Origin of the sequence: Streptomyces sp. F63 (assembly GCF_018070345.1) — a bacterium.
Lineage (GTDB): Bacteria > Actinomycetota > Actinomycetes > Streptomycetales > Streptomycetaceae > Streptomyces.
This window is the reverse complement of sequence record NZ_JAGPXX010000001.1, coordinates 170,492-227,349: the sequence shown is the minus strand read 5'-3', so window position 1 is coordinate 227,349 and position 56,858 is coordinate 170,492. Positions and strand designations below refer to the sequence as shown.

Annotated in this window: 48 protein-coding genes (2 of these 48 running past the window's edge); 28 read left to right on the top strand and 20 right to left on the bottom strand. The window is 73.7% G+C overall.

Annotation, left to right across the window (positions count from 1 at the left end):
* Positions 1-512, bottom strand: the 5' portion of a protein-coding gene (locus KBZ10_RS01035; protein ID WP_210985518.1) for a tol-pal system YbgF family protein. 820 nt of this gene lie to the left of the window's left edge; the window shows 512 of its 1,332 coding nt (coding positions 1-512); its start codon is at positions 510-512; its stop codon lies off the left edge, out of view.
* A gap of 260 nt (positions 513-772) precedes the next feature.
* Between KBZ10_RS01035 and KBZ10_RS01030 the strand changes: the two genes are divergently transcribed.
* Together KBZ10_RS01030 and KBZ10_RS01025 are read left to right on the top strand one after the other, a co-directional pair.
* Complete coding sequence (locus tag KBZ10_RS01030) at positions 773-934, top strand: hypothetical protein (protein WP_210985773.1); 162 nt, start codon at positions 773-775, stop codon at positions 932-934.
* A complete protein-coding gene (locus KBZ10_RS01025; RefSeq protein ID WP_307847105.1) occupies positions 931-2,136 on the top strand; it encodes a protein-L-isoaspartate(D-aspartate) O-methyltransferase in 1,206 nt (401 codons plus the stop codon). The genes KBZ10_RS01030 and KBZ10_RS01025 overlap by 4 nt, the downstream gene beginning before the upstream one ends.
* Positions 2,137-2,384: 248 nt before the next feature.
* On the opposite strand, the gene KBZ10_RS01020 is transcribed toward KBZ10_RS01025, so the two are convergent.
* The 3 genes from KBZ10_RS01020 to KBZ10_RS01010 form a co-directional block, all read right to left on the bottom strand.
* Complete coding sequence (locus tag KBZ10_RS01020; RefSeq protein ID WP_210985517.1) at positions 2,385-2,615, bottom strand: DUF6458 family protein; 231 nt, start codon at positions 2,613-2,615, stop codon at positions 2,385-2,387.
* A 185-nt stretch (positions 2,616-2,800) separates the two neighbouring features.
* Positions 2,801-4,099 (bottom strand): M18 family aminopeptidase, encoded by a 1,299-nt coding sequence (locus KBZ10_RS01015; RefSeq protein WP_210985516.1) that lies wholly within the window; start codon positions 4,097-4,099, stop codon positions 2,801-2,803.
* Between the two features lie 215 nt (positions 4,100-4,314).
* The gene (locus KBZ10_RS01010) at positions 4,315-6,141 is read right to left on the bottom strand and encodes an acyl-CoA dehydrogenase (protein ID WP_210985747.1); all 1,827 of its coding nucleotides are present in this window, start codon (positions 6,139-6,141) and stop codon (positions 4,315-4,317) included.
* Between the two features lie 133 nt (positions 6,142-6,274).
* On the opposite strand from KBZ10_RS01010, the gene KBZ10_RS01005 reads away from it, so the two are divergent.
* Together KBZ10_RS01005 and KBZ10_RS01000 are read left to right on the top strand one after the other, a co-directional pair.
* The gene (locus tag KBZ10_RS01005) at positions 6,275-6,754 is read left to right on the top strand and encodes an SseB family protein (RefSeq protein ID WP_210985515.1); all 480 of its coding nucleotides are present in this window, start codon (positions 6,275-6,277) and stop codon (positions 6,752-6,754) included.
* A 191-nt stretch (positions 6,755-6,945) separates the two neighbouring features.
* Positions 6,946-7,917, top strand: coding sequence for a pirin family protein (locus KBZ10_RS01000; protein WP_210985514.1), 972 nt, complete (start codon positions 6,946-6,948; stop codon positions 7,915-7,917).
* 19 nt (positions 7,918-7,936) lie between these two features.
* On the opposite strand, the gene KBZ10_RS00995 is transcribed toward KBZ10_RS01000, so the two are convergent.
* The gene (locus KBZ10_RS00995) at positions 7,937-10,126 is read right to left on the bottom strand and encodes a SpoIIE family protein phosphatase (protein ID WP_210985513.1); all 2,190 of its coding nucleotides are present in this window, start codon (positions 10,124-10,126) and stop codon (positions 7,937-7,939) included.
* Between the two features lie 155 nt (positions 10,127-10,281).
* On the opposite strand from KBZ10_RS00995, the gene aspS reads away from it, so the two are divergent.
* From aspS to KBZ10_RS00980, 3 genes are all read left to right on the top strand, one after another.
* On the top strand, positions 10,282-12,054 hold the full coding sequence (aspS, locus tag KBZ10_RS00990) for an aspartate--tRNA ligase (RefSeq protein WP_210985512.1): 1,773 nt from the start codon (positions 10,282-10,284) through the stop codon (positions 12,052-12,054).
* Positions 12,055-12,154: 100 nt separating this feature from the next.
* Positions 12,155-12,382: a hypothetical protein gene (locus tag KBZ10_RS00985; protein WP_210985511.1), complete on the top strand. Its 228-nt coding sequence runs from the start codon at positions 12,155-12,157 to the stop codon at positions 12,380-12,382.
* A complete protein-coding gene (locus tag KBZ10_RS00980) occupies positions 12,379-12,771 on the top strand; it encodes a type II toxin-antitoxin system VapC family toxin (RefSeq protein ID WP_210985510.1) in 393 nt (130 codons plus the stop codon). Before KBZ10_RS00985 ends, KBZ10_RS00980 begins: the two co-directional genes overlap by 4 nt.
* Positions 12,772-12,846: 75 nt before the next feature.
* Here the strand turns inward: KBZ10_RS00980 and metG are convergent, their stop codons facing one another.
* Entirely contained in the window at positions 12,847-14,571 is a 1,725-nt protein-coding gene (gene metG, locus KBZ10_RS00975) for a methionine--tRNA ligase (RefSeq protein ID WP_210985509.1), read from the bottom strand.
* Between the two features lie 325 nt (positions 14,572-14,896).
* Here metG and KBZ10_RS00970 point away from each other — a divergent pair, with 325 nt between their 5' ends.
* Positions 14,897-15,394 carry a hypothetical protein gene (locus KBZ10_RS00970; protein WP_210985508.1) on the top strand — a complete coding sequence of 166 codons (498 nt, stop codon included), beginning with the start codon at positions 14,897-14,899 and terminating at the stop codon, positions 15,392-15,394.
* Between the two features lie 280 nt (positions 15,395-15,674).
* Complete coding sequence (locus KBZ10_RS00965; protein ID WP_210985507.1) at positions 15,675-17,168, top strand: flotillin family protein; 1,494 nt, start codon at positions 15,675-15,677, stop codon at positions 17,166-17,168.
* Positions 17,169-17,433: 265 nt separating this feature from the next.
* On the opposite strand, the gene KBZ10_RS00960 is transcribed toward KBZ10_RS00965, so the two are convergent.
* Positions 17,434-19,113: a VWA domain-containing protein gene (locus KBZ10_RS00960; RefSeq protein ID WP_210985506.1), complete on the bottom strand. Its 1,680-nt coding sequence runs from the start codon at positions 19,111-19,113 to the stop codon at positions 17,434-17,436.
* Between the two features lie 568 nt (positions 19,114-19,681).
* On the opposite strand from KBZ10_RS00960, the gene KBZ10_RS00955 reads away from it, so the two are divergent.
* Positions 19,682-21,775, top strand: coding sequence for a PhoX family phosphatase (locus KBZ10_RS00955; protein ID WP_210985505.1), 2,094 nt, complete (start codon positions 19,682-19,684; stop codon positions 21,773-21,775).
* 401 nt (positions 21,776-22,176) lie between these two features.
* Here the strand turns inward: KBZ10_RS00955 and ligD are convergent, their stop codons facing one another.
* Positions 22,177-23,094 (bottom strand): non-homologous end-joining DNA ligase, encoded by a 918-nt coding sequence (ligD, locus tag KBZ10_RS00950; RefSeq protein ID WP_210985746.1) that lies wholly within the window; start codon positions 23,092-23,094, stop codon positions 22,177-22,179.
* 241 nt (positions 23,095-23,335) lie between these two features.
* The gene (locus KBZ10_RS00945; protein ID WP_210985504.1) at positions 23,336-23,923 is read right to left on the bottom strand and encodes a TetR/AcrR family transcriptional regulator; all 588 of its coding nucleotides are present in this window, start codon (positions 23,921-23,923) and stop codon (positions 23,336-23,338) included.
* Positions 23,924-24,317: 394 nt separating this feature from the next.
* Here KBZ10_RS00945 and KBZ10_RS00940 point away from each other — a divergent pair, with 394 nt between their 5' ends.
* Entirely contained in the window at positions 24,318-25,298 is a 981-nt protein-coding gene (locus KBZ10_RS00940; protein ID WP_210985503.1) for a polysaccharide lyase family 1 protein, read from the top strand.
* A 298-nt stretch (positions 25,299-25,596) separates the two neighbouring features.
* Positions 25,597-29,490, top strand: a complete 3,894-nt coding sequence (locus tag KBZ10_RS00935; RefSeq protein WP_210985502.1) for a substrate-binding domain-containing protein — start codon at positions 25,597-25,599, stop codon at positions 29,488-29,490.
* Between the two features lie 222 nt (positions 29,491-29,712).
* Here the strand turns inward: KBZ10_RS00935 and KBZ10_RS00930 are convergent, their stop codons facing one another.
* The 7 genes from KBZ10_RS00930 to KBZ10_RS00900 form a co-directional block, all read right to left on the bottom strand.
* A complete protein-coding gene (locus KBZ10_RS00930) occupies positions 29,713-31,020 on the bottom strand; it encodes an MFS transporter (RefSeq protein ID WP_247701655.1) in 1,308 nt (435 codons plus the stop codon).
* A gap of 390 nt (positions 31,021-31,410) precedes the next feature.
* Positions 31,411-32,073, bottom strand: a complete 663-nt coding sequence (locus KBZ10_RS00925; RefSeq protein WP_210985500.1) for a hypothetical protein — start codon at positions 32,071-32,073, stop codon at positions 31,411-31,413.
* Between the two features lie 341 nt (positions 32,074-32,414).
* Entirely contained in the window at positions 32,415-32,858 is a 444-nt protein-coding gene (locus tag KBZ10_RS00920) for a DoxX family protein (RefSeq protein WP_307847102.1), read from the bottom strand.
* Between the two features lie 214 nt (positions 32,859-33,072).
* Entirely contained in the window at positions 33,073-34,146 is a 1,074-nt protein-coding gene (locus KBZ10_RS00915; RefSeq protein ID WP_210985499.1) for a hypothetical protein, read from the bottom strand.
* A 655-nt stretch (positions 34,147-34,801) separates the two neighbouring features.
* A complete protein-coding gene (gene trxA / locus KBZ10_RS00910; RefSeq protein WP_210985498.1) occupies positions 34,802-35,170 on the bottom strand; it encodes a thioredoxin in 369 nt (122 codons plus the stop codon).
* A gap of 127 nt (positions 35,171-35,297) precedes the next feature.
* The gene (locus KBZ10_RS00905; RefSeq protein ID WP_210985497.1) at positions 35,298-37,010 is read right to left on the bottom strand and encodes an aminotransferase class V-fold PLP-dependent enzyme; all 1,713 of its coding nucleotides are present in this window, start codon (positions 37,008-37,010) and stop codon (positions 35,298-35,300) included.
* On the bottom strand, positions 37,007-37,339 hold the full coding sequence (locus tag KBZ10_RS00900; protein WP_210985496.1) for a hypothetical protein: 333 nt from the start codon (positions 37,337-37,339) through the stop codon (positions 37,007-37,009). The genes KBZ10_RS00905 and KBZ10_RS00900 overlap by 4 nt, the downstream gene beginning before the upstream one ends.
* Positions 37,340-37,753: 414 nt before the next feature.
* Here KBZ10_RS00900 and KBZ10_RS00895 point away from each other — a divergent pair, with 414 nt between their 5' ends.
* From KBZ10_RS00895 to KBZ10_RS00880, 4 genes are all read left to right on the top strand, one after another.
* Positions 37,754-38,431, top strand: a complete 678-nt coding sequence (locus KBZ10_RS00895; protein WP_210985495.1) for a peroxiredoxin — start codon at positions 37,754-37,756, stop codon at positions 38,429-38,431.
* A 316-nt stretch (positions 38,432-38,747) separates the two neighbouring features.
* Positions 38,748-40,046: an NAD(P)/FAD-dependent oxidoreductase gene (locus KBZ10_RS00890; RefSeq protein ID WP_210985494.1), complete on the top strand. Its 1,299-nt coding sequence runs from the start codon at positions 38,748-38,750 to the stop codon at positions 40,044-40,046.
* Positions 40,047-40,068: 22 nt separating this feature from the next.
* On the top strand, positions 40,069-40,386 hold the full coding sequence (locus KBZ10_RS00885; protein WP_210985493.1) for a TusE/DsrC/DsvC family sulfur relay protein: 318 nt from the start codon (positions 40,069-40,071) through the stop codon (positions 40,384-40,386).
* 126 nt (positions 40,387-40,512) lie between these two features.
* Complete coding sequence (locus tag KBZ10_RS00880; protein WP_210985492.1) at positions 40,513-40,983, top strand: DsrE/DsrF/DrsH-like family protein; 471 nt, start codon at positions 40,513-40,515, stop codon at positions 40,981-40,983.
* Positions 40,984-41,144: 161 nt separating this feature from the next.
* On the opposite strand, the gene KBZ10_RS00875 is transcribed toward KBZ10_RS00880, so the two are convergent.
* Positions 41,145-42,098, bottom strand: a complete 954-nt coding sequence (locus KBZ10_RS00875; protein ID WP_210985491.1) for a LysR family transcriptional regulator — start codon at positions 42,096-42,098, stop codon at positions 41,145-41,147.
* A gap of 70 nt (positions 42,099-42,168) precedes the next feature.
* On the opposite strand from KBZ10_RS00875, the gene KBZ10_RS00870 reads away from it, so the two are divergent.
* Positions 42,169-43,140, top strand: a complete 972-nt coding sequence (locus KBZ10_RS00870) for a dihydrodipicolinate synthase family protein (protein WP_210985490.1) — start codon at positions 42,169-42,171, stop codon at positions 43,138-43,140.
* Here the strand turns inward: KBZ10_RS00870 and KBZ10_RS00865 are convergent.
* A complete protein-coding gene (locus KBZ10_RS00865) occupies positions 43,083-43,319 on the bottom strand; it encodes a GntR family transcriptional regulator (RefSeq protein WP_210985489.1) in 237 nt (78 codons plus the stop codon). The genes KBZ10_RS00870 and KBZ10_RS00865 overlap by 58 nt on opposite strands.
* Before the next feature lie 409 nt (positions 43,320-43,728).
* Here KBZ10_RS00865 and KBZ10_RS00860 point away from each other — a divergent pair, with 409 nt between their 5' ends.
* The 9 genes from KBZ10_RS00860 to KBZ10_RS00820 all read left to right on the top strand — a co-directional run bounded on the left by KBZ10_RS00860 (position 43,729) and on the right by KBZ10_RS00820 (position 52,484).
* Positions 43,729-44,094, top strand: coding sequence for a hypothetical protein (locus KBZ10_RS00860; protein ID WP_210985488.1), 366 nt, complete (start codon positions 43,729-43,731; stop codon positions 44,092-44,094).
* 280 nt (positions 44,095-44,374) lie between these two features.
* Positions 44,375-45,844 (top strand): FG-GAP-like repeat-containing protein, encoded by a 1,470-nt coding sequence (locus KBZ10_RS00855; protein WP_210985487.1) that lies wholly within the window; start codon positions 44,375-44,377, stop codon positions 45,842-45,844.
* A 224-nt stretch (positions 45,845-46,068) separates the two neighbouring features.
* The gene (locus tag KBZ10_RS00850; protein ID WP_210985486.1) at positions 46,069-46,800 is read left to right on the top strand and encodes a peptidoglycan recognition protein; all 732 of its coding nucleotides are present in this window, start codon (positions 46,069-46,071) and stop codon (positions 46,798-46,800) included.
* 148 nt (positions 46,801-46,948) lie between these two features.
* Positions 46,949-48,277 carry a ferric reductase-like transmembrane domain-containing protein gene (locus KBZ10_RS00845; protein WP_210985744.1) on the top strand — a complete coding sequence of 443 codons (1,329 nt, stop codon included), beginning with the start codon at positions 46,949-46,951 and terminating at the stop codon, positions 48,275-48,277.
* Between the two features lie 68 nt (positions 48,278-48,345).
* Complete coding sequence (locus tag KBZ10_RS00840) at positions 48,346-48,951, top strand: FMN-binding protein (protein ID WP_210985485.1); 606 nt, start codon at positions 48,346-48,348, stop codon at positions 48,949-48,951.
* A gap of 288 nt (positions 48,952-49,239) precedes the next feature.
* Positions 49,240-50,100, top strand: coding sequence for a DUF4397 domain-containing protein (locus tag KBZ10_RS00835; RefSeq protein ID WP_210985484.1), 861 nt, complete (start codon positions 49,240-49,242; stop codon positions 50,098-50,100).
* A 277-nt stretch (positions 50,101-50,377) separates the two neighbouring features.
* Positions 50,378-51,196: a class F sortase gene (locus KBZ10_RS00830; protein ID WP_247701599.1), complete on the top strand. Its 819-nt coding sequence runs from the start codon at positions 50,378-50,380 to the stop codon at positions 51,194-51,196.
* A 45-nt stretch (positions 51,197-51,241) separates the two neighbouring features.
* The gene (locus KBZ10_RS00825; protein ID WP_307847100.1) at positions 51,242-51,799 is read left to right on the top strand and encodes a sigma-70 family RNA polymerase sigma factor; all 558 of its coding nucleotides are present in this window, start codon (positions 51,242-51,244) and stop codon (positions 51,797-51,799) included.
* A complete protein-coding gene (locus KBZ10_RS00820; protein ID WP_210985483.1) occupies positions 51,783-52,484 on the top strand; it encodes a hypothetical protein in 702 nt (233 codons plus the stop codon). The genes KBZ10_RS00825 and KBZ10_RS00820 overlap by 17 nt, the downstream gene beginning before the upstream one ends.
* A gap of 96 nt (positions 52,485-52,580) precedes the next feature.
* On the opposite strand, the gene KBZ10_RS00815 is transcribed toward KBZ10_RS00820, so the two are convergent.
* Positions 52,581-53,687 carry an MBL fold metallo-hydrolase gene (locus tag KBZ10_RS00815; protein ID WP_210985482.1) on the bottom strand — a complete coding sequence of 369 codons (1,107 nt, stop codon included), beginning with the start codon at positions 53,685-53,687 and terminating at the stop codon, positions 52,581-52,583.
* A 205-nt stretch (positions 53,688-53,892) separates the two neighbouring features.
* Between KBZ10_RS00815 and KBZ10_RS00810 the strand changes: the two genes are divergently transcribed.
* The gene (locus KBZ10_RS00810) at positions 53,893-54,762 is read left to right on the top strand and encodes an AraC family transcriptional regulator (protein WP_210985481.1); all 870 of its coding nucleotides are present in this window, start codon (positions 53,893-53,895) and stop codon (positions 54,760-54,762) included.
* Positions 54,763-54,810: 48 nt separating this feature from the next.
* Here KBZ10_RS00810 and KBZ10_RS00805 read toward each other — a convergent pair whose 3' ends face one another.
* Entirely contained in the window at positions 54,811-55,758 is a 948-nt protein-coding gene (locus tag KBZ10_RS00805) for a D-alanyl-D-alanine carboxypeptidase family protein (protein WP_210985741.1), read from the bottom strand.
* Positions 55,759-56,172: 414 nt separating this feature from the next.
* On the opposite strand from KBZ10_RS00805, the gene KBZ10_RS00800 reads away from it, so the two are divergent.
* Positions 56,173-56,858, top strand: partial view of a DUF3048 domain-containing protein gene (locus KBZ10_RS00800; RefSeq protein WP_210985480.1) — the 5' portion only. It continues 271 nt past the right edge of the window; the window shows 686 of its 957 coding nt (coding positions 1-686); it begins with the start codon at positions 56,173-56,175; the stop codon falls past the right edge of the window.

Sequence of the window (56,858 nt, the reverse complement as noted above, 5' to 3'; positions counted from 1 at the left end):
TGGCGTCCGCCGAACACGTCGTCCAGTTCTGACACCTTGTCCGTCATGGCCACCACCGCGTCCACTTCCGCGTACCCGATGCGGTGGGTACGGCCGGTCCGGACTGCCTCCATACGGCCCACCACGTTCGGCCAGTCCGGAATGGTGAGTGCGGCGGAGAAGAGAGCGGCGCCCAGGACGCCACGGCGGGACGGGTCCATGTCGTGCCTCCCCAGCTCCAGCAGTCCTTCAACGGTAGTGCTCTGGGGCTGACCGGTGGGCATGGGGAATCCGGCGTCCGCGTGCGTGACAGGGCGAGCCAGCTTGCGGGCCAGGGCTTCCAGGATGAGGGGGCGCACCTCTCTCCTGGGAGTCGTCCCCGTGAGCCAGTGACTCACGGCGGAGGCGTCGTACCTCAGCCGCGTGCCCTGTTCGGTACCAATCCGGTTCACGGCCGTGGCGAACCGGCTTTGGCTCCCGCCGGTTTCACCGAGCAGGCGACTCAGACAGGCGTTTGGCTCACGCTTGGCCATGGCTCAACTCCCGGCGTTCCCCGCAGACTTTCAACGCTTTCAAGTTCTGGCGTTGCGTTCACGGTACCGCCGTGCGTGTCCGTCCGGTTACGTAGTGCGTGCACCGCCACGGACACGGCGGGAAACGGAGAAGAGGACATCATGTTGTTGCCTACGCTCAGCACGACTCCCGGCGAGCCGTGGCCCGTTCCTCCGGACCCACCGTCCCCCGACGGTGGCCCGAGCATGACCGGTACCACTCGGAGCGAGAGGAGGGTGACGTGAGGAACATGCAGATCCTCACCGCCGCCCACAACGGCGGACTCCGTGAAGGCGGAGGGGACGGAGGCGACGGACACCCCGGCACCCCGTGGACGCCGCCCCAGGACCCGCCGTCCCCTGACGGCGACACCCCGCCCGGCGACGGGACGCACCGCAAGTGACGATCGACTCTGCGCAGGCGGGCCGCCCCAGCCGAAAGGAGCTGGGGCGCCTCCTCCTGGAGACGCGTTCGATGACGCCGGACTGGGCTCCGACGTTCGCGGCAGTGGACCGGGCCGCCTTCCTGCCTGACGTGATGTGGCCGTTCGACATGGACAAGGGCGCGAGCGTCACCGTCGACCGGGCCGCCGACCCCGATGCCTGGTATGCCGCGGCGGACAGCAACGTCCCCATCGTGACGCAGTGGGATGACGGCAAGCACACCGGCACCGCGCCGGGGAAGGTGTCGACCAGTTCCTCGTCCATGCCCTCAGTCGTGTACGCCATGCTTCAAGCGATGGCCGTGGAGGAGGGCATGCGGGCACTCGACGTCGGCACCGGCACGGGCGAGACGGCCGGGGCCCTGACACACCGCCTCGGCGGTCGGAACGTCGTCACGGTCGAGGTGGACCGCTCCGTGTCGGGAAGGGCCCGGGAACGGCTCTGCGCGCTGGGGCTGTACCCGGAAGTCGTCCTGGGCGACGGGTTCCAGGGCTACGCGGGCCCCGCGCCGTATGACCGCGTCCTGGCTACCGTCGGACTCCGGGAGATCCCGGGGGCGTGGATCGAGCAAACCCGTTCGGGCGGCCTCATCGTCGCCCCTTGGGGCACGCACTATTCCAACGCGGATGCTGTGGCCCGACTGGTGGTGAGAAACGGGACGGCATCGGGGCCCTTCACACGCCCCGTGGAATTCATGAAGCTGCGCGCACAGCGGCTGTCCCTGGCCGACCACAGCGAATATGCCTCGGCGGGGGCGACGGAGAGCGCCGACACATCCACGACCACGGTGACCGAAGGGGAGCTCATCACCGGGAGGTACACAGCCGTTCCGTTCGCCCTGGGGCTCCGTGTGCGGGACTGCACTCAGGCCGTCGCGGAGAAGCGCGAGGGTGCACGGCCGGTGTGGTTCTACGGACTGAGTGACCGCTCCTGGGCGTGCGTGATGTTCCGTGACGGAGAGCCGGAGGCGAAAGTCTGGCAGTCGGGACCGCGCCGGTTGTGGGATGAGGTCGAAGCGGCCTACCGGTGGTGGGTGGGCCGTGGCGAACCGGACCACACCCGGTTCGGCCTCACCGTCACGCCGGAGGGACAGCGGGTGTGGCTGGACGACCCGGCGGACTCCTGGGCTGTGAGAGTGGCGGAGCGGGGCCCCGGGGGCTGAGGCGCGCCGGCACCACAGCCGGGCACGGAGAAGGCGCACCGTCCTGTACTCCGCCGCAGTTCCAGCCCTGTGCGTTCGTGTGGTCCGTGCGTTCCGTCGGCGGGCGTCGGGAGGGCGCACATCCGCCGGCGAGCAGGGACTCCGTTCTGGTCTGCGGCCACCGCGTGATCTTCGTTTGTCCACACCAGCCGTTGATCACGCGGCGGCCGTACCCTTTCCCGGCCGAGTACGCCTGCGCGTACTCCGCATCACCGGTAGTAGCGGTTGTGGTCCTCGACCTCGACCACCGGGGCGCCCGGGGCCGGCGGCTGGACCCTGCGCCGCTTCAGGATGCTCACGTAGGCCGCGAGCCCGATGAGACCGACCGCCATCATGATGAGGCCGACCAGATCGAGGTTGACTCCGGCAATGTCCCAGCTCACGGCGAAGGTCAGGATGCCCCCGACCGCGATCAGAAGGATGCTTCCGCCGATACCCATGGGATCCGCCTCCTCAAGCGTTGGCCTTCCGGGCTCCGTGCGTAGCCTCCGGATACCCGGGGCGGGGGGCTCCATGCGCCGCTTGGTGTGGAGGGGAACCGCCGGGTGTCAAGTGCCCCGCGCGCCAACGCATTCCGGCCGCGGCGGAACGCCGCGCCGCCCCGCAGCCGGAACGCCGCCCCGGCTCACTCCTCCAGGAACGCCCGGAGCGCGTCGGCGAGCAGATGCGGGTCGTCGGCGCCGCACAGTTCGCGGGCCGAGTGCATGGAGAGGATGGCGGCGCCGATGTCGACCGTCGCGATGCCGTGCCGGGCGGCGGTGATGGGGCCGATCGTGGTGCCGCAGGGCATGGAGTTGTTGGAGACGAACGCCTGCCAGGGCACCCCGGCCCGCTCGCAGGCGCGGACGAAGACGGCCCGGCCGGCGCCGTCGGTGGCGTAGCGCTGGTTGACGTTGACCTTGAGGATGGGGCCGCCGTTCGGCATCGGGTGGTGGCCGGGTTCGTGCCGTTCCGCGTAGTTGGGGTGGACGGCGTGGCCGGTGTCGGAGGAGAGGCAGAAGGAGCCGGCGAAGGAGCGGGCGCGGTCCTCGTAACCGCCGCCGCGGGCGAAGACGGAGCGTTCCATGACGCTGCCGAGGAGCGGTCCGTCGGCGCCGGTGTCGGACTGGCTGCCGTTCTCCTCGTGGTCGAAGGCGGCGAGGACGGGGATGGCCGTGAGGTGCTCCCCGCCGTCCCGGGTGACGGCGGCGAGGGCGGCCGTGCCGGCGTGCACGGACAGCAGGTTGTCCATGCGCGGCCCGGCGAGCAGTTCGCGGTCGCGGCCGAGGTAGGCGGGGGGTTCGACGCTGTGGACCATCAGGTCCCAGCCGGCGATCTCCCCGGCGGGGACCCCGGCCTCGTCCGCGACGAAGGAGACGAGGTCGCCCTCGTGGACGTCGCCGAGGCCCCAGACGGGCGTCATGTGGCGCTGCTTGTCGAGCTTGAGGCCCTCGGCGTTGACGGCGCGGTCGAGGTGGACGGCGAGCTGGGGCACGCGCAGCAGCGGCCGGTCGACGGTGACGAGCCGGTGGGAGCCGTCGCGCAGGGTGAGCCGGCCGCTGAGGCCGAGGTCCCGGTCGAGCCAGGTGTTGAGGAGGGTGCCGCCGTAGATCTCGACGGCGATCTGCCGCCAGCCGTGCGCGCCCGTGTCGGGGACGGGCTTCACCCGCAGGTTGGGGGAGTCGGTGTGGGCGCCGATGATCCGGTACGGGGTCTCGGGGCCGGCGCCGTCGGGGACGTACCAGGCGATGAGCGCCCCGCCCCGCAGGACGTACCGGCCGCCGGGCGAGCCGTCCCACGCCTCGGTCTCCTCGACCTGCCGGAACCCGGCCGTCTCCAGCCGTCCCGCGGCGTTGGCGACCGCGTGGTAGGGCGAGGGGCTCGCCGCGAGGTAGGAGATCAGGTCGTCGGTGTGCGCGCGGGTGAAGCGGGGAGGTCGGCTCATGGGGTTCAGCATAGGAAAGGGGCCGGAAGGGGCCCGAACGGGCTCGCTGCGCGCAGAAGGTGACCCCCGCCCGGCGGGACCTGCCGGGCGGGGGTCGGGACCCCGGCCGCGCGTCGGCGCGGACGGCCTGTGCGGGCCGGGGTTTCAGGGCCTCATCCGCGGACGGGGACCTGGGCGGTGGGGAACGCGGTGGGCGTTCCGGACGCGGTGACGCCTCAGAAGGCGGCCTCGTCCAGCTCCATCAGGGAGTTGTCGGTCTTCTCGGCCAGCGTGCGCTGGGCGGAGACGCCCGGCAGCACGGTGTGCGCGAAGAACTTCGCCGCGGCGATCTTGCCCTCGTAGAACGGCTTGTCCTTGGCGGAGGCCGAGGCGAGCTTCGCGGCGGCGACCGCGGCGCCCTTGAGCAGCAGGTAGCCGACGACGACGTCGCCGGAGGCCATCAGCAGGCGGGTGGTGTTGAGGCCGACCTTGTAGATCGACTTCACGTCCTGCTCGGTGGCGGCCAGGTCGGTCAGCATGTGGCCGACGATGGCCTCCAGGTCGACCGCGGCCTTGGACAGCTCGGCGCGGGCGTCGGCCAGTTCCTCGCCGCCCTCGGCGTCGCCGAGGAACTTCTTGATCTCCTCGGAGAGGGCGGTCAGCGCCTGGCCCTGGTCCCGGACGATCTTCCGGAAGAAGAAGTCCTGGCCCTGGATGGCGGTGGTGCCCTCGTAGAGGGTGTCGATCTTGGCGTCCCGGATGTACTGCTCCAGGGGGTACTCCTGGAGGTAGCCGGAGCCGCCGAAGGTCTGCAGCGACTGGGCGAGCAGCTCGTAGGACTTCTCGGAGCCGTAGCCCTTGACGATCGGCAGCAGCAGGTCGTTGAGGCGGTGGATGGCGGAGGCGTCCTCGCCCGCGGCCTCCTTGACGAGGATCTCGTCCTGGATGGAGGCGGTGTAGAGGACGAGGGAGCGCATGCCCTCGGCGTACGCCTTCTGCGTCATCAGCGAGCGGCGGACGTCGGGGTGGTGCGTGATGGTGACGCGCGGGGCGCTCTTGTCCGTGAAGGCGGCCAGGTCCGGGCCCTGCACGCGCTCCTTGGCGTACTCCAGGGCGTTGAGGTAGCCGGTGGAGAGGGTGGCGATGGCCTTCGTGCCGACCATCATCCGCGCGAACTCGATGATCATGAACATCTGGCGGATGCCGTCGTGCTTGTCACCGATGAGCCAGCCCTTGGCGGGGTGCTTGTCGCCGAAGGTCATCTCGCAGGTGTTGGAGACCTTGAGGCCCATCTTGTGCTCGACGTTGGTGGCGTAGACGCCGTTGCGCGCGCCCAGCTCGCCGGTCTCGAAGTCGAACTCGTACTTCGGCACCATGAACAGGGACAGGCCCTTGGTGCCGGGGCCGGCGCCCTCGGGGCGGGCCAGCACGTAGTGGATGATGTTCTCGGCCATGTCGTGCTCGCCCGAGGTGATGAAGCGCTTCACGCCCTCGATGTGCCAGCTGCCGTCCTCCTGCTGGACGGCCTTGGTGCGGCCGGCGCCCACGTCGGAGCCCGCGTCGGGCTCGGTCAGCACCATGGTGGAGCCCCACTGCTTCTCCACCGCGATCTGCGCGATCTTCTTCTGCTCCTCGGTGCCCTCGTCGTAGAGGACGCCGGCGAAGGCCGGGCCGGAGGAGTACATCCAGATCGCCGGGTTGGAGCCCAGGATGGTCTCGGCGAAGCCCCAGAGCAGGGAGCGCGGGGTGATGGTGCCGCCGAGCGCCTCCGGGATGCCCAGGCGCCACCACTCGGCGTCCATGAAGGCCTGGTAGCTCTTCTTGAAGGACTCCGGGAGCGGTGCGGTGTTGGTCTCCGGGTCGAACACCGGCGGGTTGCGGTCCGCGTCGGCGTAGGACTCGGCGAGCTCGTTCTCGGCGAGGCGGGCGATCTCGGACAGGACGCTCTTGGCGGTGTCGACGTCCATCTCCGCGAACGGGCCGGTGCCGTACAGCTTGTCGCGCCCGAGCACCTCGAAGAGGTTGAACTCGATGTCGCGGAGATTCGACTTGTAGTGCCCCATGGCGACGGCTCCGTAGCTTCGGGGAGGCGGCATACCTCTACTGCGTACCAAACGTGGTCACGCCATGATGCTACCCGTCAGTAATAAGACGCAAGCCCTAGCCGGTCAACTGTGACTCGTTACCCTTTGGGGCATGTACGGCTATGACCAGAACCCGGGCGCCGGGCAGGGTTACGCGGCCCCTCCGCCACCTCCGCAGCAGGGGCGCGGCGGCTACGGCGCCCAGCCGGGCCAGCCGCTCTACCCCGAGCCGTCGCCGCCCTCGCTGGCCGACGCGGTACGGGCCTTCACCACCGGATCGATGTCGGCCGAGGACTTCCAGCACGTCTTCTCGACCTCGAAGATCTACTGCCCGCGTGGCGAGGGCCCCGGTTTTCTGGCGCTGCACAGCACCCAGCAGCCGGTGATCCCCCTCTTCACCTCCCTCAAGGAGCTGCGCGGCTACGCCGGCAAGGAGTCGAAGTACTTCACGCTGACCGGCGCCGAGGTGCTCGACCTGCTGCCCACGGGCTACGGCTTCGTGCTGGACATGGAGGGGGAGCACCGGATGGTCTTCGACGCGAAGGCCGTCGAGCAGATGGTCGACTTCGCGATGCGCCGGATGTACGGCTGAGGGTTGTCCGGCCGGCTGTGCCGCGCGCCGGCCGCGCTCCCCCGGTTCTCGGCGGAGGTGGTCTCGCGCGGCCGCCGTCCGTGGGGCATGCTCCCCGGCAGGGGCGCCCGGGTCATGTCCGTTCCGGTCTCGGGAATGGCGGCGCCTCGGGTTGTTGTTTACTGTTCAACTAAAGCCCCGAGGAGGCCCCCATGCCCGCCATCACCGTCGAGAACCCCCTGACCCTGCCGCGCGTGGCCGCCCCCGCGGACGCCGTGGCCCGCCCCGTGCTCGCCGTGACGACCGCGCCGAGCGGTTTCGAGGGCGAGGGCTTCCCCGTCCGCCGGGCCTTCGCGGGCATCCATTACCGGCACCTGGACCCGTTCATCATGATGGACCAGATGGGTGAGGTGGAGTACCGGCCCGGGGAGCCGAAAGGCACTCCGTGGCACCCGCACCGCGGCTTCGAGACCGTCACCTACATCATCGACGGGGTCTTCGACCACCGAGACTCCAACGGTGGTGGCGGCACCATCACCAACGGTGACACCCAGTGGATGACGGCCGGCGCCGGCCTGCTGCACATCGAGGCGCCGCCGGAGCGGCTCGTCCTGTCCGGCGGACTCTTCCACGGGCTCCAGCTGTGGGTGAACCTCCCGGCCAGGGACAAGATGATGCCGCCGCGCTACCAGGACATCCGGGGCGGCGGCGTGCGGCTGCTCACCTCCCCCGACGGCGGCGCCGTGCTGCGGGTCATCGCCGGTGAACTGGACGGCCACCGGGGGCCGGGCATCACGCACACGCCCATCACGATGGTCCACGCGACGCTGGCCCCCGGCGCCGAGCTCACCCTGCCCTGGCGCGAGGACTTCAACGGCCTCGCCTACGTCCTCGCGGGCCGCGGGGCGGTCGGTGCCGAGCGGCGTCCGGTCCGCCTGGGCCAGACCGCCGTCTTCGGCGCCGGCTCCTCGCTCACCGTCCGCGCGGACGGGAAGCAGGACTCCCCCACGCCCGACCTGGAGGTCGTCCTGCTCGGCGGCCGGCCGATCCGGGAGCCCATGGCGCACTACGGGCCGTTCGTCATGAACACCCGCGAAGAGCTCCAGCAGGCCTTCGACGACTTCCGGAAGGGACGGCTGGGCACGATCCCCGCCGTGCACGGGATGTCCGGAAGCGGGCTGTGAGGACGCCGGCCCCGGCCGGTCAGGCGGCGAAATCCGCGACGGCCTCGGGGAGCGGCGGCCCGCCCGGCTCACGATCGCCCGAGCCCGGCGGGTCGGTGTTCTCGAACAGCTCGAACCAGGTGCTCTTGCCCTCGCCCCGGGGGTCGACCCCCCAGGCGTGGGCGAGCAGCTCCATCAGCACCAGGCCGCGCCCCGAGGAGGCCAGCTCGCCCGGCCGGCGGCGGTGCGGCAGCTCGTCGCTGCTGTCCGCCACGTCGACGCGGAGCCGCCGGCCGAGGCTGCCGTCCCCGTCCGGCGCGGTGATCTCGGCGACGGCCAGGGCGTCACCGTCCGTGTGCACCAGGACGTTGGTGACCATCTCGGAGAGCATCAGCTCGGCCGAGTCGACCTGCTCCGGATCCGACCAGTCGTGCATCAGCTCGCGCAGCTGCCGGCGGGCCAGCGAGATGCGCTCGGGCTCGGCCTGGGCGATGGTCATGACCGCCCGGCGCAGCCGGCGGGGCGGGTACAGGGCGGGGGCGCCGCAGCCGGGGCCGTTCCGGCAGATCAGCAGCAGCACGATGTCGTCCTCGCGCCGGTCGGAGAGCGGGCCGGGCCGGTAGTGGGAGGACGGGCCGTGCACGGCCTGGATCAGGCCGTCGGCCATGGTCTCCATGTCCTCCGAGACATTCTCCTCGATCGCCTCGCGCAGCCGCTGCCAGCCGGTCTCGAGATCGTGCCCGCCGGTCTCCAGCAGGCCGTCGGTGAAGAGCATCATCAGCTCCCCCGGCTCCAGGACGATCTTGGTGATCGGATAGTCGGCGCCCGGGGAGACGCCGAGCGGCGGCCCGCCGGTCGTGGGCCGGGCCATCATGGTGCCGTCGTTCATCCGTGTGACGGGCTCCTGATGGCCGGCCCGGGCGATGTCCAGCGTCCCGGACGCCGGGTCCGCCTCGACGTAGAGCATGGTGGCGAAGCGCGGATCGTCCCCGCCGCCCTCTCCGTCCGGCCGCCGGTCGGCGAGCCCGGCCAGGAAGCGCGAGGCGCGGGAGAGCACGGCATCGGGACGGTGTCCCTCGGAGGCGTAGGCGCGCAGGGCGATCCGCAACTGGGTCATCAGGCTCGCGGCGCGCACGTCATGGCCCTGGACGTCCCCGACGATGAAGGCGACGCGGTCGGAGGGCAGCGGGATCACGTCGTACCAGTCGCCGCCGAGCTGGAGCCCTCCGCCGGTCGGCACGTAGCGGGCGGCCACCGTCATCCCCGGGGTCTCCGGCGCGGCCTGGGGCAGCATGGCCCGCTGGAGTCCCGTGGTCAGCTCCCGCTGGGACTCCTGGGTGCCGGCCCGGGAGAGCGCCTGGGCCAGCATCCGGGCCACGGTGGCCAGGATGGACCGCTCGTCGGGGGTGAAGGCGACCCGGTGGTCGAAGGTGGCCAGCCAGGCCCCGGTGGTGCGGCCCGCCGTGATCAGCGGGACGTAGGCCCACGACTGCAGGCCGTAGCGGGACACCAACGGCCAGGTGAGGGGGTACCGCTCGCGGAACTCCTCGGGTGAGGAGAGATAGACGGCGCGGCCGGTGCGCACCACCTCGGCGGCCGGATAGGGGGTGTCCAGCGGCATCTCCTCGGTGGCGGCCTCCTCGTCGCCGGGGCGGTCGCCGTGGTGGCCCACGATCCTCAGCCAGTCCCCCTCGGCGGAGAAGACGACGAGGCCGTTCGGGGAGAAGCCCGGCATGGAGAGGTTCCCGGCCACCCGCAGCACCTCGGAGGTGGACCCGGCCTCGGCCAGCGCCCGCCCGGCGTCCAGCAGGAAGGCCTCCCGGGCCCGCCGCCAGTCGCCGGTGACCCGGGGAGGCGCCGCGGCGTCGTCGGCGTGCCGCGGCTCCTCGGGAAGCTCCTGGACGGTGCCGATCAGCGTGACCCGGCCGATGTGCCGGTGCGGCCGTGCGCGGACGCGGATCCTGCGGAGCACCCTGCCGTCGTCGCCGATCACCCGCATCAGCACCTCGGCCAGATTGCCCTCGGCGAGGGCCAGGCTCACGACCTCGTACATCTCCACCCAGTCCACGGGGTGGAAGCGGGCGCGGGTGGCCCCCGGGGAGAGCGTGGTGTCGACCGCGTCCAGGCCCAGCAGCCGGGCCGCCTCGGCGTCCATCCGCAGGGCCTTCGAGACGGTGTCCCAGCGCCAGAGCCCGGTCGCGGTGGCGGACAGGACATCCTCGGAGCGCATTACATCACTTTAGGCAGGTTCGGGGCGATATGACGACCGGCTGTGAGGCAGGTGGCTACCGGTACCCTTGACGGGGCCCTCGACGGGCCGCGTCCCACGGGCGTCCACCGCCCGCCAGCCACGATCCGACGACGATCCGACGACTTGGATGAGCGATGCATCGGTACCGGTCCCACACCTGCGGCGAACTCCGCGCCGCTGACGTCGACACCGAGGTGCGACTGAGCGGCTGGCTGCACAATCGTCGCGATCTGGGCGGCATCCTCTTCGTCGATCTCCGCGACCACTACGGCCTGGTCCAGCTCGTCGCCCGGCCGGGTACGCCGGCCAACGAGGTGCTGGGCTCGCTGACCAAGGAGACCGTCGTCCGTGTCGACGGCCGGGTCAGCGCCCGCGGCGCCGAGAACGTCAACCCGGACCTGCCGACCGGCGAGATCGAGATCGAGGTCGACGCGGTCGAGGTGCTGGGCGCGGCCGAGCCGCTGCCCTTCACGATCAACACCGAGGACGGGGTGAACGAGGAGCGCCGGCTGGAGTACCGCTTCCTCGACCTCCGCCGCGAGCGCATGCACCGCAACATCATGCTGCGCTCCCAGGTCATCGCCTTCCTCCGCCGGGAGATGACCGCGCTCGGCTTCATGGACATGGCGACACCGATCCTCTCGGCCACCTCCCCCGAGGGCGCCCGCGACTTCCTCGTCCCCTCCCGGCTGCACGCCGGCAAGTTCTACGCGCTGCCGCAGGCCCCGCAGCAGTTCAAGCAGCTGCTGATGATCGCGGGCTTCGACCGCTACTTCCAGATCGCCCCCTGCTTCCGCGACGAGGACGCCCGCGCCGACCGCTCGCCGGGCGAGTTCTACCAGCTCGACATCGAGATGAGCTTCGTCGAGCAGGAGGACGTCTTCCGGGTCATCGAGAAGGTGATGACCGACCTGTTCACCGAGTTCGGGCAGGGCCGCGAGGTCACCTCCCCGTTCCCGCGCATCCCCTTCCGGGAGGCGCTGCTCAAGTACGGCAGCGACAAGCCGGACCTGCGCGCCAAGCTGGAGCTGACCGACGTCTCCCACATCTTCGCGGACTCGGGCTTCAAGGCCTTCGCCGGCAAGCACGTCCGTGCGCTGGCCGTGCCGGACACCGCGGACCAGCCGCGGAAGTTCTTCGACCAGATGGGCGAGTTCGCCGTCGAGCAGGGCGCCAAGGGCCTGGCCTGGATCCGGATCGGCGAGAACGCGAAGCTCACCGGCCCGATCGCGAAGTTCCTCACCGAGGACGACACCGACAAGCTGATCGCCGAGGTCGGCGGCAAGCCCGGCACCGCCGTCTTCTTCGGCGCCGGCGAGTTCGACGAGGTCTCCAAGATCATGGGGGCGGTCCGGGTCGAGGCCGCCCGCCGGGCCGGGCACTTCGAGGAGGGCGTCTTCCGCTTCTGCTGGATCGTCGACTTCCCCATGTTCGAGAAGAACGAGGACACCGGCGAGATCGAGTTCTCCCACAACCCCTTCTCCATGCCGCAGGGCGGCCTGGAGGCGCTGAGGGAGAAGGACCCGCTGGACATCCTCGCCTGGCAGTACGACATCGTCTGCAACGGCGTGGAGCTGTCCTCCGGCGCCATCCGGAACCACGAGCCGGAGATCATGTACGAGGCCTTCGGTATCGCCGGCTACTCCCGGGAGGACGTCGAGCGCGAGTTCGGCGGCATGCTCCGCGCCTTCACGTTCGGCGCCCCGCCGCACGGCGGCATCGCCCCGGGCGTGGACCGCATGGTGATGCTGCTGGCCGACGAGCCCAACATCCGCGAGACCATCGCCTTCCCGCTCAACGGCAACGCCCAGGACCTGCTGATGGGCGCCCCGACCGAGGTCGAGGAGGCCCGGCTGCGGGAGCTCCACCTCAGCCTGCGGAAGCCGCAGGTGAAGCAGGAGCGGTAGGCGGCCGTAAGGAGCCCGGGACCGCGTTCCGCGCGGTCCCGGGCTCTTTTTCGGAGCAAGAAGCGCTATTTCGGCGTCGATTTCGCGCTATTCTGCATGCATGGCTACCGTTCAGATCAGAAACGTCGATGACCAGGCCTACGCCATACTGCGCCGGCGCGCCGCGGACTCCGGGAGATCGCTCCAGGAGTACCTGCGGAAGATGTTGGAGGACCAGGCGGCGCAGGAGCCGATCGAGGACATCCTCACCGTGGTCCGGGCCGACCTGGTGCGGGAGGTCCCGATGGAGGCCGTCGTCGAAGCACAGCGTGAAGGCCGGGGCGAATGATCGTCGTTGACAACTCCGTACTGATCTCGTCCCTCATCGACGCCGGTCCGGCGGGCAAGGCCTGCATGGCCCGGATGTCCGGTGAGCGGCTGGTCGCCCCCGGGGTGATCGACTACGAAGCACTCAACACCCTGCGGAACCTCCTGCGGGCCCGGAAAGTCGACGTGGAAGTCGCCGAGCGGGCGGTGCGCGTGCTGCCCGACCTGCCCATCGAGCGGGTGCCCTGCGAGCACCTGATTCCGAGGATGTGGGAACTGCGCAACAACTACACGCCGTACGACGCCGCATACGTGGCGCTGGCCGAGCATCTCACCGTGCCGCTCGTGACCGGTGACGGGCGGCTCGCGCGGGGGTCCGGCGCGCGGTGCATCGTGGAACTCATCACCTGACACGCCGCACCGGCGAAATATGCCGACGGGCCGCTGAGGGCAGTTCCTCCGCGGCCCGTCCGCGAACCGTGTGGGCTACTCCTCGCCGCCGAAGCGCTCGCGGTAGGCCGCCAGGTCGTCCTCGGTGATCTTGGCGAAGAGGACGGGCGGGACGGTGAACGCCGTGCCGGCCGGGACGGAGGCCAGTGCCGCGGCCTCCTCCGCCGTGACCCAGGCGGCGGTGTCGTCCGCCAGGGCGAACGCGGCGCGCAGGGCCTGCGCCGAGGCCGGGATGAACGGCTCGGAGACCACCGCGTAGAGATGGATCAGGTTCATGGCGGTACGGAGGGTGAGCGCGGCCGCGTCCTGGTCGGTCTTGATCTCCAGCCAGGGGGCCTTCTCCTCCAGATAGGAGTTGCCCGCGCTCCACAGCGCGCGCAGCGCCTGCGCCGCCTTGCGGAACTGCAGGGCCTCCATCTGCCGCTCGTACTCGGCGAGCAGGCCCGCGATCTCCCGGCCCAGCTTCCGCTCGGCCTCGCCGGCCTCCGCGCCCGCCGGGACGGTGTCGCCGAAGCGCTTGCGGGAGAAGGAGAGCACCCGGTTGACGAAGTTGCCGAGGGTGTCGGCGAGGTCCTTGTTGACGACCGAGGAGAACAGCTCCCAGGAGAAGGACGTGTCGTCCGACTCCGGTGCGTTCGCCATCAGGAAGTAGCGCCAGTAGTCGGCCGGCAGCAGTTCCAGGGCGGCGTCGGTGAAGACCCCGCGCCGCTGGGAGGTGGAGAACTTCCCGCCGTAGTAGTTCAGCCAGTTGAAGGCCTTGACGTAGTCGACCTTCTTCCACGGCTCGCGGGTGCCGAGCTGGGTGGCCGGGAACATCACCGTGTGGAACGGGACGTTGTCCTTGGCCATGAACTCGGTGTAGCGGACGTTGTCCGCGCCCGCCGGCTCGTACCACCAGGACTTCCAGTCCCGGACCTCGCCGTCGGGCGCGCGGTCCGCCCACTCCTTGGTGGCGCCGATGTACTCGATCGGGGCGTCGAACCAGACGTAGAAGACCTTGCCCTCGGCGGCCAGTTCGGGCCAGGTGTCGGCCGGGACCGGGACGCCCCAGTCGAGGTCACGGGTGATCGAGCGGTCGTGGAGGCCCTCGGTCAGCCACTTGCGGGCGATGGAGGAGGCGAGCGTCGGCCACTCCTCGCCGCAGGCGTCGATCCACGCCTCGACCTCACCGGCCAGCTTCGACTGGAGCAGGAAGAGGTGCTTGGTCTCCCGGACCTCCAGCTCGGCGCTGCCGCTGATCGCGGAGCGGGCCTCGATCAGATCGGTGGGGTCGAGCACGCGGGTGCAGTTCTCGCACTGGTCGCCGCGGGCCTTGTCGTAGCCGCAGTGCGGGCAGGTGCCGACGATGTAGCGGTCCGGCAGGAAGCGCTCGTCGGCGACGGAGAACACCTGGCGGATCGCGCGCTCCTCGATGAAGCCGTTCTCCGCCAGACGGCGCGCGAAGTGCTGGGTGATCTCGATGTTCTGCTCGGAGGAGCTGCGGCCGAAGTAGTCGAACTCCAGGCCGAAGCCGTCGTAGACGGCCTTCTGCGCGTCGTGCTGCGCGGCGCAGAACGCGTCCACCGGCAGCCCGGCCTCCTTGGCGGCCAGTTCCGCCGGGGTGCCGTGCTCGTCGGTGGCGCAGATGTACAGCACCTCGTGACCGCGCTGCCGCAGATAGCGGGCGTACACATCGGCCGGGAGCATCGACCCCACCATGTTGCCCAGATGCTTGATCCCGTTGATGTACGGAAGGGCGCTGGTGATGAGGTGTCGAGCCATTGCGGCTGCTCCCGGGTTGCAGGTGGATGCGCGGAGTGAGGAAGGATTCTGCGGGCGGTCAATATCGTATCGGAGCGCCCGGCGCCACCCATCCGGGTTTCCGGGGGGCGGACGCGGACGCGGACGCGGGTGGGGGCCGGGGCGCGGGCCGGAAGTGATGCCCGGGGCGTCGCGGCGCGGGCCGGGGCGGCTCTCCGGCACCGCGGAGGCCTGAAGATTGCCGGAACCCGGCAGTGCGCCGTGGGCCGCCCCGCTGCCAGACTGCCCGGAACGCGGCAAGTGCGGGGCGTGCAGGGGCCCGCTCCCCGCAGGGAGAGGGGGCCGGATGGCGTGGTTTCTGGGGCTCGGCACGGCGGGGCTGGTGCTGCTGGTCCTCGCCTTCGTCTTCGACGGCGTGCTGGACGGGGTGCTGGACGGGGCCTTCGGGGGGATGGTCTCGCTGCCGGCCCTGGCCGGGTTCATCTCGATGCTCGGCTTCGGCGGTGCCATCACGCTGGGCACCACGGGAGCCGGGCCCGGCACCGCGACCGCCGCCGGCACGGCCGCCGGGCTGGGCACGGCCTGGCTGGTGGTCCGGCTGAGCCGGACGCTGATGCGGGACCAGACCGCGCCGACGCTCCGCTCCGCCGACCTGGTCGGCACCCCGGGCTCGGTGGTGACGCCCATTCCGCCGGGCGGCTACGGAGAGGTGCTGCTCCGGGCCGGCGGGCAGCCCGTCAAGTACGCGGCCCGGAGCGAGACGGCGCAGCCGCTCGGTGAGGAGATCTGGGTGACGGCCGCGCTGTCCAGCACGGCGGTCGAGGTGCGCGCCGTGGAGCGCTAGCGGTCCCGCCGCCCCACCCGCCGGCCGGGTCCGGCCGGGCCCGCTCGTCGCCATCGGCCGGGTCCGTTGGCTGCCGTCCGGCCGTCTCCGGCGCCGTGCCGGTGGAACGCCCTCGTCCCGGCCGTTGCCGCGGCCCGGGGCGGCCCGGCGCGGCCCCGCCGCGGGACTCTCCGCCGGGGGCCGCCGGGTTCGTCCGTCCACGGGGGGACGGACGAACCCGGCCCCCGGGAGCTCCCGTCGTTGTGAATCATCCGGTTTGTCCGCAGAGAGGCAGGACCCCATGAGCCCAGTGCTCGTCGCCGTCGTCGGAGTCGTCGTACTCCTCGTTCTCCTGGCCGTGCTCGTCGTCTCCCGCTACAAGGTGGCCGGGCCGAACGAGGCCTTCATCATCACCGGACGCCGGGGCAAGAAGTCCGTCGACGCGGTGACCAGCCGTGTCAGTTACGACACCAGCGGCCAGAAGGTCGTGGTCGGCGGCGGCGTCTTCGTGGTGCCGTTCGTCCAGCAGCGCCATGTGATGGACCTGTCCAGCCGGCACATCCCGGTGGCCGTGCGCGGCGCGGTGACGCTGCGGGGCGTCAAGGTCGACCTGGACGGGGTCGCCATCGTCAAGGTCGGCGGGGACGAGGACGCGATCCGCGCCGCCGCCCAGCGGTTCCTGATGCAGCAGGACGGGGTGGTCGGCTTCACCCAGGAGGTGCTGTCCGGCGCGCTGCGCTCGATCGTCGGCCGGATGTCCGTGGAGGACGTCATCCGGGACCGGGCGGCGTTCGCCGGGCAGGTCGCGGAGGAGGCCGAGGCCAGCCTCTCCGGCCAGGGACTCGTCCTCGACACCTTCCAGATCCAGGACATCTCCGCCGAGGGCAGCTATCTGCAGGACCTCGGCCGGCCCGAGGCCGCCCGCGCCCGGCAGGAGGCCGACACCGCCGAGGCCGACGCCCGCCGCATCGCCGAGCAGGCGCGGCTGCGGGCCGAGGAGGAGATCGCCGTCGCACAGCGGGTGCTGGCGCTCCGCCAGGCCGAGATCAAGGCGGAGACGGACGCGGCGGCCGCCCGCGCCGCGGCCGCGGGACCGCTGGCCGAGGCCGCGCGGCAGCAGGAGGTGCTGTCCGAGCAGGAGAAGGTCGCCATGCGGCAGGCCGCGCTCAAGGACCGCCAGCTCGACACGGAGATCCGCAAGCCGGCCGACGCCGAGCGGTACCGGGCCGAACAGGAGGCGGAAGCGCACCGGGTGGCGCGCGTGAAGCAGGCCGAGGCGCAGGCCGAGGAGTCACGGCTCACCGGTGAGGGCGAGAAGCAGCGGCGCGCGGCGCTGGCCGAGGCGGTACGGCTGGAGGGCGAGGCGGAGGCCGCGGCGGTCGCCGCGCACGGCACCGCCGAGGCCGAGGCGATGCACAAGAAGGCGGACGCCTTCGAGCGGTACGGCGACGCGGCCGTGCTGCAGATGCTCGTCGAGGTGCTGCCGCAGGTCGTCGCGAAGGCGGCGGAGCCGATGGCGGCCATCGACAAGCTGACCGTGATCTCCACCGACGGGGCCGGGAAGCTGCCGCGCACGGTGGCGGACAACGTGGCGCAGGGGATGGAGCTGCTGGGCTCCACCACCGGGATCGATCTGGCGTCGATGCTCTCCCGGCTGGCCGGTGGTGCCGGCGGTGCGGGCGGTGCCGGTGGTGCGGGCGGTGCGAACACCGGCACGGACGGCACGGCGGAAGCCGGCCCGGCCGGATCCGGCGGCGGCAGGCCGGGGGCCGAGCGGATCGAGGTCACCGGCTGATCCGGCGGCTCCGCCGCCGCGCGAACAGCCGCGCCCGGGGATCTCAAGGCTCTGAGGGAGCCACGGGAAGCCCCGGGCGCGGCGCCGGCGGCGGACGACGCGGGGGGGCGGTGACGGCAGGGGGCGGTGACGGAACCGGCGCCGCGCCCGGTGTGTGTCCTGCCGCGCCTGGTGTGTGTCCTGCCGCGCCCGGTGTGCCGCGCCGCGCTGTCGCGTCCGGGTTCCGCCTCACCGGCGTTTCCCCGTACGGGCCGCGGGATTCCCGTCAGCCGAGGATGCCCTTCTCCCGGGCCTCCGCGAGCCACTTCGGGAACTCGGACAGCAGCTGCTCGTAGAGCTTGCGGTTGGTGAGCTTCTTCGGTTCCGGACCGGCGTGGAAGAAGCCGGCGTTGTCGGCCTTCCGCCGCTCCGGCACGGAGAGGGCGTCCAGCTTCCGGAGGAAGTCGAAGCCCTTGGCGTCCTTCTCGCCGAAGCCGATGAACTGCCAGAAGAGGGGCAGGTCCGCGGCCTCGCACAGCGCCTTCTCGGCGGCCGCCTTGCTCGTGGGGGCGCCGTCCGTCTGGAAGATGACGAAGGCCGGGGCGGTGGAGCCGGACTTCCTGTAGTGCTCGACGACGGTCTCGATGGCGCGGTGGTAGTTCGTCCGGCCCATGTGGCCGAGGTCCGCGTGGAGCGCCTCGATCCGGCCCTTGTAGTCGTCCAGGGCGATGTCGGCGGTGCCGTCGATGTCGGTGGAGAAGAACACCACCGGCACGGTGCCGTCGTCGTCCAGGTTCGCGGAGAGGCCGAGGGCCTGTTCGGCGAGGTGCTGGACGGTGCCGTCCTTGTAGTAGCCGCGCATGGAGCCGGAGCGGTCCAGGACGAGGTAGACGGCGGCACGCTGCCCGGCCAGGCCCTCCTTGTCGAGGGTCGCCGACGCGGCCTTGTAGAGGTTGACCAGGCCGGGGGCGGTCTTGCGGACCTTCTCCAGTGAGATCGCCCCGGCCGCGGTGCCGGATTCCCCCGCGGCGGTGGTCTTCTCCGGTGCGGCCGGCTCCGGCGCGGTGGGGTCGTTGTCGCCCGCGAGTGACGCGGCCTCCTTCCTGGCCTCGTCGGCGGCGGCGCCGGCCCCGGTCTCGGTGCCCTGCGCCGGCTTGCCGTCGGTGGCTTCCCCCGCCTCTGCCTTGGCGTCCGTCACGGATGCGGGCGGGGCGTCGCCCGAGAGCTCGGCGACGGTGGCCGTCACCGCGTCGACCTCCGCCCGCGCCTCGGCGGAGCCCTCCGCCGCGAGGTCCCGGCCGCCTTCGCCGGTTTCCTTGCCGCCGCCGCCCGAGGCGTCCGCGGCATCGGCGGTCTTGCCGACGGGGCCGGTGACGGGCTCGGGAACGGCGCCGGTGGACAGGGCCCCGGCCTCCGCCACGGCGTCCTCGGCGGCCCGGTGGGCCTCGGCTGCGGGGTCCGTCCCGCCTGTCGCGGCCGTGTCGGCCGTGTCCGTGGGGTCAGTGGTGCCGGCGGGCTCGTCGGCCCTGTCGCCGGCGCCCTTGCCGGGCGCCGCCTGCTTCGCGTCCCCGGACGCGGCCGTCCGCTGTTCGGGAGCCCGGGGCTGGTCGAAGGCCGACATCAGTTCGGCGCTGATACCACCGGTCTTCTTCTCCGGTTCCGGTTCCGGCTCCGGCTCCTTCTCCGGCTCCGGATCCTTCCCCGGCCCGCCGGACGAGCCGGTGCCGCCGGATCCGGCGGTGCGGCGCGCCTGGGCGGGGACGGAGCCCGCGGCGCCCGCCGGCTCCTCCGTTCCCCGGGGCTGCTCCGGTACGGCGGTGCCGCCGCTGTCGCCGGTGCCGCCGGTCCGGTCGCTCGTGCTCGCGGCGTCTGTCGGGCCGGCCGTACCGGCCGCCGGGGGTGCCTGTTCCTCCCGCCCCGTCCGGGACCGGCTGAACACATTCCGCAGCAGACTCCGAATGCCCATGGGAGAAGCCCTTTACAAGTATCGGGTGCGATGAATGTCCGAGGTGCGGGATTCGTCCCTGACCAGGACGGACATGTAAGGCTAGCCAGCAGGGGTCTGGCCGGGCGCGGGCCCCCTCCGCGGCGGGCGGAGCGACGGGACCGCCGGCCGCGGCCCGGTCGCCGGCGGGCCGTGGGGAACGGCCCGTTCGACCGGGGTCCGGGGTTCGTCGATCACGGTGCTCCTCGCGCCTCCGCCGCACGGCACCGCGCGCGTCGTCTCGGCCGAGCCGGCCCGGCCGGGCGTGCGGCTCTGCGACAGCGTCCCAGAAGTCGCCGCGTGTGGCGAGATCTTGTCGCCATGGATAGCCGGTCCCGTGCGGATCGTTGTCCGGATTCCGCCCCGCTCCGGCCGATGCGGGGCTTGCGGAGGCCCCAGTACATGCCGTGCGCCGGTTTCCCCGGCTTCACCCCGGGTTCATCCGGGGGTTTCCGGCGCGCGGGTCTGCCCCCTTAGCGTCAACGCGCGGAGACTGTCCGTGTACCCGGTCGGGAGCCGGGGCCGGAGGAACCCTACGGAGGAGAATCACGTGCGGAGACTGCTGCCTCTGATCAGCTCACATCCGGGCGGAAGGTCTGCGATGACCTGCCGCTACCGGTGCGGGAACGCCTGCTTCCACGAGGTGCCCAACACCAGTGACAACGCCTACGCGGGCGATGTCATCGCCGGTGCGCTCTCGCGCCGCTCCATGCTGCGGGCCGGCGCCGTCGTCACCGTCGCGTCGGCGGTCGGAGCCTCGGCGCTCGGGCAGGCGCCCGGCGCCGAGGCCGCGTCCCCGGAGGCCTCCTCCGCCGCCGCGGCGCGGGGATCCGGCCACCCCCACCACGGCCGGCGGGCCGCGCGCGGGCTCCGGTTCACGCCGGTCCCGCCGAACACCGCCGACGCCGTGACCGTCCCCCCGGGCTACCGGCAGCGGGTCGTCATCCGCTGGGGAGAACCGATCCTGCGCGGGGCCCCGGCCTTTGACCCGGACCGGCAGACCGCCCGGGCCCAGGCCGGTCAGTTCGGTTACAACAACGACTTCCTGACCCTGCTGGACCTTCCCGGCGAGCGGTGCCGCCAGGTCATGGTGGCCAATCACGAGTACACCAACGAAGAACTGATGTTCGCCGGCTACGACCCGGAGAACCCGACCCGCGAGCAGGTCGAGATCGCCTGGGCCGCGCACGGTCTGTCGGTCGTCGTGGTGGAGGAGGAGCGGCGCAGCGGCGCGCTCGCCCCGGTCACCCGCCACTGGCTCAACCGCCGGATCACCGCCACGACGCCGTTCCGCGTCACCGGCCCGGCCGCCGGCAGCCCTCTGCTGCGCACCTCGGCGGACCCGGAGGGCACCACGGTGCTGGGCACGCTGAACAACTGCGCGGGCGGCACCACCCCGTGGGGCACCGTCCTCTCCGGCGAGGAGAACTTCAACCAGTACTTCGGCAACGCCGAGGCCGTCACGGACCCGGAGACCGCCGCGCGCCTGAAGCGCTACGGCATCACCGACGCGGTCAGCGAGCGCAAGTGGGAACGGTTCGACCGGCGCTTCGACCTGGGCCGGGAGCCCAACGAGGCCAACCGCTTCGGCTGGGTCGTCGAGCTCGACCCGTACGACCCGGACTCGGTGCCCCGCAAGCGGACCGCCCTCGGCCGCTTCAAGCACGAGGCCGCCCAGCCCCGGCTGACCCGGGACGGCCGCCCCGTCGTCTACATGGGCGACGACGAGCGGTTCGACTACTTCTACAAGTTCGTCTCGAACAAGCGCATGATGCGCGGCCACGGCCGGGCCGCCCGGGAGCACAACCTCACCCTGCTCGACGAGGGCGCGCTCTACGTCGCCAAGCTCACCGGCGACAGCCCCGCGAGCGAGATCGACGGCAGCGGCAAGCCGCTCCGCGACGGGGAGTTCGACGGCTCCGGCGAGTGGATCAAGCTGGCCGAGGGCGACACCTCGTACGTGCCGGGCATGACCGCCGAGGAGGTGTACGTCTTCACGCGCCTCGCGGCCGACAAGGTGGGCGCCACCAAGATGGACCGCCCCGAGGACGTCGAGGCCAGCCCGCGCACCGGCCGTGTCTACGTCGCGCTGACGAACAACAAGGAGCGCGGTCTGGACGGCAAGGCGCCCGCCGACGAGGCCAACCCGCGCAACGCGAACAAGCACGGCCAGGTGCTGGAGCTGACCGAGCGCCGCAACGACCCGACGGCGGAACGCTTCGCCTGGCGGCTGTTCCTGGTCTGCGGCGATCCGGAGGACCCGGCCACCTACTACGCGGGCTTCCCCAAGGACCAGGTCAGCCCGATCTCCTGCCCGGACAACATCACCTTCGACCCGCACGGCAACCTGTGGCTCTCCACGGACGGCAACCAGCTCGGCAGCCACGACGGTCTCTTCGGCGTCGCCGACCGGGGCCGGAACGAGGGCCAGGTGCGGCAGTTCCTGACGGTGCCCACCGGGGCCGAGACCTGCGGGCCGGTCGTGCAGGAGAAGCGGGTGCTGGTCTGTGTGCAGCACCCGGGCGAGGTGGACGGGGCGACGGTCGAGAACCCCGCCTCGGCGTGGCCCGACGGACCGGGGAAGATCGTCCGCCCCTCGGTGGTCTGCGTCTGGCGCGCGGACGGTGGCGCGATCGGCGTCTGATCCGCTCCCGCGGAGGGTGACCCCTGCGGTGACGTCCGGCCGACGCGGTGGAGGCGGCCGGGGCGCCGGGCGGGGGCGGTCGAGCGGGTGCTGGGCAAGACGCTGAGCAGGACGGCCGAGAGCAGGACGGCTGAGCGGCATCGGTGTGGACAGGAGACGGGTCCGCGGATGCCGCTCGCTGCCGTTTCCGGCCGCGCGGCGGCCCTCGCGTCCGGGCTCCGGCGCGTCTCGTACCCGGGGTGCGTGGGGCATCCGGGCTCCGGGCGGTTGCGCCGGCGCGGCGCGGCGCGGTGCTTTGCGGCGCGGAGCGGAGCGGAGCCGGTGCGGTACGGGCAGGGGCACGAGACCGTACGTCGCCCGCCGGCGGGGCACGCGGCGGGCGGCCGGCGCGGCCGCGCCGGTCACAGCCCGGCGAGCCGCCGCTCCGCCGCCCGCAGTGTGCGTCCCCGGCGCGGCATCCCGGCCCACGGATCGTCGCCGGCCAGCCGGTCCCCGATGGTGGCCAGCGTCCAGCGCCGGGCGTGGAGCCCGGGGTCGTCCAGTTCCCGGCGGGCTATCGGCGTGGCGACCGGCGCCCCGGGAAGCGCGCGCACCGCGTACGGGGCCACTGCCGTCTGCGCGTAGCCGTTGCGCTGGACGTCCAGATAGACCCGGCCCTTGCGCTCGGCCTTGCGCTGCTCGGTCGTGAGCCGGCCGGGATGACGCTCCGCCAGCAGCCCGGCCACGCGGCTCGCGAAGGCCCGGACGGTGCCGAAGTCCGCCTGCCGGTCCAGGGGGACGACGATGTGCAGGCCGCTCGACCCGGTCGTCATCAGCAGGGTGGGCAGCCCGAGCCCGTCGAGGAACTCGCACACCCGGTGCGCCGCCCAGCGCACGTCCTCGAAGCCGACACCCTCCGAGGGGTCGAGGTCGACGACGAGCCGGTCCGGGTGGTCCGGCCGGTCGGCGCGGGAGAGCCAGCGGTGCGGGGTGACGCAGGCCTGGTCGGCGAGGTACAGGAGGGTGGCGGCGTCGTCGCAGAGCACATGGGTGACGGTGCCGCCGCTCTCCCGGGGGAGCTCGGCCCGGTGCACCCAGTCCGGGAAGTGGCCCGGGACGTTCTTCTGGACCAGCGGCCTGCCGCCGATGCCGTCGGGATGGCGGACCATCATCAGGGGACGCTCGCGCAGGTGCGGCAGCATGCGCCGGGAGACCGAACGGTAGTGCTCGACGAGGTCCGCCTTGGTGATGCCGTCGCCGGGGAAGAGGACTTTGCCCGGACGGTGCAGGGTGAGGGTCCGCCGGCCGACCCGGATCTCGCTCGTATCGCTCACCTTCAGCGCCTTGCCCCTGCCGTCCGCGCCAAACTTCCGCCGTGTCACGGGGGTTGGGGCCGGGGCCGGGAGCGTGCCGGAGCGTCCGCGGGAGGCGCCGGGCGGCACGGCCGGGGGCGGCGGCGGTGGCCCGGGGCGGGCTGCCCGGGGGCGTCCGGGGCTGCCGGAGGGTGTCCGAGGGTGTCCGGGGCTGCCGGAGGGCGTCCGAGGGTGTCCGGGAGTATCAGGGAGTGTCCGGGGCGGCGGTTCAGCCGTGGACCCGGCAGCCGTCCAGCAGCAGCGTGAGCAGCGCCCGGCCGAATTCCTCGCCCGGCGGCCGCCGTCGCAGCAGAAGCTGCACCCACAGCGCGCCGGCGAGGGCGTCCGCCAGGGGTCCGGGGTCGAAGCCCGCGGGCAGTTCGCCCCGGGCCGTGGCCCGCTCCAGGATCGGCTGCCGGCGCAGGAAGCCGTCGTCCAGCAGGGAGACGACCAGCTCGCGCAGCGCGTGGTGGCGTACGGCGCCCACGAGCGCCGCCTCGACGAGGGCGCGGGTGCGCTCCTCGCGGAGCAGGCTCCGCACCGCGTCGGTCAGCGCGGCCAGATCGCCGTACAGGCTTCCGGTGTCGGGGACCGTGACGCTGAGGACGCCGGAGTCGAGCAGGGCGTCGCGGAGTAACTCCGGCTTGGAACCCCACCAGCGGTAGATGGTGGTCTTGTTGACCCCGGCGTGCTCGGCGGCCTGTTCGATCGTGAGGTCGTCGTATCCGCGCTCGGCGAGCAGGTCGAGGGTGGCGCCGAGGATCTCGGCCTTCCGCCGGGGACCGGCCCCCTTGTGCAGCGCTTCCGGGTCCGTCATCCGCCTGCTCCTCTCCGTGGGTCCGCCGGCCAAGGGCAGCACGGCGCAAGGTTGCACTGCAAACGGGACCGATGGTGCTGTACGGCATGCGCGGGTTCCGTGCGTCCCCCGGGACGCCCGTGCTGTCCGGGGCACCTCACCGCCGCGTCCTCCCCGCCGGCCGCGCCGTCCGCTGTCCCTTCGTCTGCCCCGCTCCGCCCCGGTCATCATCGGCAGCGTCCGCGGCGGCCGGTGCGCGGAACCGGGGCGGGCGACGGCCGCGCGCAATAGTCCACACGCGGCGCCTGATCGTCCACAGGAGCCGCCCTAGCATCGTCGGAGATGCCGGCCGCGCGGCACCGGTGCAGGAACGGTTCGATTCCCCCTCACACCCCCACATCGAACGGAGATTCCCATGCGCAGGACGAGCGCGCGATGCAAGCTGGCCAGTGCCGCCGCCGTGACGGCGACCGTCGTCGCCCTCGGCGGGCTGACCGCCGGCAGCGGCGGGGCCGCCGAGCGGCAGGCCGGCGAGAAGGCGTCCCCCGCGGCCGCCGCGTCCCCCGTCGGCTTCGGCGCGGGCACCACGGGCGGCGCGGGCGGCTCCACCGTCACCGTCTCCAGCACGAGCGCCTTCATCGACGCCGTGCAGAGCAGCAGCCCGCTGACCGTACGGGTCAACGGCACCATCTCGCTGAGCTCCATGACCAAGGTGGCCTCGAACAAGACGGTCGTCGGTGTGGGCACCTCCGGCCGGATCACCGGCAGCGGGCTCAACATCAGCAAGGTCTCGAACGTGATCGTCCAGAACCTCACCTTCACCGGCTCGAACGACGACGCGATCAACGTCCAGTACTCGACGAAGGTGTGGATCGACCACAACGACATCTCCGGCGCCAAGGACGGCGGCGTCGACATCAAGCGGGCCTCGGACCAGATCACCGTCTCCTGGAACCGCTGCCACAACCAGGACAAGAACATGCTGCTCGGGCACTCCGACAACAACGGCGGCGAGGACATCGGCAAGCTCCGGGTCACCTACGACCACAACTGGTTCGACGGCACCAACCAGCGCAACCCGCGGGTCCGCTTCGGCAACCCGGTGCACGTGCTGAACAACTACTTCGACAACGTCGGCAGCTACGGCGTGGCGTCCACCGAGGACGCCGGGGTGCTCGTCGAGGGCAACTACTTCGAGAACACCGACGACCCCTTCCACCTCGGTGAGGCGTCCTCCGGCCCCGGCTCGCTGCGCGCCGTGAACAACAAGTTCGTCAACTCCGGTTCGGGCCAGAGCGGCGGCAGCGTGGCGCCGATCCCGTACGGCTACTCGGCCGAGAACGCGGACAGCGTCAAGTCCAGCGTGACCGCGGGCGCGGGGGTCGGGAAGATCTGACCCGGCCGGCCCGCCGGGGCGACCCGGTCCGGCCGGTCCCGTTCTCGCCGGGCGGGGCGAGAAGGGCACGGCCGGGCCGCTTCCCGCCCGCGCACCGCCGGAATCCCGGCTCCGCGGAGCCCCTTCCCGGGGCCTCCCCGGAGCCCTTCCCCCGGAGCCCCGGGGCACAGCGCCCGGGCGGGGCCGGAGACTCTCCGGTCTTGTCCGGGCCCTGTGCCGCCGCTATCGTCCACGACCCCCGGCCGGTATGCCGCTCGCGCGGTGGCCCGGGGTCGTTTCCGACGACCAGCGAGGCACCATGGCGGAACAGGGGCCCGTACGGGCGCGGCCACCGGACGGCGCGGACGCCGCCGGGGAGAGCCGTGCCGACGGCCGCCCCGGCCGCCGCCCGGGCGGGCCCGCCGGCAATGGCCGCCTCACCGTCGGACTCGTCACGGCCAATATCCACCTCGGCGTCGGCGCCACCCTCTGGTCCGGCGTGCTGGCCGCGGCCGAACGCAACGACGTCAACCTCGTCTGCTTACCCGGCGGCCCGCTCCGTCCCGGCGGCGGGCCGCGCAACGCGCTCTACGAACTGATCAGCCCGGACCGGCTCGACGGCGTCATCTGCTGGACCTCCACCCTGGGCCTCCCCGCCGCGAGCGACCGCGCCGGGCAACTGGCCCGGCGGCTCGACGGACTCCCCGTCGTCAGCCTCAACCGCGATCTCGACGGTCACGAGACCCTGTACCTCGACAACCACGCGGGCATGCGGGAGGCGGTCGGCCACCTCGTCGGGCATCACGGCCGCCGCAGGCTCGTCTGCATCCGCGGCCCGCTCGCCAACCCCGTCTCCCTCGACCGCTACCGCGCCTACACGCACGCCCTGGCCCGGCACCGCCTCCCGCTCGACCGCGCCCTGGTCTCCGCCGCCGTCGACTTCGGCAGCGGGGCCGGCGCCGCGGCGATGCGGGTGCTGCTCGACATCCGCGGGCTGCGGCCCGGGCGCGACTTCGACGCCGTCGTCGCCTGCAGCGATGTCCTGGCCGCCGACGCCCTGCGCTTTCTGACCGGGCGGGGCGTCCGGGTCCCGGAGGACGTGGCGGTCATCAGCTTCAACGACTCCCCGGAGGCCCGGCTCTCCGATCCGCCGCTCACCTCGGTGGCCCTGCCCTTCGCCGAACTCGGCGAACTGGCCGTGGACACCCTGCTGGCCCGGCTGCGCGGTACGCGCCCCCCGGCGCGGAGCGTCGTGCCGGGCACGCTGGTGACGCGCCGGTCCTGCGGCTGCCCGTCCCCCCTGGTGACCCAGGGGGGACGGGCGGCCCGGGGGACCCGCGGGACGGGCACCCCGGCGGCCCCGGAGGCGGCCGGCGTTCTGCCGGAGCAGGTGTTCGCCGGACTTCCCGGGGTGGGCCCGGAACTGGCCGCCGCGTTCGGTACGGAGCCCGCCCCCGGCGACGGTTTCCTTCCGCTGCTGGAACGGCTGACGGGGAGCGCGGTCCGCACCGCCGAGGACGCCGCCGCCTGGGACGGCGCCCTGCTGCGGGCCCGCGCCCTGGTGACCGACGCCGCGCCGCCCGTGGACGCTGCCCGGGCCGAACGCCTCTTCGGCCAGGCCCGGTTGATGGTCGCCGACAAGGCGCGCCGGCTGCTGGAGGGGGAACGCTGGGCCGAGGAGCAGGAGTCGCGCCGGCTGCGCGAACTCGGCACGGCGCTCACCACCGCCGTCGACCTCGACGCCCTCACCGGGGCGCTCTCCCGCCACCTGCCGCCCATCGGCGTCAACGGCTGCCGTCTCGTCCTGTACGAGGACGAGGCGTCCGCGCCCGGCGCGGTGCGCACCGCGCCGAGCGCGCCACCCGCTCCTCCCCGCCCCGCCGGCCCTCCGGGCCCCTCCCGGCCGGCCCGTGCCGTCCTCACCCGGGCGGAACTGGAGGCGTCGCGCACACCCCGGACCGGCACGGCCCCGGGCACGGACTCCGGCGCGGCGCCCCCTCCCGGCCCGGACCCGGGCCCCGCGGCCAGGACCCCGTACCGGGCGGAACTCCTCCTCCCGGACCACCTGCTGCCGCCGGACGACCGGCGCTACACGCTCGTCGCCGAACCCCTCCACATCGGCGACGAGCAACTGGGTTTCGCCCTCTTCGACGCGGGCGGCCGCCGGGGCTCGGCACACCGGGACGGTGCCCTGTACCGGGCGCTGGGGGACCAGATCAGCGCGGCGCTCAAGGGCATCCGGCTGTTCGACGAGGTGCGCCGCGCGCGGGACGCGGCCGAGCGGGCCAGCCGGCTCAAGACCCGGCTGCTCGGCAATGCCACCGACGAACTCCGCACCCCCGTCGAGGCGATCCTCCACCACACCCGCCCCGTCCCGCCCCGGGCGCCGGACACCGATCCGGGCCCGGCCGGGGCGGCCGAAGCCCTGCGGACCGCGCACGAACAGGCCGGGCGGCTGCTCCGGCTCATCGACGACCTGCTGGACCTCTCCCGTTCCGAGATCGACGCCCTGGACCTCTCCCGGCAGTTGATCGACCCCCGCCCCCTGCTCGCCGAGGCGTTCGACACCGCCGCCCGCGCCCGCCCGGACGGCGGGGGCTGGCGGCTCCGGATCCCGGGGCGGCTCCCGGCGGTCAGCGCGGACGGCCCGCGCCTCCGGCAGATCCTGCTCAACCTGCTGAACGCCGCCGCCGGCGGACCGGCCGGCGGACCGGGTCCCCGCCCGGGGCCCGGCTCCGCGACCGGCCCCGTCCGGCTGACGCTGGAGGCCGAGGTCCGGCCGCCGCTGCTCCGCGTCCTCGTCACCCGCCCCGATCCCGCGCCGCCGGCCGGCGAGGCCGAGGACCTGTTCCAGCCCTTCGCCTCCGGAGCTCCCGGGATGCGGCTCGGGCTGGCCATCGCCCGGCGCCTCGCCGTGCTGCACGGGGGGTCGGTCACCGCCCGCACGGGCGGCGGCCGGTACGGCTTCCGGCTCGAACTGCCGCTCCCCACCCCGGCGGACGCCCCCGGCGCCGTCCCCGCGCTCCCGCCCGGCGGCGGCACGGACGGCCGTACCCTGCTCGTCGCCGCCGCCGGGGCCCCGCCCCGCGAGATCGCCGCGCTGGCCCGCCGGTGCGGGCTGCACCCGCGCCGCCTGCACCCGGACGACGACATCGCCTCCCTTGTCGCCGGCCGCACCGTGCACAGCCACCCCGGCCCCGGCCCCGGTCCCGGCCCCGGCCCCGGTCCCGGCCCCGGCCCCGGCCCCGGTCCCGGCGGCAATCCCGGCCGCGCCGCCGTCCCGGGCCCCGCTCCCGTCCCCGGCCTCGCGCCCGTCCCGGCGGCTGTCGCCTGGGATACGGACCGGCCCCGCCCGCAGGAGTGGTCCGCCGTCCAGCGGCTGCACGACCATCCGACGCTCCGCCACACCCCGTTCCTGCTCTACGGACCGGTCTCCGGCCGCGACCTGGCCCAGGCCCTGCACGCCCTGCGCCCGCCCGGACTGGCCGCTCCGGTGGTCGTCGTGGACGGCGACCCGGCGTCCCGGGAGCGCTTCCGGCGGCTGCTCGGCGGAGCACTGCCCGGGCACCCCGTCCGTACGGCGGCCGACGGCACGGCGGCGCTCGCGCTGTCCGCCGAGGACGTGCCCTGCCTGCTCGTCGTGGAGCGGGCACCCGCCGACATGGACGGTTTCGACATCGTCGAGCGGATGTACGAGATTGCGAGCCGGGAACGCGGACAGGAACAGCCGGCCGTCCCCGTCCTCATGCTCAGCGGCCACGGCTTCACCCGCGACGACGCGCGCCGCGCGGAACCGCATCCCGGGCTGATGCTGCTGGGCCGGGACATCCTGACCGAGGAGGAGACCGCCGGTCTGCTGACCCGGATGACGCGCCGCGGCGACCCCGGCGCCCGCGCCCACGCGCCCGTACGGCACGCTCTCGCGTACATCGAGCAGCACTACCGGCATCCGCTGTCCCGCCGTCAGATGGCCCGCGCGGCCGGGGTCAGCGAGAACCACCTCGGCCGCCTCTTCCACCGCGAACTCGGCCTGACCCTCTGGGACTACCTCACCCGGCTGCGCGTCCAGCGCGCCAAGGAGCGCCTGCGGCAGAGCGACGACAGCGTGCAGGCGATCGCCCGCGCCGTCGGCTTCCACGACCGGGCCTACTTCAGCCGGGTCTTCCGCAAGGTCACGGGCGTCGCCCCGCATGTCTACCGCGAGGCGTCCTGAGCCCGCCCGTCCCGCCCGTCCCGCCCGTCCGCCCGTCCGCCCGTGCCGTCACTCCCAGCGGAACCAGCGGGCCGCGGCGGTGACCAGGACGACGGCCCACAGGCCGCTGATCCCGAGGTCCCGGGCACGTCCACCATGGCCATGGTCATGGCCGCAGTCTGCCTTCCGGGGCGGCCCGGGGCATCGTCCGCACGTCCCGGTTCGGGGCGCGTTCTCCCTGCTTCAGGTCCGGGTCCGGGCCGGTGCGGCGGCGGGTGAGCCGGTGGCCGGGGCGGGGGCCGGTGGGCGCAGGATGCCCGCGGTGAAGACCGCCGTCACGCAGAAGGCCACCGGCAGGAAGAACGTCATGTTCAGTGGCATGAAGGCGGTCATCGGCCCGATGATCGCGGGCCCGGCCAGCATGCCGAGATAGCCGAGCCCCGCCACCCGGGAGACGTTGGCCCCGGATGTCTCCGCGTCCACATGGCCCGCCGCGCTGAAGAACTGCGGGACGCAGCCGGACAGTCCGAGACCGAAGACCGCCCAGCCCGCCAGGGCGAGCGGCACCCAGGACGACAGCGCGGCCGCCGTCAGCCCGGCCGCTGCCAGGCCGGCCCCGTAACGGACCACGAAGACCGGGCCGAACCGGGCCGCGATCCGGTCCGCCGACAGCCGTCCGGCGGTCATCGCCGTGGCGAAGGCGCCGTACGCGAGGGCGGCCGTCGCGGCGGGGGCGTCCAGCACGGTCTGCACGTGCAGCACGCTCCAGTCGTAGGCCACGCCTTCGCTGAGCATCAGGATCAGGGCCAGCAGGGCCAGCGCCCATACGCGGCGGGGCGGGCGCCGCTTGGCCGCCGGCGCGGGGAGTGACTCCGCCACGGGCGCGGGCCGCCGGGGCAGCGGCGGGCGAGGGGCTGCTTCCCGTGCGCCGCTTCCCCGTGTGCTCTCCCCCCGTACGCCGTCCTCCGGTACGGGCACGTCCCGTACGGGTGCCGGCTCCCGCACGCCGGCCTCCTTCGGGGCGGCGTCCCCGGCGGCGGCCTCCGCCGCGGCGCGTGTCCCCGGCCGCAGCAGGGCCGGCGCGGTGACCACCGAGGCGAGCGCGCAGAGCCCGCCGATGCCGCCAAGGGTGAGGGGCACGCTCCAGCCCCAGCTGATGGTGCGGGCGCCGACCAGGGCCGCGAAGACCCCGCCGATCGAGAACACCGCGTGGAAGGCCGACATGACGGGCCGGCCGTAGCCGCGTTCGACCTGCACCGCGTGGGTGTTCATGCTGACGTCCATACAGCCGTTGCCGAAGCCGAAGACGACCACGGCGGCGCCCAGTGCCCAGGCGCTCTCCGCCAGACCGGGCAGCACGAGTGAGCCGCTGCACAGCACCGCGGCCGCCGGCAGCGTGCGGTGGGTGCCGAACCGGTCGCTCAGCGAGCCCCCGAGCCGCAGGCCCGCGACCGCCCCGGCGCCCAGGCACAGCAGCAGCCAGCCGAGCACGGCATGGGAGATGCCCGCCCGGACCTCGATGGACGGGATGTGCACCACCCAGACGCTCATGACGAAGCCGTTGAGCGCGAAGTACGCGAAAGTCCCCAGCCGGGCCCGGCGCAGACGCGCACCCGGTGCGGTCCCTCCCGGGGCCGGCCCGACGGTGGCGCGCGGGCCCGGGTCCTCGTGGCCGCCGCTCCGGCTGTCCTTGCGCATGCACAGCAGGCTAACGCCCTGGTGACGGGCGTATGGAAGCGTGCCCACGGCACGGACGGCGCCGCCGGGGCGCCGGGTGCGGGCGGTGGTGCGCGCGGCTCGGCGAAGGAGCGCGGGGGCGGGGGGCGCGGGAACCGGGCCGGGACAGGCGGCCGGAATGGCGGCGCGGCGGCCGGAAAGGGGGGCGCGGGAGAGGCCCGGGAGGGGAACGGCCGGACGCGGCGCGGCGGGGGCGCCGGCCGCTCAGCCCGTGAGCAGGCCGCTGCCGCCCCAGCCGAGCCCTCCGGTGAGGTCCCCGGTGAGGTCCCCGGTGAGACCGCCGACCACTCCGGTGACGCCGTGCACGACACCGCCCAGCGAGGTCCCCTCGCCGTCCCGGCTCTCGCCGCCCGTACCGTCGGCCGGTGTCCCGCCGCCCGGCTCCGCCACGGCGTCCGTTCCGGCGGAGCCGGGCGCGGGCCGGGCGCCGTCCGGGGCCGATCCGCCGCCGGGCTGCCGTTCCGGCCGCTGCGCTTCCCGTGCCGCGGTGCCGTGGGCGCCGGCCCGGCCCGGGCGGCCGTCCGTCGCCCGGGCGCCGGGCGTGCTCGCCGCGGCGGCGGCCCCGCTCCGCAGGGAGCCGTCCTCCGGGCCGCCCGGCGCCGGCCGGGGCGCGGCGGAGGACGAGGGGGAGAGGGTGCCGGAGGAGGTGGGCGTTCCACGCTCCCCGGGAGACACGGCGGGGCTCGCCGGGAGATCGGGCCCCCGGTCCTGGGCGCGGACGTCGGCGCGGGCCCGGGCCGTTCGATCGTCGTCGGACGAGGCGCCCAGCGCCACGGCGATCGTCCCGGCCACACCGAGTGCGGCCGCCGCCCGCAGGGCCGTGCTCCGGACGTACCCGGCGTGGTTCTGTCTGCTGTGTCTGCCCATCCGCGCGCTGCCTTTCCCCCGTCGACGTTGACCGGCGCCCAGTTAAGCGGACAGAAGGTTTCTGCGATGGTGTGATACCGGGTTGTTGCGCCAAGAGGGAGGCAATCGGTGTTCCAGGGCGCCGACTTGACCGCGTCTGCACGGAATTGATCGCTCCCCGGCCGCTCCGCTGCGGTCCCTCCGCTCGTTCCCGCGGTCTCCTCCCGGACTCTTCCCAGGCTCCTCCCGGGCTCTTCCCGGGCTCTTCCCGGACTCTTCCCGGGTCCCTCCGGTCCCGGTCCGCGCGATCCCCGGAGACCCGCCGCCGCGGAGGCCCTCCGGGGATCGCGGTGGACGCGGGCTCAGCCCGCCGCGGCGACGCCGGCCCCGCGGCCGGCCCTCCGCTCGCCGGATGGGCGGATGAGGGCGTCCACCGCCCAGGGGCCCGGCCCGAGGGCGGCGACGAGCAGGAACGCCCAGGCGTAGACCGCCGCCAGTTCGCCCTGGTTGACCAGCGGCAGCAGGCCGTGTGGCTGGTGCACCACGAAGTACGCGTACGCCATGGAGCCGGACGCGATCACCGCGGAGCCCCGGGTGAGGAGCCCCACCATGACGAGCGTGCCGCAGACGAGTTGGATCAGGGCGGCCCACCAGCCGGGCCAGACACCGAAGGGGACGGCCTCGCCGGAGCCCCGGTTGCTTCCGAGCACGCCGAACACGGAGGCCAGGCCGTGGCACAGGAACATCAGCCCCGTGACGGCGCGGAAGAGGGAGAGTACGGGTTCGCCGAGCCGGTCCGTCTGCACGGGATCACCTCTCTGCGGGGTGGGGGGTACGGGATACGGGAACGACGGTGCGGGGGTGCGAAGCGGCCGGGGAGCGGCGCGGGAGGGGATCGAGGGCCGGGGGCACCGGGGCCTGCCGGCTCCGCGCCGGCCCCGGCGGTCCCGGCCCCGGCGATCCCCGGCGATCCCCGGCGATCCCCGGCGATCCCCGGCGGCCCCGCGGCCCGGGGGCGGGTCAGCTCCGGGCGATCCAGCCGACCATGATCCCCATCACGCCGTGGTGGGAGTGGCCCGTCAGCTCGTACCGGCTGGTGATGCGCAGTTCGTCACCGCGGCTGATGGTGCCGAGCGGCGTGCCCGTGCAGGAGGACATGTCCGAGATCTCGGTGCGCCCGTGGAGGTCGATGAACTCGGGGGTCCCGCCCTCCTCGGCCACCGACTCGCAGAGCAGCCGCCCGGTGGTGAGGTTCTCGGTCCACACCGCGGTGCCGCCGTGGTGCAGATGGCCGCGCATGTGGATCAGCTCGCCGGAGACGGTGGAGGTCCAGGTCCAGCTCTTCTCGCTGATTCCTTCCGGAGCCTCGTACCCACTGCCGAGGCAGCCGCCGACGTCCATCCAGAGCGGCGTGAGGGCCTTGCGGCCGGAGAGGAGAGCGGACTCGTGGGTGAAGGTCAGCTCGATGTGGACGGTCTTCTCCGTGTCCGCGTGGTTCATCAGGTCGTACAGCAGCGTCCAGCGCTCGCCCAAGTCCACCTTGATGCCGTAGCCGTCGGGGAACACGCTCTCGACCCGCTCATTGCCGGAGGCGAAGATCCGCTGACCCGGGCGGCTGCAGGTGACGTCGGTCGCACTGCCCTTGAAGAGCACCATGTGGTGGAGCATCGGGCCGGTGTTGACGTTGGCGTTCGAGCCGTCCGCGTAGACGAGGTTGGGCTTGATGCCCGTGATGAAGCAGGCGGTGCACGGCTTCTCGACGTTGAGCGCGATCCGGTTGCTGATCTCCCCGTGTTCCTCGCCTGCCGACGCCGGAATGGTGTAGGAGCCGTAGCGCACGGTGGTGGTCCGTTCCACCGCCGTGCCCTGCCGCTCGCCCGCGGTGCCGGCCGCGCCCGGGCCGCTCTGCGCACCCCGGGCGGCCTGCGCATTCTGTGCATTCAGTGTGGTCTGTGTGGTCTGTGCGGCCTGCAGGGTCTGCGCGGTCTGTGCGGTGGTGGTCCGGGCGCCCTGCGCGGTGGCCGGCACGAGGACGACGAGGCCGACCGCCGCCGCGAGAGCGGCGATCCGGCGCATTAATCGGTTCGGGGTCATGGATTTCCTCCTGGGGGGTTGGTGAATCCAATCCGTACTGCCGCGCCCGGTCCGGAAAAGGCCGGCCGCTTCCGGTGAACCGGTGGCGGTTGCGGAAGGCGGCGTTTCACAAGGCGTTGTACGGCCTCTTGCGGAACCCGTCGGCCGGGGGGTGCACCAAAGATGGGGGTGGGCGATTCCGCTGTCAACGCGCGGAGGGCCGGCCGGCCGTCGCAGGTCCGACGGACCCGGCTCCGACCTGCTGCGGTCCGGGTTCCCCGGCATACGTGGCCCGGGAAGGACTGGCGATTTCGCCGATAGGCGCGGGAGTGCGCTGCCGGCCGCAAGAGGCCCGGGCGGCAGCGGCGACGGCCATTCGTCCCGCATCGGACGCCCCGTTGCCCGCCGGCGACAACGGGGGCGACAGGGGAATTCCCCCCAGCCGCCCGGCCGGGTCGGTCCGCGGCGGGGGAATGCGGCGAAAAGCCCCCGGGCCGTTGGGCCGCGAGGGCTTTCCGTGGTGCGGTGGAATATCACGCACCACACCGCACCGTGCCGGAGCCGGGGGAAGTCTCCAGCGGCGGTGCGGTGGAACGGGGGACCCGGCCCCGGGCGGGACGGATCCGGGGTGGCGGGCGGGATCCGGCCCGGGGGGACGGCCGGCCCCGGCGGGCGGTCAGGCCTGGCCGGCGCGGGCCGCGAGCTGCCGCCGCACGTCGTCCATGTCGACGGCGCGGATCTTGCCGATCAGGTCCTCCAGGGCGGGGGCCGGGAGGGCGCCGGGCTGGGCGTAGAGGACGGTGCGGTCGCGGATGGCCATCAGCGTCGGGATCGAGGAGATCTGGAACTCGGCGGCGAGCTCCGGCTGCGCCTCGGTGTCCACCTTGCCGAAGACGATGTCGGGGTGGCTCTCCGCGGCCTTCTCGAAGACAGGGGCGAACATCCGGCACGGTCCGCACCAGGCGGCCCAGAAGTCCACCAGCACGATGCCCGCGCTCGTCACGGTCTCCTCGAAGTTGTCCTTGGTCAGCTCAATGGTCGGCATGGGCCCGGCTCTCCTTGTCTCTATACCCGCCGGGGTATTGCGGGTGTCTCTGCCAACAGGGGGCGGGGCGGATTCATTCCGCGGTCCCGCGATCTCTTCCGGGGCGCGCTCCCCGCCGGGGCGCGTCTCACTCCAGACATGAGGGCGGAAGGTGGAACCAGCGCATCCGCTCGAAGTCGGCGGGCAGCCCGGTGGGCCCGCCGTCCACGCCGTCCGGGCGCGAGGCGAACAGGCGCCGGGCCTCGTCGAGCCGCCCGGCGAGCGACTCCTCGCCCGCCCGGCGCCGCTCGTCGCGGACGACGGGCCGGCCCTCCGCGTCGTAACCGAAGGAGGACAGCCGCAGCGGCGGCTCCCCGGCGGCGCGGCGGTGGTGCCAGCCCCCGGTGTGCGGGTCGAAGCGGTAGTCGGGCAGCAGCCGGTGGCCGTGGTCGGCGATCAGTTCGACGGCGCGCACGAGGTAGTCGCGCACCGTCTCGGAGATGAAGTAGTTGAAGTTGATCCGGACCCAGCCCGGCTTGACACCGTCGCAGCCCCGGGTGATCTCGTCCAGGTAGGCGTCGGAGGCGGCGGTGTCGATGGCGAGCAGCCGGTGGCCGTAGGGCCCGGCGCAGGAACAGCCGCCGCGGGCCTGGATGCCGAACAGGTCGTTGAGCAGGGCCACCACGTAGTTGTGGTGCAGATAGCGCTCGCCGTGCCGGATCCGGAAGGAGACGATCGACAGCCGCCGCACCCGGTGGTTGCCGAGGATCTCGACGGCGGGATCGCGCTCCCAGCGCTCCAGCGCGTACCGCCAGTGGCTCTCCTCGCGGGCCTGGATCAGCTCCGTGCCGACGGCCTGCTTCAGCGCGAAGACGAGCCCGGCGCGGATCGACTCGACGATGGCGGGTGTGCCGCCCTCCTCGCGGACCACCGGATCGTCCAGATAGCGGTGGCCGCGCGGGCCGACGAAGGCCACGGTGCCGCCGCCGGGCGCGGTCGGCACCGCGTTGCGCACCAGCTCCCGCCGGACGACGAGAACCCCGGGCGTCTGCGGGCCGCCGACGAACTTGTGCGGCGAGAGGAAGACCGCGTCCTTGTGGTCGCCGGCGCCGGGCGCGCTCTCGGCGACGCGCAGCGGGACGTACGGGCCGGCCGCCGCGTAGTCCCAGAAGGACAGCGCGCCGTAAGCGTGCAGCAGGCGGGCGATGCGATCGGTGTCGGTGAGGATGCCCGTGACGTTGGAGGCGGCGGAGAAACTGCCGATCAGCAGCGGCCGCTCCGCGTACCGGAGCAGTTCCTCCTCCAGCCGCGCCGGGTCGATGTGGCCGTCGGCGTCCTCGCCGATCACGACGACGTCGGCGACCGACTCGCGCCAGGGCAGCTCGTTGGAGTGGTGCTCGTAGGGGCCGACGAAGACCACCGGCCGCTCGGCGGGCAGCACCGCGGCGCTCGGCTGCTCCCGCAGACCGAGGATGCCGACCAGCTTGTTGACGGCGGCGGTGGCACCGGACCCGGTGAAGATGACCAGGTCGTCCTCGGTGCCGCCCACGGCGTCGCGGATGACGCGGCGGGCGTCCTCGCGGAGGCGGGTGGTCTGCAGGCCGGTGCTGGAGCTCTCGGTGTGGGTGTTGGCGTAGCGGGGGAGGACGTGGTCCCGGACGAAGTCCTCGATGAAGTCCAGGGACCGGCCGGAGGCGGTGTAGTCGGCGTAGACCAGCCGGCGGGGGCCGTACGGGCCGTCCAGTACCTCGTCGTCCCCGATGATTCCCCGGCGGACGCGCTCCAGCAGGGGCGTGCTGGGCGCCGGGGCGCCGGCGGGGCGGGCGGGGCCGGGCCGCCGGGCGGGCGTGGTGGCGGTCACGGCCGGAGTCCCGGGCCGGTGCGGTGGGCGGCGGGGCCGTGGCCGTGGTGGTGGGGCGCGTAGAAGGCGACGGAGGAGGGGCGGGCCGCCGCCGGTGTCCGCTCCGCGGGACCGGTGGCGCCGCTGCCGGGGCGGGTGCCGTCGGCGCCGCCGTCGCCGGCCGGGGCGGCGGGGGCCGCCGTGGACCGGGCGTCGCGCGGTGCCGGGGCGGCGGGGGCCGCCGTGGACCGGGCGTCGCGCGGTGCCGGGGCGGGGCGCTGTGCGGGTGTGTGCTGTCGTGCGGTGGCGGACCGCCGCGGTGCGGTGGTGCCGGATGTCTTGCGGGTCACGGCCACGTCTCCTTCCGCCGGGCTGCTGGACCGCCCGCGCTTCGCCCCGGTGGTGCCGGTTCACCGGTGCCGGGGCGCCGTGCGGCCGGCCGGTGCCGGCCTGGTGCCGGTTCACGGTCCGGGTTACCGGTTGCCGCGCCCGGAATCACCGCGGGCCCGGCCGGCGGGACCGGACCGGTGGTCCGGACACCCGCGCTCTCCGGCGGACTCCGTCGGCCTCCAGTGGACTCCGGCCGGGATGCCGCGGGCAGGGGCCGGGCGTACCGTGAAAAGGGCCGTTCGGCCCTGCCCCCGCACCCGGGGCGGAAATACCCTCCCCCGTATCATGGGGGACCGGAGCGTACCCGGGGAACACCTCCGGTCACGCCCGGATTCCCGCACGTCGTCCCGGTCTCTCCGAAGGAGCTCCCGACCATGACCGTCTCCGAGCAGCAGGTACCGGCCGCGACCGAGGGGCGGCTGCCCCTCATCGGCGACCCGGCCCCGTACTTCGAGGCCGACAGCACGCACGGCACCGTCAAGCTGACCGACTACGTGGGGAAGTGGCTGATCCTCTTCAGCCACCCCGCGGACTTCACCCCGGTCTGCACCACCGAGTTCATCGCCTTCACGGAGCTCGCCGACGAGTTCGCGGCCCGCAACGCCGCACTGCTCGGCAACTCGGTCGACTCCGTCTTCAGCCACCTCGCCTGGGTCCGGTCCATCGAGGAGAAGCAGGGGGTGCGCATCCCCTTCCCGATCGTCGCCGACCTCGACATGAAGGTTTCCCACGCCTTCGGCATGCTGCACCCGAACACCTCGGGCACCTCGGCCGTGCGCGCGGTCTTCCTCATCGACCCGGAGCAGACCGTCCGCGCGGTGCTGTACTACCCGATGAACGCGGGGCGGATGATCCCCGAGATCCTGCGCCTCCTCGACGCCCTGCAGACCTCCGACCGCGAGCAGGTGTCCTGCCCCGCCAACTGGCAGCCGGGGGACGACGTCGTCGTCGGCGCCCCGAGGACGCAGGACGAGCTCGACGCCCGGCTCTCGGACGACAGCGTGCAGCTCGCCGACTGGTACCTCGCCACCAAGCCCGGCAAGAAGGGCTGACCGGCAGGCCGGACGCCGCGGGACCCGACCGTCCCGGCGCGCCCGGCCCGCCGCCCGCACGACCCGCGGGGCCCGGCCGTTCCCCCCACGGCCGGGCCCCGCGCCGTTTCCCCGCGGCCGCGTGCGCCGGCTCCCGGCCCGGGGTGCCCGCCCGCGTCCGTGCCCGCCGGGGCCTGTGCCCCGCGCTCCGTGCCCGTGCCCGCGCCTCGGCCGCCGGCCGACCGGGACCGATCGCCCCCGGGTATACCCCTATGGGTAACTGCCCGGGGACCAAAGGCCCCTGACCCCGGCTCGGCCCCCGGACGACAGTGGAGGCATGAACAGGCGCATCGTGATTCTCGGAAGCGGCACCGCCGGAACGCTCACGGCCAACCGGCTGCGGCGGATGTACGACAGGAGCGAGTACGAGATCGTGGTGGTCGACCAGAACGACGACCACATCTACCAGCCCGGACTGCTGTTCGTCCCGTTCGGCCTCGCCGAGCCCCACGCCCTCGTCCGCCCCCGCGGACGGCAGCTGCTGGACGGGGTCGAGTACCGCCGGGCCGAGATCGACCGGGTGGACCTGGAGGCGGACCGCGTCCGCTTCAGCGACGGCGACTCCCTCGGCTACGACGTCCTCGTCGTCGCCACCGGCGCGGTGCTGCTGCCCGAGGAGACCGAGGGCCTCACCGGCCCTGCCTGGGGCAAGCAGGTGCACACCTTCTACGACCTGCCCGGCGCCACCGCCCTCCACCGGGCCCTGGAGGACTTCCAGGGCGGCCGGCTGGTGGTCAACGTCGCCGACCTGCCCCTCAAGTGCCCGGTCGCACCCCTGGAGTTCTCCTTCCTCGCCGACTGGTACTTCCAGCGGCGCGGCATCCGGGACAAGGTGCAGATCACCTACGCCACCCCGCTCGACAGCGCGTTCACCAAGCCGGTGGCCGCCAAGGCGCTCGGCGGGCTGCTGAAGGAGAAGGGCGTCGACCTCGTCACCGACTTCACCCTCGGCTCCGTGGAGATGGACGAGGTGGGCAGCGGTCCCGGCGGAGGCGGCCGGCTGGTCTCCTACGACGGCACCGAGGTGCCCTTCGACCTCGCCGTGGTCGTCCCGCTGCACGGCGGCGCCCCGTACGTGGGCCGCTCCGCCGGCCTCGGCGACGAACTGAACTTCGTCCGCGTCGACCAGCGCACCCTGCAGTCCAAGGTCCGCCCGAACGTCTTCGCGATCGGCGACGCCGCCGGACTGCCCGCCTCCAAGGCCGGCTCCGTGGCCCACTTCGAGGGCGAGGTGCTCGTCCACAACATCGGCCGCCACCTCGCGGGCGAGCCGCTGGACGGCTCCTACGACGGCCACACCAACTGCTTCATCGAGACCGGCTTCCACAAGGCCCTGCTGATCGACTTCAACTACGAGACCGAACCGCTGCCGGGCCACTTCCCGGCCGCCGTGGGCCTGCCGCTCCTCAAGGAGTCGCGCGCCAACCACCTCGGCAAGCTCGCCTTCGAGTGGCTCTACTGGCACAGCCTGCTGCCGGGCCGCGACCTCCCCGGCATCGGCTCGGCCATGCCGGAGCACGGCAAGACCCGGCCCGCTCCCGCGAAGCCCGCGGACACCGCCCACCCCGCCGCCTGACCGCACCGAACGGAGAACCGCCATGACCACCACCAGCTACGCCGGCACCCCGGTCGTGCTCGACGAGGAGGGCTTCTTCGCCGACCCCGACCAGTGGACGAAGGAGATGGCCCCGGAGATCGCCAAGGAGCACGCCATCGACGAACTCACCGACCGGCACTGGACCGTCATCACCTTCATGCGCGCCGAATACGCCGAGAAGGGCACCGGCCCCACGGTCCGGGTGCTCGGCAAGGCGTCGGGCGTCAGCGTCAAGGAGCTCTACCAGCTCTTCCCCAAGGGCCCGGCGAAGACCGCCGCGAAGATCGCGGGAATCCCGAAGCCCAAGGGCTGCATCTGATCCCCCGCGCCCGCCGCGCCGGCGCGCCCGCCCCGTGCACCACACGGCCCGCGCCGACGCGGCCCGGCCCACCGCCCGCCCATCGACCCGCCCGCACACCGGCCCACCGACTCAGGAGAGTCCGCCATGACCACCGCCACGCTGGAGAAGGTCTCGATCGTCGTCTCCAAGGGATCCCTGGAGGGCATCTACCCGGCCCTCATCATGGCCAACGGCGCCCGCGCCGAAGGCATCGAGGCCGATCTCTTCTTCACCTTCTTCGGCCTCGACGCGATCACGAAGAAGCGCTACGAGCACATCAAGTTCGCCACCGTCGGCAACCCCGGACTGCACCTCCCCACCATGGTCGGAGCCCTCCCCGGCGCCCCGGACATGCTCACCCGGTTCATGGAACGCCGGATGGCCAAGCTCGACATCCCGCCCATCCCCGAGTTCATCGAGATGATCAGCGACACGGGCGCGGGCATCTACGCCTGCAAGGCGTCCGTGGACCTCTTCGACCTCGACAAGGAGGACCTCATCGACGAGGTCCAGGGCATCATCACCGTCGGCGACTTCTACAACCTCGCCGCCAACGCCCAGATCATCTACACCTGAGGGCAGCCGCCCATGACGCGCACCCCCGAGAACGGCCCGGCCGGAACGCCACCCCCACGTACCGGCCGGGCCCGGCTTTTCCGGGCCCGCGCGTCCCGGTGCCCGGCCCGCGCTCCGGGCGCCCGGCCGGCCGGGATCTCTCCCGGCACGGGATCCGCGGCTCACCTCACCGAAGCGGCCCGTGCGGAGGCACCGCCCGTGGCGCCCACCGCTGTCTGCGCCGCCGCCACGAACGCCGCGACCGCCGGATGCCCGCCGCCGCCCGCGCGGAAGGCCACCTTCGAACGGCGGAAGAGGGGCAGCCGGGTCAGAACCACGTCCCCCGAGGCGTGCGCCGTGGCCATCTCCGGCACGAATCCGGCGCCCTGCCCGATGGCGGCCAGCGCCAGGACCGTACGGAAGTCGTTGACCCGATGACGGACGCGCGGCTGGAATCCGGCCGCCTGGCAGGCGCGTACGGCCATCGCGTGACCGGTCGTGCCGTCCCGGGCCGTGATCCACGGTGCCGTGGCCCACGGTCCGAGCAGCTCCGCCAGCGTGCCGCCACGGGCAGCGGGACCGGTGGCGGGAGCGCTGCCGGTGGCGCCACCCGTGGCCAGGTACATCGGCTCCTCCAGCAGCGGCACCTGATCGACCGTGGTGTCCGGTGACGCGGGCACGAAGTCGTAGTCGTGGACGAGGGCCACGTCGAGTTCGCCGGCGCGCAGTCCGTCGGAGACCCGCGCCGAGTCGATCTCCTGCACCATCGGTTCCAGCGCGGGGTGCCGCCGGGCCAGTTCGGCCAGTGCGGCGGGCACGATCGCGGGGCCGCCGGAGGGAAACGTCCCGATCCGCAGCGGCCCGCGGATGCCCTCGCGTGCCCCGGCCAGCTCGGAGACCGCCAGTTCGAGACGTTCGAGGACGGCGTCGGCGTGGATGACGAGGGTGCGGCCCGCCGGGGTGAGCGCCACCCGTCTGCCACTGCGTTCCAGCAGGGGTACGCCCGCCTCGCGTTCGAGCGCGCTCAGCTGCTGGGAGACGGCCGAGGCGGTGAAGGTCAGCGCTTCGGCGACGGCCGCGATGGTGCCGCGCCGGTCCAGTTCGCGCAGCAGGCGGAGACGCCGGACATCGAGCATAAGGACAGCTTATGCAAGAGGAAAGAAATGTGAACTGGATCTACTGGGTTGGCTCGGTCAGGCTGGGTGCATGAAGCCCGAAGCACATCTCACCGGCCTGTTCGTCCCCCTGGTGACTCCGTTCACCGACGACCTGCGCCTCGCCCCGGACGCGCTCGCCCGCCTCGCCGACGAGGCGCTGTCGGAGGGCGGCGCCCGGGGACTCGTCGCCCTGGGGACCACCGCGGAGGCGGCCACGCTGACCACCGAGGAGAAGCGGGCCGTGGTCCGTATCTGCTCGGCCGCCTGCCGGGCCCACGGAGCCCCGCTGATCGTCGGCGTGGGCACGAACGACACCGCCGCCGCCATCACGGCACTGCGGGAGCTCGCCCGGAGCGGTGACGCCGACGCGGCGCTGGTTCCCGCGCCGCCCTACATCCGGCCCGGCGAGGCGGGAGTGCTGGCGCACTTCACGGCACTCGCCGAGCACGGGGGGCTGCCGCTGGTCGTCTACGACATCCCGTACCGCACCGCTCAGCCCCTCAGCACCGGTGCGCTGAACGCGCTCGGGCAGCTGCCGGAGATCGTCGGGGTCAAGTACGCGACCGGTGCGATCGACGCGGCCGCGGTGGAACTGCTCGGCTCGCCGCCCCCGGGCTTCGCGGTGCTCGGCGGCGATGACGCCGTCATCTCGCCACTGCTCGCGGCCGGCGCCCGCGGCGGCATCCTGGCCTCGGCCAATGTCCGCACCGCCGACTACGCCGAGCTGATCTCGCTGTGGCGGCGCGACGCCGCCGGACCTGCCCGGAGGCTGGGAGCCGAGCTGGCCCGGCTGTCCGCCGCGCTGTTCGCCGAGCCGAACCCGACCGTGATCAAGGGGGTGCTGCACGCCCAGGGCCGTATCCCCAGCCCGGCCGTCCGGCTGCCGCTGCTGGCCGCCTCCGCCGATTCCGTCCGGCAAGCGGCAGCCCTGGCCACCGCCGGGAGCCACCGCGATGCACCGGCTCAACCTGGGAGCTCGTCCACCACGAACGTCCCCAGCCCGACCTCCCCGCGCGTGTAACCCTCCTCGCGGACGTACCGCATCGCCTTGGCCGCCGTGGCGTTGACGACTCCGAACTCTGCGGCGATCTCCAGCGTGGACGGCACACGGCTTCCCGGCGGATAGGTCCCGTTGTCGATCCGCCGGATGATCTCCGCTGCGATCTGCCGCCACAGCGGGCGTGTGCGGTCGAGTTCCATAAATCCAGCGTGGGTGTCCGCAGAGTTCCACGCATCCGTGAATAACCGTGGATAACTGCGAGTACTGTGGTCGGCGCAGCACGAAAGCGCCCCGGCGACAGCGCGAACTGTCCCGGGGCTCGGCCGGATCACCCATGGAGTGAACCAGCGTGACCAAGGTACTAGCACTATTGCTCGGCATCCTCATGCCTCCGAGTGGCAAGCGGCGGGCGCCGCTCACACCCCTCGCGGCGGCACGGGCGGCCCCGCCGCCCACGCCCGGGGCCGAGCCGCCGCACGGCGAGGGAATCCCCTGGCCGTGCCCCTGCGTGCCGGCGTATCGCCGCGCCCAGGAGAGGCACCCGCGGCGGGACAGGCGTACCGCCCTCGTGACGATGAGCACGGGGATCGACTACGGGGAGCTGACCGCATGAGCCAAGCACTGCGCAGGCTCCCCTGGGACGGGCCGGAGGGAAAGCCGGCCATGGTTCCCGACGGGAATCCCGACGGCCCGTTGTCCCGGCTGGCCGATTACATCGAGGCGCAGCAGGTGGCGGCGGCCGAGGCGGTGGTGGGTCTCGCGCGCGGCATGCTCGATTCCGGCGACGAGTTCAGCACCGGTGAACTGACCTACGTGGCGCGGCGCCTCGTCGAGTGCCTGACCGATGTGCTGCGCGTGGCGCGGTCGTGCGGTGAACGGCTGCCCTGCAATCCGCTGCCGCTCGACGGGCCGCTGACCGGGCCTCTCCGCGAACAGGTCGGTGAGGCGCTGAGGGGTAGCCGGAGCGGCGGCTGACGACGCCCACCCCCGAAGACGGCCCGGCCGGGACGCAACCCCTACGCTCCGGCCGGGCCCATGCACGTCCGGGCCCTCGCGCGGGCCCTACCGCGCGAGGCCGCGGGGGTGGAAAGGGACTTACGGTACGTCTCGTTTTCTCGTACAACCCTTCGAGTTCACCCGGGGTCTCCCCTCTGTCAACTGCCGCCCGCCCGGGGGACCCCCGGGCCGTGCGCGGTACGGCTTCCCATCGACTGCTGATGCGTCGTCTCGCATCCGCATGCACAGGAGAACCCGCATGCACAAGCACTTCCGTACGGCCCTGGCCACCGCAGCCGTCGCGGCGCTGACCGGTGGCCTGCTCGCGGCCGGCACGGGCACGGCGGCCGCCGAGGGCGCCCGCCCGACGGCCGACTTCAACGGCGACGGCTACCTGGATGTCGCGGTCTCCGCCCCGGGCGCCTCGGTGAACGGCCGGGCCGAGGCCGGTCAGGTCGTCGTCCTCTACGGCACGGCGAACGGCGTCTCCCGCAGCCGGTACGCCGTGATCAGCCAGAACAGCCCGGGCGTCCCCGGAGTCTCCGAGAAGGGCGACCGCTGGGGCGCCGACACCGCGGCCGCCGACTACAACAACGACGGGTACACCGACCTCGCCGTCAGCTCGCCCTACGAGAAGGTCGGCGACGACGTCAACGGCGGCACCGTCCAGATCGTCTGGGGCTCCGCGAGCGGCCTGTCCGGCGGCACCACCGTCAAGGACCCGGTGCCCACCAAGCACGACCGCTTCGGCTACTCCCTGGAGGGCGCCGACTTCAACGGCGACGACAAGGCCGACCTGGCGATCGGCTCCAGCTCCGCGACCATCCGCGTCTACCGCGGCGGCTTCGGCAAGACCTCCGGCACCACCGGCGGCGTCTACTCGGTCCGGCCCGCCATGCTCAGCGGCTCCGACACCGGGCCGCTGAACCTGCACTCCGGTGACGTCAACGGCGACGACATCGCCGACCTCGTCGCCGACGGCTTCGAGAACGAGCCGTCGGACGGCGAGACCCACTGGAACGCCAACTACTACCTGCCGGGCAGCGCCTCCGGTCTCACCCTCACCGGCAGCTCCAAGCTGGCCGCGGGCATCATCACCGACATCGGCGACACCGACAGCGACGGCTACGGCGACATCGTCATCGGCATGTTCTGGGACGCCGACTCCGGCGTGCCCGGCGCGTCGAAGGGCGGCAAGGTCCTCATCGTCAACGGCTCGGCCAACGGCCCGGACAGCGGACGCACCGCCATCACCCAGAACACCTCCGGTGTTCCCGGCGGCTCGGAGAACTACGACGCCTTCGGCGCCGAGCTCGACCTGGGCGATGTCAACGGCGACGGCCACCTCGACCTGGCGGTCGGCTCGCCCGGTGAGTCGCTCGGCGGCCTCGACGGCACCGGCGCCGTCACCGTGCTGTACGGCGCGGCCGACGGCTCCGGGATCACCGGCGCCGGCGCCCAGATGTTCCACCAGAACACGTCGGGTGTCCCCAACTCCAACGAGGAGGGCGACTACTTCGGCTCGGACGTCCACCTCGCCGACCTCAACGGCGACGGCAAGGCGGACCTGACGGTCGGCGCCATGGGCGAGAACGGCGGCAACGGCGCGGTGTACGCCCTCAAGTCCAATGGTTCCGTGATCGGCGGCAGCGGTGTCTCCGTCTACACCTCCACGGTGGGCGTCTCCGCCGCCGGCTCCCCGCTCCTCGGCGTCAACTTCGCCGGCTGAGCGGCCCGTTCGGCCGCTGCGTGGCGCGGCGGAGCACAGCACCGCAGAGCACAGCACGGCACCATCCGGGGCCCGGTCGTCACCGACCGGGCCCCGGCCCGTGTCCGGCTCCGCCCCGCCAGGCCCCGGCCCGTCCCGGAAAACCAGCAGGTCAGGCCCGATCCCCTCACCCGAATGGCGCAGCCTCCCGAGAAGCGCGGGGGCCCCGCCCGCACGCTGGTCCCATGTGGTCACGCCGATTGGCCCTGGGTACGGGCGTCGTCATCCTGCCGCTGGCACTGCTGGTGGTGCGGGACGGCAGTGTGCGGTCCGAGCCGCCCGAGCGGTCCGGGCCCGCCGCCGTCCGGCCCGCCGCCCCCCGCCCCCCGATCGTCGGCCGGGAGGTCTGGGACGCGGACGAGGACCTGGTGCGCGAACGCCCGCGGCCGGCGGGGGTGGTGAGCGCCGTCTTCCTCCACCACACCGGGCATCCGAACAGCTACGACTGCGCCGATGTGCCGGAGATGCTGCGCTCGCTGCAAACGGACCACGTCAAGGGCGAGGGCTGGGACGACATCGGCTACAACTTCGTCGTCGACCGGTGCGGCACCGTCTACGAGGGCCGGGCCGGCAGCGGAGCCCGCCCCGTGCGCGGGGCGCACACCAAGGGCTTCAACGCGCACACCGTGGGGATAGCGGCCCTGGGCACCTTCGACACCGGAACGGTGGTGCCGCGGGCCCTCCTCGGCGGCATAGCGAAGGTCGCCGCCTGGCAGCTGCGTCCCGGGGCGGACCCGCGCGGCACGGTTCGTCTCGTCTCCACCAACGACGAGGCGCGGTTCGACAAGGGCGACAAGGCCGTACTCCACGTCATATCCGGCCATCGCGACAGCTACGAGACCCGCTGCCCGGGCGAGGCGCTGTACGAACGGCTGCCGGAGATCCGCGAGGCCGTGGCCCGGCTGCGCCACCGGTGAGGGCCGGGGGCCGCACACGGGGCCCGCCCACCTCTTGCTCCGGGGGGCACGCCGGTGGGTAAGGTGCCCGGGCGCCCCCCACGCGCAGCACCGGGAAAGAAAGTCCGTGACGACGATCCAGTACAGCCGCGCGGGGAGACGGCAGGCCATGCGCCGCGTCCGTCCCCGGCGCTCGCCCGCCATACCGCTGCTCCTCCTCGCCTGGTCCGGCGCGGCGGCCGTCCTGTGGCTGTGGTGGCGCAACACCCCCGCCGTCTCCGGGGCCTCCGGATGGATGGTGAACGCGGGCCGCATGACCGGACTGCTGGCGGGCTACGCCGTCGCCCTGGTGATCGTGCAGATGGCGCGCGTCCCGGCCCTGGAGCGCAGGGTCGGCTCGGACCGGGTGACGCGCTGGCACGCCATGAGCGGCCGCTACACCCTGGTCCTGACGGCGGCCCACGTCGGTCTGACCCTCTACGGCTACGCACTCCAGGCGGGCACCGGCCTGGTGGCGCAGACCGTCTCCGTGGTCACCGGGTACCCCGACATGGTCGAGGCGGCCGCCGGCACACTCCTCCTGCTCCTGACCGGTCTGCTGTCCGCCGGCCTCCTGCGGCGCCGTATGCGCTACGAACTCTGGTACTACCTGCACCTGCTCACCTACGCGGCCGTCTACCTGGCCTTCTGGCACCAGCTCTCCACGGGCGCCGAGTTCGCCGGCGACCCCGCAGCACGCACGGCCTGGTACACCCTGTACGCCGCGGCCGGAGCGCTGCTGCTCTGGTACCGGGTCCTCGTCCCGCTGCGGCTCAACCTGCGGCACCGGATGCGCGTCGACTCGGTCGTCCCGGAGGCGCCCGGCGTCGTCTCGGTGCTCATCCGGGGCCGGCGGCTGCACCGGCTGGGTGCCGAGGCCGGGCAGTTCTTCCGCTGGCGGTTCCTCACCCGGGGCCTGTGGTGGACCGCGAATCCGTACTCGCTGTCGGCCCCGCCCCGCCCCGACCTGCTGCGGATCACCGTCAAGGCGGTCGGCGGGCACAGCGCCGCGCTGGCCGCGCTCCCTCCCGGCACCCGGCTCTGGGCCGAGGGCCCGTACGGGGCCCTGACCGCGGCCCGGCAGCGCGGTGGCAAGGTCCTGCTGCTGGCCGGCGGGGCGGGCATCACACCGCTCCGGGCGCTGTTCGAGACACTGCCCGGCGCGCCCGGCGACCTGACGCTGCTCTACCGGGCCCGCACGGCGGAGGAACTGGCGCTCCGCGGCGAACTGGAGGAGATCGCCGACCGGCGGGGGGCCAATCTGCTGTACGCCGTCAACGGCCCCGACGGCAGGCGCCCCGCGATCAGCGCCCGGACCCTGCGGAAACTGCTCCCCGACATCGACCGGCACGACGTCTACCTCTGCGGACCGCCGGGGCTGACCGGGGAGTGGTACGCGGCCCTCCGCGAGGCCGGGGTCCCCGAACGCCGCATCCACCACGAGTCCTTCGCATTCTGAGTCCGATCCCGGCTCCCGCGTCCCGGCCCCCGGGGCCGGACCCGGCCCGGTGAGCCCGGAGGTGCCACATGCCCCTGAGGAACAGACATCCGTACCGCAGAACCGTGCTCGCCGCGGCCGGCACCGTCTCCGTCATCGTGGCGCTGCTCGCCCTCAAACCGGACCGGGACCCGGCTCTCGCCCGGGCCGGCGGCCCCGGCGCCCCGTCCACGGCGGCCGTCTCACCGGCGCCGCCCTCCCCGTCCCCCTCCTCCGCCCCGGCGAAGCCGTCGAAGAGCACCGGACGCGCGCCGGACGAGCCCTCCCCGAGCCGGTCGGCGCCCCGTACCACCGCGCCTCCCCCGGCCCGGACCAGCAGGACCCCGGCCGCCCCCGAGACCACCACGGCGGCACCCGCCACCCGCACCGTCACCGGCGGCACCGTCCGCACGGAGCACGGCCCCGTGCAGGTGCGGATCACCCTGACCGGCAGCAGGATCACGGCGGCGACCGCGCTCCAGTCGCCCGCGGGGGACCCGCGGAGCGAGCAGATCTCCGCCACCGCGATTCCCCGGCTCAACCAGGAGACGCTGGCGGCGCAGAGCGCGGACATCGACACGGTGTCCGGTGCCACGTACACCAGCGACGGATACCGGCAGTCCCTGCAGAGCGCCCTGGACCGGGCCGGGCTCTGAACCCCGCCCGGCCCCGCCGCACGGCCCGCCGGGGGCACCGCCCTCTCCCCGGTCCGCGTCCGCCCCGCCCCCGACGGGCGGACGAGTGACGCGTCGAAAGCCCCGGGAGGAGCCACCGCGCCCCCTGGGAAGCCCTGGCGGAACCCAGTCGGAAGCCCCGGCGGAAGCCCCGGCCGGAAGCTCCCGCGAAAAGAGATCCGCCTCCGTGCATCCGAACGGGACTCCCAACCCGAAATAGGGATGAATGCTCCGCAATCGGACGGAGCGTCGTCGTGAAGGGGTATTTCGATGAGGAACTGCCGCAGCGCCGCCGCGATCGCGGCCACGGTGGGCATATGCGCCCTCGGACTCTCCGCCGCCCCCGCCCAGGCCGGGCCGGCGCAGACCGGGCAGGGCAAGGCACAGGTATCCGTCTTCCATGGCGTTCCGGGCCTCACCGTCGACGTGTACGCCAACGGCAAGGAACTCCTGCCGGACTTCAAGCCCGGCACCCTGACACCGCCGCAGTCGCTCGACCCGGGCAGCTACGACATCGAGGTGTTCGAGGCGGGCGCGGACCCGGAGGGCGAGCCCGCCATCCAGAAGACGGTGGAGGTCCCGGCCGGGGCGAACGCCACGCTCGCCGCCCACCTCACCGCCGATGGCGAGCCCACCCTCAACGCCTACGTCAACGACGTGTCGAAGGTGCCCGCCGGCCAGGCCCGGCTGACCGTGCGCCATGTGGCGGCCGCACCGGCCGTGGACGTGCGGGCCGACGGCACGCCGCTGGTCAAGGGGCTGGAGAACCCCAAGGAGGCCACCACCACGGTCCCGGCGGGCAGCGTGAACGCCGATGTCACCCTGGCCGGCACGGACGACGTCGTCATCGGCCCCGCCCAGCTCGACCTGAAGGAGGGCACGAGCAACGTCGTCTACGCCTGGGGGAGTGCCGAGGACAAGAACCTGGCCCTCAAGACCCAGACCTTCAGCGGTCTCCACACCGCCCCGAACGGTGTCAGGGGCGGTCAGAGCGACACGCTGATGCAGGCCGGCGCGGACGGCTCGGACGGCACCGCCGCCTGGGCGGCCTGGTCGGGCGCCGGCGCGCTCGCCGCGGCCGGTGTGCTGCTCACCCGCACGGCCTGGCGCGGCAGCCGTTCCCGCGGCTGAACGCAGGGCCCCCGCCCCGGTGCTCCCGCTCCCCGGTGCCTCGGCCTTCCGCACCCGCCGCCCCGCTGTCGGCGGACGGACGAGCCGGCGGCCCACGGCGGAGTGGCCGGCCGAGTGGCGGGACGAGGCCGCCCGGCGTGCGCAGGCGCGCCGGGCGGCCGCCCGCGCCGGGCGGTCCGGAACGGAGCCCCGGCCGGGCCCGTGATCCCGGGGCAGGCCGCGCGGCACGCCCCGAGCCGCAAGTCCACACGAGGAGAGACCCCCGATGAGCCCCCGGATGAGCACGCGGACGAGAGCCGCGGCGAGAGCCGCGACGGCAGTGAGCGGCGGAGCGGGCCCGCGAGCGTGGACGGCGGTGCGGCGGGCCGCGGCCTCCCCGGGGCTCCGCCCCTGGCTGTCGGCGGCCGCCGTCGCGGTCATGGCCGCGATCGTGGTGGTGGCGACCCTGCTGGCCGTACCGGACCCGGGAACCCGGGAGGGCTCGCCGCCGCCCGACTTCGGCGACCGGCGGTCCGCCGGGCCGGTCGGCGGCGGGAACAGCGGACGGCAGGACGGCGGTGGCCGGGACACCGCCGCTTCACCCGGCCGTTCGCGCGACGCGCAGGACGGCGGCGCCCGGGCGGATCCGGGGCACCGGGCCTTCGCCGCCACTCCGCCGGTCCGGCTCCGCATCCCCCGGCTGCGGGTCGACGCGGAGGTGCGGCCGGTCGGCCTGGCCCGGGACGGCACGGTGGCGGTGCCCAAGGACGCCGGCGGCACCGGCTGGTACCGGTACGGCCCGGCCCCCGGCGCGCCCGCCGGCTCGGCCGTCCTGGTCGGCCACGTCGACTCGCGCACGGGCCGGCTCGGCGCGCTGGCCGCGCTGCACGACGTACGGGCCGGGGACGCCGTCGTCGTCCGCCGCAAGGGTGCGCCGGAGGTCCGCTACACGGTCGCGTCCCGGGAGGTCCGGGACCGCGAACGGCTGCCGGGCGAGCTGTTCCGCCGCACCGGGCCCCCGGTGCTGACGCTGATCACCTGCACCCTCCCGTACGACCGTGAGCAGGGCGGCTACCGGAACAACCTGATCGTGACCGCCACCCGGGTGAGCGGCTGACGTGGTGCGGAGGATCGGGGCGGACGGCTCCCTATCGTCGCGTCCGTGACCGGAACCCGAACCGACGCCGAGCTGGCCGAGGGCTTCGCCCGCGGTGACGAGGGCTGCCTCGCGGAGGCGTACCGCCGGTGGGCCGGGCTGGTGCACACGCTCGCCGGCCGCGCGCTCGGGGACGCGAGCGAGGCGGAGGACGTCACCCAGGAGGTGTTCGTCAGCGCCTGGCGCGGCCGGACGGGCTACTCGCCGGCCAGGGGTTCCCTGCCGGGTTGGCTGATCGGCATCACGCGCCGCAGGATCGCCGACGCCCTGCAGGCCCGGGGCAGCCGTCAGGACAAGGCCCGGCGGGCCGCTCGGGCGATCACCGACCGGCCCGGTCACGACCCGGTGGACGGCATCGTCGACAGCGTTCTGGTGACGGACGAGCTGCGCGCCCTGCCGCAGCCGCAGCAGCAGATCCTGCGGCTCGCCTTCTACCACGACTTCACGCAGGTGCAGATCGCCGAGCGGCTGGACCTGCCGCTGGGAACGGTGAAGGCCCACGTCCGCCGGAGCCTGGGCCGGCTGAGAACCCGAATGGAGATGGACGGTGACGGAGCACGCTGACCCGGCCCTGCTGGCCGAACTGGCCCTCACGGGGCGGTCGTTCCCCGACGGGGCCCGGACCGCCGGTCCCGCGGGCGCGTCCGGTGCCGCGGGGCCGGCGGGCGCTCCGGCGGGTGCTCCGGCCGGTGCCGCCCCGGGCGGCCCGGACCCCGCCGCCCCGCCCGCCACCGGCGGGCCGGACGCCCTCGCGCACGCGGCCGGCACGGAGAACCTGCGCGCGGCGGAGCGGCACGCGGAGCACTGTGCGCAGTGCCGCGACACCCTGGTCACGCTGCGCCGGATCGTACGAGCCGCCCGGAGCGTCTCCCCGGACGACGGCATCGTCGCGCCGCCGGCCGCGGTCTGGGAGGGCATCGCGGCGGAACTCGGGCTGACCGGCGGCACGGCGCGCGGTTCCCGCCTTCGGAGCCGCTTGCGCCGCACCGGCCCGACGGAGCCCGTTGGGGCCCGCTCCGCCGGGGCCGCTCCGGGGCCGGAGCCCGCCCCGCCGAGGGCCGTCACGCCGGACGAAGCCGTGCCGTCGGCCACCGGGGACGACTCCGCCCGGCCGGAACCCGTCACGGCGGAACCCGTCACGGCGGAACCGGTCACGGCGGAACCCGTCCGGGCGGAACCGCTCCCGGCGGAACCCGTCCCGGCCCGCCCGGGGAACCCGGGCCCGCTGCCCGGCGACAGCGCGCGCTGACCCCGGGCGCGTCCGCGCCCGGCCGGGAGCGGACGGCGGCGCCGCACGGCGCTCGGTGAGCGTCCGCACGGCGGTCGGTGAGCGTCCGTGCAGCGCTCAGTGAGCCGTGCGGACGGCGGCCGGGCCGGCACCGGCGGGCCCCGGGTGGACGAACGGCCGGGTCAGATGTGCCGTCGCCAGCAGTGCGCCCCGCGCACGGGCCTCGGCGAGCAGCCGCGTGCGGCTGGTGCGCGCGGTGACCGGATCCTGTTCGAAGGCGTACGCCACCGCCGGGTCCGCCAGTTGCACGGCGTGCACGAGCACATCACCCGTCACCATGATCCGCCGGTGTCCGCCGTCCACGAGCACGGACTGGTGCCCCGGGGTGTGACCGGGGGTCGGCCGCAGATGGACGGCGCCTCCCCGCCGCCCGCCGCCGCAGAGCCGCACCGCGCCGTCCACCTCGGTCAGCCGCCCCGACCGGCGCAGCGGCCGCACCACGTACGTCATCGCCGTGTCGGCCGGGTCGAGCGCGGCCGTCTCGCTCCGCTGCAGCAGGTAGCGCGCCTCGGGGAACGCGGGAGTACCGTCCGGGCCGACGGCCCAGCCGTAGTGGTCCTCGTGCAGATGGGTCAGCACGACCGAGTCCACGTCCGACGGGGAGATTCCCGCCTCCGCGAGGACCCGCGGCAGCCGGCCCGGCACGGGAGCCCAGCCGGCCGCCGGGCTGTCCGCGGGACCGATGCCGGTGTCGACCAGGGTGACCCGGCCGCCCGGGCGCCGGACCGCGTAGCAGCGGAAGTCGAGCCGCCAGGTCCCGTCGGGCCCGAAGGAGCCGGGATCGATGCGCTCCGCCAGCCGCCAGTCCTGCTCCGACGCCCCGCTGAACCGGTCCCGGAGCTGTCCGGGGAACGTGCCCCGGGCGTCCAGCAGCGCCAGCACCTCGAACGGGCCGGCGGAGCGGCTCACCACCCGCGGCGCGGCCACGGCCGTGGCGCCGCCGGTGACCGCCGGTGCGGTGAGCGCCGCCGCCCCCGTCGCCGCCGCGCCCCGCAGCACCCCCCGGCGGCCGACCCCCGTCCGGCCGCCGGGGGGTGCGTCCGCCGGGCGCGCCGAGCGGGTGTCCCCGTCGTCTCGGCGGCCCGCGCCCTCTCCGCGCAGTACTCCGCGTCCCGCGCCTTCCCCGACGTGCCCGCGCCCCCCGGCGCCCTCGTCTGCGCGCATGCCCCGGCCTCCGCCCGTGCGAACCGTCCGCGCTTCCGCCCGCTCCGCGGTACACGGAGGGCGGCAGCGGGGCGCCCGCCTCCCGGGCGCCGCTCGGTGAAGGGTGGCCCGGCAGCCACCGGCCGGGCTTGTCGTTCCTTGTGCGATCGGGGTCCGCCGGGGCAAGCCCTCGTACCGGGGCCGGCCGCCGCGTAGGGTGCGGGACGTGGCGGTGGAACGGAGCGTGTATCTGCACACCGACGACGTCTACGTCGCGGACGTGCGCTGCGGGGATCCGCCCCGCGGCTGGACGGAGGCCCGGCAGGCCGCCGTGTTCGGCCTGGTCCTCGTCCGGCGCGGCCTGGTCCGCGGGCGGGTGGACGGGGCGGAGCGCCTGCTGGACCCGGCCACCGTCTACGTCGAACGGCCCGGCGCGGAGCAGCAGTTCGCGCACCCGTGCGGTGGTGACGTCTACACGGAGATCGTCCTCTCCGAGCCGTGCGTGGCGGGGATGCTGGGCGGTGACCCGGCCGTCCCCGGGGGACTGGCCCACGTCACCACCGAGCTCGCCCTCCGCCACCGCGTGCTGCTCGCCCGGGCGCGCTCCGCCCACGGCGACGCCTTCGACCTCGGCGAACGCGCGGTGGCCCTGGCCGCTGCCGTGTTCGCGCAGATCGCCCCGGGGCGGGTGACGAGCGGACGCCCCGCCACCGCGGCCGCCCGGGAGCGGCTCGTCGACGACGCCCGCGCCGCCCTCTGCGCCGACCCGGGGCTCCGCCTGGAGGACCTCAGCCGCGCGGTGGCCTGTTCACCGCACCACCTCAGCCGGGTCTTCACGGCCGTCACCGGCGTCACGCTCACCCGTTACCGCGAGCGGCTGCGGCTGGCCCGCGCGCTGGACCGGCTGAGCGAGGGCGAGACGGACCTGCGGCTGCTGGCGGCCGAACTCGGTTTCAGCGACCAGGCCCATCTGACGCACGCGATGCGCCGCTCGGCCGGGCTGCCGCCGGGCCGGCTGCGTGCCCTGCTCCGCGGGGTCCCGGAGCGGGGCACCGCCGGCCCCGGGCCCGCGGACGGGTGGCGCCACCGGCTCTGACCCGGGGGCGCCGCCCGGCGGAGCGGCCCGGGAACGGGCCTCCCGGGGTCAGTCCTGCTGGGCGCCCGCGGGCAGCTGACGCAGCTTCATCGTGGTGGCGGTGCTGCTGCCGAAGCCGTAGTCCAGCAGTTTCGCGGCGTCGGTGTAGCGGTTGCTGCCGTTGAGGACGACGCCGACCACGGTCCTGCCGCCGCGGGTGGCGGCGAACACGAGGCACGGTCCCGCGGCGGTGCCGGTGCCGGTCTTGATGCCGACGGCGCCGGAGTAGGAGCCGAGCAGCTTGTTGGTGTTGTACCAGGTGTAGGTGCGGGTGCCGCCGGTGCTCGTCTTGGCGTAGCGCACGGTCTTCCGCGTCTTCACGACGGTGCGGAACGTCGAGTACTTCATGGCGCTGCGGGCGAGCTTGGCCAGGTCGCGCGGGGTGGTGTAGTTGTTCCCGGTCGTCGATATGCCGTCGAACGAGTCGAACCGGGTGTTGGTCAGGCCGAGGGTCCCGGCCTTCTTGTTCATCTTGCCGATGAACGACTTCACCCGTGCGGACCGGGTGGTGCCGCTGCCGAAGGTGTCCGCGAGGGCGTACGCGGCGTCGCAGCCGGAGGGCAGCATCGTCGCGTAGAGCAACTGCCGGACGGTGACCTTGTCGCCCTTCTTGAGGTCGGCCGTGCTGGCGCCCTCGCGGGCGACGTAGTCGCGGTAGGCCTGCTGGACGGTGACCTTCCGGTCGAGGTCGAGATTCTTCTGGCTGAGCACCACACGGACCGTCATGATCTTCGTGGTGCTGGCCATCTGCCGCTTGGTGTCCGCGTACTTGCCGTAGATCCTGGAGCCGTCCGCCTGGTTCAGCAGGAACGCGCCCTTGGCGCTGACGGTCGGCGCCGCGGCCTGCGCGGGCGTGGCCACGGCCGGGACGGCCAGGACGGCGCCGGCGGTGACGACGACGGCGGCGGCCCGGCGGCGTCTGCGCCGCGCGGGTGCGGACGCGTCGGCTCCGCGCAGGCGCGGGCCCTTGTCGAGGGTTATCACTTCATACGCTCCGAATCGGCCCGAGGGGCGGAAACCTGTCGGCGGCGGGCAGCCGGGTGCGCGCTGCTCCGCTCTCTCCCTGACTCAAAGACCGCTGAGAGGGGCCGAAGTATGTACGGCGGGAAGAGGATTCTCCGATGACCGGCCGGGACCGTTCGGGCCGGGACCGTTCGGGCCGGGACCGTTCGGGCCGGGACCGTTCGGGCCGGGACCGTCCGGGCCGGGGCCCTTCGCCGCCGGCCGCGGCCGCGGCCCGCGCACGCGACGGCCGCCGGGCACCCGGGGAAGAGCGGTCCGGGGCGGTTCTTTACCCCGTTGGGTCGATGCCGTTCCCCGGCGGGAGGGGCACACTCGTCGGGGAGGCGGCGGACGAGGAGGCGGGCGGCCATGGAGCGGACGGCATCGCGGCGGACCGTACTGCTGACGGCGGCACTGTCGCTGCTGGCGGCGGCCTGCCAGACGGGTGACGGGGACGGCGACGGGGACGGCGACGGACGCTCGCCCTTCACCGGCGAGAAGGGCGCGGGCGAGAAGGTCCTCGCCGTCAAGATCGACAATGTGGAGGCCGCCCGGCCGCACACGGGCCTGGACAAGGCCGACATCGTCTACATCGAGCAGGTCGAGGCCGGCCTCACCCGGATACTGGCGATCCTCGCCTCCGAACTGCCGGAATCCCTCGGCCCGGTGCGCAGCGCCCGCGAGTCGGACCTGGAACTGCTGCGCCAGTTCGGCACGCCGGCCCTCGCCTACTCCGGGGTGCAGAGCAGGCTGCGCCCCGTGGTGGAGGCCGCCCCGCTGATCCCCCTGCCGCCCGGCGAGCTCACCGACGGATACGTGCGCGACCCGGGCCGCCCCGCGCCCCACAACCTCTACCTCCGTCCCGACCGCGCTGTGCGCGCCGCGTCCGGGGCCTCGGAGCCCCGCGACATCGGCTTCCGCTTCGGTCCCGCGCCGGGCGGCGGCCGGAGGACGGGGGAGCGTACCGTCCGCTTCCCGGCCGCGAGCTTCACCTTCGACTGGTCCTCCGCCGAGAAGCGCTGGCTGGTCTCCATGGACGGGGAACCGGCCCGTAC

Coding starts and splice junctions, on each gene's coding strand:
- KBZ10_RS01020 (WP_210985517.1), bottom strand. CDS start 2,615: ATGGGTATCGGCGGAAGCATCCTTCTGATCGCGGTCGGGGGCATCCTG.
- KBZ10_RS01015 (WP_210985516.1), bottom strand. CDS start 4,099: ATGAGCCGACCTCCCCGCTTCACCCGCGCGCACACCGACGACCTGATC.
- KBZ10_RS01010 (WP_210985747.1), bottom strand. CDS start 6,141: ATGGGGCACTACAAGTCGAATCTCCGCGACATCGAGTTCAACCTCTTC.
- KBZ10_RS01005 (WP_210985515.1), top strand. CDS start 6,275: ATGTACGGCTATGACCAGAACCCGGGCGCCGGGCAGGGTTACGCGGCC.
- KBZ10_RS01000 (WP_210985514.1), top strand. CDS start 6,946: ATGCCCGCCATCACCGTCGAGAACCCCCTGACCCTGCCGCGCGTGGCC.
- KBZ10_RS00995 (WP_210985513.1), bottom strand. CDS start 10,126: ATGCGCTCCGAGGATGTCCTGTCCGCCACCGCGACCGGGCTCTGGCGC.
- aspS (WP_210985512.1), top strand. CDS start 10,282: ATGCATCGGTACCGGTCCCACACCTGCGGCGAACTCCGCGCCGCTGAC.
- KBZ10_RS00985 (WP_210985511.1), top strand. CDS start 12,155: ATGGCTACCGTTCAGATCAGAAACGTCGATGACCAGGCCTACGCCATA.
- KBZ10_RS00980 (WP_210985510.1), top strand. CDS start 12,379: ATGATCGTCGTTGACAACTCCGTACTGATCTCGTCCCTCATCGACGCC.
- metG (WP_210985509.1), bottom strand. CDS start 14,571: ATGGCTCGACACCTCATCACCAGCGCCCTTCCGTACATCAACGGGATC.
- KBZ10_RS00970 (WP_210985508.1), top strand. CDS start 14,897: ATGGCGTGGTTTCTGGGGCTCGGCACGGCGGGGCTGGTGCTGCTGGTC.
- KBZ10_RS00965 (WP_210985507.1), top strand. CDS start 15,675: ATGAGCCCAGTGCTCGTCGCCGTCGTCGGAGTCGTCGTACTCCTCGTT.
- KBZ10_RS00960 (WP_210985506.1), bottom strand. CDS start 19,113: ATGGGCATTCGGAGTCTGCTGCGGAATGTGTTCAGCCGGTCCCGGACG.
- KBZ10_RS00945 (WP_210985504.1), bottom strand. CDS start 23,923: ATGACGGACCCGGAAGCGCTGCACAAGGGGGCCGGTCCCCGGCGGAAG.
- KBZ10_RS00940 (WP_210985503.1), top strand. CDS start 24,318: ATGCGCAGGACGAGCGCGCGATGCAAGCTGGCCAGTGCCGCCGCCGTG.
- KBZ10_RS00935 (WP_210985502.1), top strand. CDS start 25,597: ATGGCGGAACAGGGGCCCGTACGGGCGCGGCCACCGGACGGCGCGGAC.
- KBZ10_RS00930 (WP_247701655.1), bottom strand. CDS start 31,020: ATGAGCGTCTGGGTGGTGCACATCCCGTCCATCGAGGTCCGGGCGGGC.
- KBZ10_RS00925 (WP_210985500.1), bottom strand. CDS start 32,073: ATGGGCAGACACAGCAGACAGAACCACGCCGGGTACGTCCGGAGCACG.
- KBZ10_RS00915 (WP_210985499.1), bottom strand. CDS start 34,146: ATGACCCCGAACCGATTAATGCGCCGGATCGCCGCTCTCGCGGCGGCG.
- trxA (WP_210985498.1), bottom strand. CDS start 35,170: ATGCCGACCATTGAGCTGACCAAGGACAACTTCGAGGAGACCGTGACG.
- KBZ10_RS00895 (WP_210985495.1), top strand. CDS start 37,754: ATGACCGTCTCCGAGCAGCAGGTACCGGCCGCGACCGAGGGGCGGCTG.
- KBZ10_RS00890 (WP_210985494.1), top strand. CDS start 38,748: ATGAACAGGCGCATCGTGATTCTCGGAAGCGGCACCGCCGGAACGCTC.
- KBZ10_RS00885 (WP_210985493.1), top strand. CDS start 40,069: ATGACCACCACCAGCTACGCCGGCACCCCGGTCGTGCTCGACGAGGAG.
- KBZ10_RS00880 (WP_210985492.1), top strand. CDS start 40,513: ATGACCACCGCCACGCTGGAGAAGGTCTCGATCGTCGTCTCCAAGGGA.
- KBZ10_RS00875 (WP_210985491.1), bottom strand. CDS start 42,098: ATGCTCGATGTCCGGCGTCTCCGCCTGCTGCGCGAACTGGACCGGCGC.
- KBZ10_RS00870 (WP_210985490.1), top strand. CDS start 42,169: ATGAAGCCCGAAGCACATCTCACCGGCCTGTTCGTCCCCCTGGTGACT.
- KBZ10_RS00865 (WP_210985489.1), bottom strand. CDS start 43,319: ATGGAACTCGACCGCACACGCCCGCTGTGGCGGCAGATCGCAGCGGAG.
- KBZ10_RS00860 (WP_210985488.1), top strand. CDS start 43,729: ATGAGCCAAGCACTGCGCAGGCTCCCCTGGGACGGGCCGGAGGGAAAG.
- KBZ10_RS00855 (WP_210985487.1), top strand. CDS start 44,375: ATGCACAAGCACTTCCGTACGGCCCTGGCCACCGCAGCCGTCGCGGCG.
- KBZ10_RS00850 (WP_210985486.1), top strand. CDS start 46,069: ATGTGGTCACGCCGATTGGCCCTGGGTACGGGCGTCGTCATCCTGCCG.
- KBZ10_RS00845 (WP_210985744.1), top strand. CDS start 46,949: ATGCGCCGCGTCCGTCCCCGGCGCTCGCCCGCCATACCGCTGCTCCTC.
- KBZ10_RS00840 (WP_210985485.1), top strand. CDS start 48,346: ATGCCCCTGAGGAACAGACATCCGTACCGCAGAACCGTGCTCGCCGCG.
- KBZ10_RS00835 (WP_210985484.1), top strand. CDS start 49,240: ATGAGGAACTGCCGCAGCGCCGCCGCGATCGCGGCCACGGTGGGCATA.
- KBZ10_RS00830 (WP_247701599.1), top strand. CDS start 50,378: ATGAGCACGCGGACGAGAGCCGCGGCGAGAGCCGCGACGGCAGTGAGC.
- KBZ10_RS00815 (WP_210985482.1), bottom strand. CDS start 53,687: ATGCGCGCAGACGAGGGCGCCGGGGGGCGCGGGCACGTCGGGGAAGGC.